Annotated in this window: 49 protein-coding genes (2 of these 49 running past the window's edge); 22 read left to right on the top strand and 27 right to left on the bottom strand. The window is 61.7% G+C overall.

The annotated features are described in order from the left end of the window. Window positions 1-997, top strand: the 3' end of a protein-coding gene (locus sphantq_RS13320; protein ID WP_336314455.1) for a putative bifunctional diguanylate cyclase/phosphodiesterase. Its footprint begins 1,295 nt before the window's first position; 997 of the gene's 2,292 nt are visible here — the last part of the coding sequence; the start codon falls outside the window, past its left edge; it ends in the stop codon at window positions 995-997. A gap of 7 nt (window positions 998-1,004) precedes the next feature. Here sphantq_RS13320 and sphantq_RS13325 read toward each other — a convergent pair whose 3' ends face one another. The 5 genes from sphantq_RS13325 to aroQ all read right to left on the bottom strand — a co-directional run bounded on the left by sphantq_RS13325 (window position 1,005) and on the right by aroQ (window position 4,647). Next, complete coding sequence (locus tag sphantq_RS13325; RefSeq protein WP_272798716.1) at window positions 1,005-1,754, bottom strand: ParA family protein; 750 nt, start codon at window positions 1,752-1,754, stop codon at window positions 1,005-1,007. 160 nt (window positions 1,755-1,914) lie between these two features. Further along, entirely contained in the window at window positions 1,915-2,259 is a 345-nt protein-coding gene (locus sphantq_RS13330; RefSeq protein WP_066600316.1) for an arsenate reductase family protein, read from the bottom strand. Then, on the bottom strand, window positions 2,256-3,608 hold the full coding sequence (gene accC, locus sphantq_RS13335; RefSeq protein ID WP_066600319.1) for an acetyl-CoA carboxylase biotin carboxylase subunit: 1,353 nt from the start codon (window positions 3,606-3,608) through the stop codon (window positions 2,256-2,258). Before accC ends, sphantq_RS13330 begins: the two co-directional genes overlap by 4 nt. A 13-nt stretch (window positions 3,609-3,621) precedes the next feature. Then, window positions 3,622-4,113, bottom strand: coding sequence for an acetyl-CoA carboxylase biotin carboxyl carrier protein (gene accB, locus sphantq_RS13340; RefSeq protein ID WP_272798717.1), 492 nt, complete (start codon window positions 4,111-4,113; stop codon window positions 3,622-3,624). Window positions 4,114-4,206: 93 nt separating this feature from the next. Continuing rightward, on the bottom strand, window positions 4,207-4,647 hold the full coding sequence (aroQ, locus tag sphantq_RS13345; protein ID WP_066600326.1) for a type II 3-dehydroquinate dehydratase: 441 nt from the start codon (window positions 4,645-4,647) through the stop codon (window positions 4,207-4,209). 114 nt (window positions 4,648-4,761) lie between these two features. Here aroQ and thiS point away from each other — a divergent pair, with 114 nt between their 5' ends. Next, on the top strand, window positions 4,762-5,763 hold the full coding sequence (thiS, locus tag sphantq_RS13350; RefSeq protein WP_082678958.1) for a sulfur carrier protein ThiS: 1,002 nt from the start codon (window positions 4,762-4,764) through the stop codon (window positions 5,761-5,763). On the opposite strand, the gene sphantq_RS13355 is transcribed toward thiS, so the two are convergent. Beyond that, entirely contained in the window at window positions 5,760-6,650 is an 891-nt protein-coding gene (locus tag sphantq_RS13355) for a LysR family transcriptional regulator (protein WP_066600330.1), read from the bottom strand. The genes thiS and sphantq_RS13355 overlap by 4 nt on opposite strands. Before the next feature lie 91 nt (window positions 6,651-6,741). Between sphantq_RS13355 and sphantq_RS13360 the strand changes: the two genes are divergently transcribed. From sphantq_RS13360 to sphantq_RS13390, 7 genes are all read left to right on the top strand, one after another. Continuing rightward, window positions 6,742-7,452 (top strand): CoA transferase subunit A, encoded by a 711-nt coding sequence (locus sphantq_RS13360; protein WP_066604919.1) that lies wholly within the window; start codon window positions 6,742-6,744, stop codon window positions 7,450-7,452. Then, complete coding sequence (locus sphantq_RS13365; protein WP_272798718.1) at window positions 7,452-8,333, top strand: HAD family acid phosphatase; 882 nt, start codon at window positions 7,452-7,454, stop codon at window positions 8,331-8,333. Before sphantq_RS13360 ends, sphantq_RS13365 begins: the two co-directional genes overlap by 1 nt. 2 nt (window positions 8,334-8,335) lie before the next feature. Then, window positions 8,336-8,971, top strand: coding sequence for a CoA transferase subunit B (locus sphantq_RS13370; protein WP_066600338.1), 636 nt, complete (start codon window positions 8,336-8,338; stop codon window positions 8,969-8,971). Window positions 8,972-8,982: 11 nt separating this feature from the next. Beyond that, on the top strand, window positions 8,983-9,423 hold the full coding sequence (locus sphantq_RS13375) for an HIT family protein (protein ID WP_066600343.1): 441 nt from the start codon (window positions 8,983-8,985) through the stop codon (window positions 9,421-9,423). Between the two features lie 49 nt (window positions 9,424-9,472). After that, window positions 9,473-10,768, top strand: coding sequence for a glycosyltransferase family 4 protein (locus tag sphantq_RS13380; RefSeq protein ID WP_066600346.1), 1,296 nt, complete (start codon window positions 9,473-9,475; stop codon window positions 10,766-10,768). Window positions 10,769-10,923: 155 nt separating this feature from the next. Further along, window positions 10,924-12,564, top strand: coding sequence for a capsular polysaccharide export protein, LipB/KpsS family (locus sphantq_RS13385; protein WP_066600348.1), 1,641 nt, complete (start codon window positions 10,924-10,926; stop codon window positions 12,562-12,564). Continuing rightward, a complete protein-coding gene (locus tag sphantq_RS13390) occupies window positions 12,557-13,840 on the top strand; it encodes a capsule biosynthesis protein (protein ID WP_066600351.1) in 1,284 nt (427 codons plus the stop codon). The genes sphantq_RS13385 and sphantq_RS13390 overlap by 8 nt, the downstream gene beginning before the upstream one ends. A 291-nt stretch (window positions 13,841-14,131) precedes the next feature. Here sphantq_RS13390 and sphantq_RS13395 read toward each other — a convergent pair whose 3' ends face one another. The 4 genes from sphantq_RS13395 to sphantq_RS13410 form a co-directional block, all read right to left on the bottom strand. Next, window positions 14,132-15,301 (bottom strand): polysaccharide biosynthesis/export family protein, encoded by a 1,170-nt coding sequence (locus sphantq_RS13395; protein ID WP_272798719.1) that lies wholly within the window; start codon window positions 15,299-15,301, stop codon window positions 14,132-14,134. A gap of 122 nt (window positions 15,302-15,423) precedes the next feature. Beyond that, window positions 15,424-16,320, bottom strand: coding sequence for an NAD-dependent epimerase/dehydratase family protein (locus tag sphantq_RS13400; RefSeq protein WP_066600356.1), 897 nt, complete (start codon window positions 16,318-16,320; stop codon window positions 15,424-15,426). A gap of 9 nt (window positions 16,321-16,329) precedes the next feature. Then, window positions 16,330-17,364, bottom strand: a complete 1,035-nt coding sequence (gene gmd, locus sphantq_RS13405) for a GDP-mannose 4,6-dehydratase (protein WP_066600358.1) — start codon at window positions 17,362-17,364, stop codon at window positions 16,330-16,332. Between the two features lie 58 nt (window positions 17,365-17,422). After that, on the bottom strand, window positions 17,423-18,733 hold the full coding sequence (locus tag sphantq_RS13410; protein WP_066600365.1) for a UDP-glucose dehydrogenase family protein: 1,311 nt from the start codon (window positions 18,731-18,733) through the stop codon (window positions 17,423-17,425). A gap of 38 nt (window positions 18,734-18,771) precedes the next feature. Here sphantq_RS13410 and sphantq_RS13415 point away from each other — a divergent pair, with 38 nt between their 5' ends. From sphantq_RS13415 to sphantq_RS13430, 4 genes are all read left to right on the top strand, one after another. Beyond that, window positions 18,772-20,022 carry a hypothetical protein gene (locus tag sphantq_RS13415; protein ID WP_272798720.1) on the top strand — a complete coding sequence of 417 codons (1,251 nt, stop codon included), beginning with the start codon at window positions 18,772-18,774 and terminating at the stop codon, window positions 20,020-20,022. Continuing rightward, the gene (locus tag sphantq_RS13420) at window positions 20,022-20,831 is read left to right on the top strand and encodes an ABC transporter permease (protein ID WP_272798721.1); all 810 of its coding nucleotides are present in this window, start codon (window positions 20,022-20,024) and stop codon (window positions 20,829-20,831) included. Before sphantq_RS13415 ends, sphantq_RS13420 begins: the two co-directional genes overlap by 1 nt. Then, complete coding sequence (locus sphantq_RS13425; protein ID WP_272798722.1) at window positions 20,828-21,484, top strand: ABC transporter ATP-binding protein; 657 nt, start codon at window positions 20,828-20,830, stop codon at window positions 21,482-21,484. Before sphantq_RS13420 ends, sphantq_RS13425 begins: the two co-directional genes overlap by 4 nt. 83 nt (window positions 21,485-21,567) lie before the next feature. Beyond that, window positions 21,568-22,743 carry a glycosyltransferase family 4 protein gene (locus tag sphantq_RS13430; protein WP_272798723.1) on the top strand — a complete coding sequence of 392 codons (1,176 nt, stop codon included), beginning with the start codon at window positions 21,568-21,570 and terminating at the stop codon, window positions 22,741-22,743. Here the strand turns inward: sphantq_RS13430 and rfbD are convergent. The 7 genes from rfbD to sphantq_RS13465 form a co-directional block, all read right to left on the bottom strand. Further along, window positions 22,727-23,584, bottom strand: a complete 858-nt coding sequence (rfbD, locus tag sphantq_RS13435) for a dTDP-4-dehydrorhamnose reductase (protein ID WP_066600374.1) — start codon at window positions 23,582-23,584, stop codon at window positions 22,727-22,729. The two genes, sphantq_RS13430 and rfbD, sit on opposite strands and share 17 nt — an antisense overlap. Then, window positions 23,581-24,126 (bottom strand): dTDP-4-dehydrorhamnose 3,5-epimerase, encoded by a 546-nt coding sequence (gene rfbC / locus sphantq_RS13440; protein ID WP_066600378.1) that lies wholly within the window; start codon window positions 24,124-24,126, stop codon window positions 23,581-23,583. Before rfbC ends, rfbD begins: the two co-directional genes overlap by 4 nt. Continuing rightward, window positions 24,123-25,007 (bottom strand): glucose-1-phosphate thymidylyltransferase RfbA, encoded by an 885-nt coding sequence (gene rfbA / locus sphantq_RS13445; protein WP_272798724.1) that lies wholly within the window; start codon window positions 25,005-25,007, stop codon window positions 24,123-24,125. The genes rfbC and rfbA overlap by 4 nt, the downstream gene beginning before the upstream one ends. Before the next feature lie 108 nt (window positions 25,008-25,115). Further along, on the bottom strand, window positions 25,116-26,396 hold the full coding sequence (locus tag sphantq_RS13450) for a BNR repeat-containing protein (RefSeq protein ID WP_272798725.1): 1,281 nt from the start codon (window positions 26,394-26,396) through the stop codon (window positions 25,116-25,118). A 74-nt stretch (window positions 26,397-26,470) separates the two neighbouring features. After that, a complete protein-coding gene (locus sphantq_RS13455) occupies window positions 26,471-27,859 on the bottom strand; it encodes a glycosyltransferase family protein (protein ID WP_066600386.1) in 1,389 nt (462 codons plus the stop codon). Between the two features lie 4 nt (window positions 27,860-27,863). After that, window positions 27,864-30,785 (bottom strand): glycosyltransferase, encoded by a 2,922-nt coding sequence (locus tag sphantq_RS13460; RefSeq protein ID WP_272798726.1) that lies wholly within the window; start codon window positions 30,783-30,785, stop codon window positions 27,864-27,866. A 232-nt stretch (window positions 30,786-31,017) separates the two neighbouring features. Further along, complete coding sequence (locus tag sphantq_RS13465) at window positions 31,018-32,280, bottom strand: BNR repeat-containing protein (RefSeq protein WP_272798727.1); 1,263 nt, start codon at window positions 32,278-32,280, stop codon at window positions 31,018-31,020. 355 nt (window positions 32,281-32,635) lie between these two features. Here sphantq_RS13465 and sphantq_RS13470 point away from each other — a divergent pair, with 355 nt between their 5' ends. The 7 genes from sphantq_RS13470 to sphantq_RS13500 all read left to right on the top strand — a co-directional run bounded on the left by sphantq_RS13470 (window position 32,636) and on the right by sphantq_RS13500 (window position 45,335). After that, a complete protein-coding gene (locus sphantq_RS13470) occupies window positions 32,636-33,298 on the top strand; it encodes a glycosyltransferase family 29 protein (RefSeq protein WP_272798728.1) in 663 nt (220 codons plus the stop codon). Between the two features lie 162 nt (window positions 33,299-33,460). Then, a complete protein-coding gene (locus tag sphantq_RS13475) occupies window positions 33,461-34,372 on the top strand; it encodes a hypothetical protein (protein WP_148648313.1) in 912 nt (303 codons plus the stop codon). Window positions 34,373-34,458: 86 nt separating this feature from the next. After that, window positions 34,459-35,178, top strand: a complete 720-nt coding sequence (locus sphantq_RS13480; protein WP_082678961.1) for an inositol monophosphatase family protein — start codon at window positions 34,459-34,461, stop codon at window positions 35,176-35,178. Beyond that, complete coding sequence (locus sphantq_RS13485) at window positions 35,090-36,616, top strand: N-acetylneuraminate synthase family protein (protein WP_066600405.1); 1,527 nt, start codon at window positions 35,090-35,092, stop codon at window positions 36,614-36,616. The genes sphantq_RS13480 and sphantq_RS13485 overlap by 89 nt, the downstream gene beginning before the upstream one ends. 107 nt (window positions 36,617-36,723) lie before the next feature. Next, entirely contained in the window at window positions 36,724-37,461 is a 738-nt protein-coding gene (locus tag sphantq_RS13490) for an acylneuraminate cytidylyltransferase family protein (protein ID WP_148648314.1), read from the top strand. Between the two features lie 272 nt (window positions 37,462-37,733). Beyond that, window positions 37,734-40,961 (top strand): hypothetical protein, encoded by a 3,228-nt coding sequence (locus tag sphantq_RS13495; RefSeq protein WP_272798729.1) that lies wholly within the window; start codon window positions 37,734-37,736, stop codon window positions 40,959-40,961. A 90-nt stretch (window positions 40,962-41,051) separates the two neighbouring features. Then, complete coding sequence (locus tag sphantq_RS13500) at window positions 41,052-45,335, top strand: glycoside hydrolase family 99-like domain-containing protein (protein ID WP_272798730.1); 4,284 nt, start codon at window positions 41,052-41,054, stop codon at window positions 45,333-45,335. A 147-nt stretch (window positions 45,336-45,482) separates the two neighbouring features. On the opposite strand, the gene sphantq_RS13505 is transcribed toward sphantq_RS13500, so the two are convergent. The 7 genes from sphantq_RS13505 to modB all read right to left on the bottom strand — a co-directional run bounded on the left by sphantq_RS13505 (window position 45,483) and on the right by modB (window position 52,847). After that, window positions 45,483-45,794 (bottom strand): hypothetical protein, encoded by a 312-nt coding sequence (locus sphantq_RS13505; RefSeq protein WP_272798731.1) that lies wholly within the window; start codon window positions 45,792-45,794, stop codon window positions 45,483-45,485. A 117-nt stretch (window positions 45,795-45,911) separates the two neighbouring features. Then, complete coding sequence (locus tag sphantq_RS13510) at window positions 45,912-48,923, bottom strand: DUF4214 domain-containing protein (RefSeq protein WP_272798732.1); 3,012 nt, start codon at window positions 48,921-48,923, stop codon at window positions 45,912-45,914. A gap of 57 nt (window positions 48,924-48,980) precedes the next feature. Next, on the bottom strand, window positions 48,981-50,051 hold the full coding sequence (gene rfbB, locus sphantq_RS13515) for a dTDP-glucose 4,6-dehydratase (protein ID WP_272798733.1): 1,071 nt from the start codon (window positions 50,049-50,051) through the stop codon (window positions 48,981-48,983). Window positions 50,052-50,467: 416 nt separating this feature from the next. After that, the gene (locus sphantq_RS13520) at window positions 50,468-51,010 is read right to left on the bottom strand and encodes a hypothetical protein (RefSeq protein WP_272798734.1); all 543 of its coding nucleotides are present in this window, start codon (window positions 51,008-51,010) and stop codon (window positions 50,468-50,470) included. 100 nt (window positions 51,011-51,110) lie between these two features. Then, window positions 51,111-51,482, bottom strand: a complete 372-nt coding sequence (locus sphantq_RS13525; protein ID WP_272798735.1) for a hypothetical protein — start codon at window positions 51,480-51,482, stop codon at window positions 51,111-51,113. Between the two features lie 53 nt (window positions 51,483-51,535). Then, window positions 51,536-52,156, bottom strand: a complete 621-nt coding sequence (locus sphantq_RS13530) for an ATP-binding cassette domain-containing protein (protein ID WP_272798736.1) — start codon at window positions 52,154-52,156, stop codon at window positions 51,536-51,538. Continuing rightward, window positions 52,140-52,847: a molybdate ABC transporter permease subunit gene (gene modB / locus sphantq_RS13535; protein WP_066600436.1), complete on the bottom strand. Its 708-nt coding sequence runs from the start codon at window positions 52,845-52,847 to the stop codon at window positions 52,140-52,142. Before modB ends, sphantq_RS13530 begins: the two co-directional genes overlap by 17 nt. A 244-nt stretch (window positions 52,848-53,091) precedes the next feature. Here modB and sphantq_RS13540 point away from each other — a divergent pair, with 244 nt between their 5' ends. After that, window positions 53,092-53,856, top strand: coding sequence for an HAD-IIB family hydrolase (locus sphantq_RS13540; protein ID WP_272798737.1), 765 nt, complete (start codon window positions 53,092-53,094; stop codon window positions 53,854-53,856). On the opposite strand, the gene modA is transcribed toward sphantq_RS13540, so the two are convergent. After that, a complete protein-coding gene (gene modA / locus sphantq_RS13545; RefSeq protein ID WP_408021500.1) occupies window positions 53,843-54,574 on the bottom strand; it encodes a molybdate ABC transporter substrate-binding protein in 732 nt (243 codons plus the stop codon). The genes sphantq_RS13540 and modA overlap by 14 nt on opposite strands. A 179-nt stretch (window positions 54,575-54,753) precedes the next feature. On the opposite strand from modA, the gene sphantq_RS13550 reads away from it, so the two are divergent. Next, entirely contained in the window at window positions 54,754-56,415 is a 1,662-nt protein-coding gene (locus sphantq_RS13550; protein WP_272798738.1) for a molybdopterin oxidoreductase family protein, read from the top strand. On the opposite strand, the gene sphantq_RS13555 is transcribed toward sphantq_RS13550, so the two are convergent. After that, entirely contained in the window at window positions 56,391-57,563 is a 1,173-nt protein-coding gene (locus sphantq_RS13555) for a glycosyltransferase (protein WP_066600451.1), read from the bottom strand. The two genes, sphantq_RS13550 and sphantq_RS13555, sit on opposite strands and share 25 nt — an antisense overlap. A gap of 59 nt (window positions 57,564-57,622) precedes the next feature. Then, window positions 57,623-57,671, bottom strand: partial view of a helix-turn-helix domain-containing protein gene (locus sphantq_RS13560; protein ID WP_272798739.1) — the final stretch only. The gene runs 515 nt beyond the window's last position; only the last 49 of its 564 coding nucleotides appear in the window; its start codon lies beyond the right edge, outside the window — the gene reads right to left on this strand; its stop codon occupies window positions 57,623-57,625.

Genomic DNA, 57,671 nt, shown 5'->3' on the forward strand with positions numbered 1-57,671 from the left:
CCGCCTGTCGTCGGCGATCATTGGCGCATTGTCGATGCCCTATCAAGTCGGCCAGCATATGCTGCATGTCGGCGCATCGGTCGGATCGGCGCTGTCGCCAATGGACGGCCGCGATTCCGAAGCGTTGATCCGCAGCGCCGACCTCGCCCTCTATCGCGCCAAGGACGAGGGCGGCGGCGTGCATTGCGCCTATGAGCCGCGGCTCCACGCGCAGGCGGAAGAGAGGCGTCAGCTGGAACTGGCGCTGCGCGAGGCGTTGGAAAAGGACCAGTTGCATGTCCTGTACCAGCCCGTGGTCGATGCCGAACATGGCGCCGTATTGGGGTTCGAGGCGTTGGTGCGGTGGACGCATCCGCAACTGGGGGCTATCTCACCGGTCAAATTCGTGCCGGTGGCGGAAGAAGCGCGGCTGATCGCGCCGATCGGCGAGTGGGTGCTGCGGACCGCCTGCATGGAGGCGGTGACCTGGCCGGACGATATCCGCATCGCCGTCAACGTCTCGGCCGAACAGCTGACTCATCCCAGCTTCGTCGCCGCGGTGGTGTCCGCGCTGGCGCAGAGTGGGCTGGACGCCCGCCGGCTGGAGCTGGAGGTCACTGAAAGCGTGTTCATGAACGAGGATGCGGGCGCGCTCAAGGTGCTCGACCAATTGCTCAGCCTGGGTATCCAGCTCTCGCTCGACGATTTCGGCACCGGCTATTCCTCGCTGGGCTATCTGAGCCGTACCCGGTTCAACACGATCAAGATCGATCGCAGCTTCGTCGTTGGCGCGTCCAAGAATACCGCCGAAAGCCTGGCCATCATCCGGGCCGTGGTGACGCTGGCCGACAGCCTGGGCATGAGCACCACGGCCGAAGGCGTGGAAACCGAAGCGGAATTGCAGATGGTCCGGCGGCTGGGCTGCAAGAAGGTGCAGGGCTATTATTTCGGCCGGCCGATGCTGCCGCAGGACGCGGCGCGCCTGTTTCCGAAACCCCAGCGTGTCGCCATCGGCTGACGCCGCTCTAGCCGGCCTGCAATTGCCGCTCGACCATCGTCCACAGCGAGGCGAAGGCCTGTGCCGGCGGCGAAGTCGGGGCGAAAGCGCCTAGCGGCTTGCGGCGCACCGTCATCTGCTCGATCGTGCTGGCCATCGGGATGGCGGGCCAGTCCGGCTGGCTGTCCAGCGCCGTTCGGTGCAGGCTGCGGCGGCGATCGACCATGGAATAGACCGGCAGGATCGGCGCATGGTTGCCGCCGCGCTGGACCAGATAGCGGGCGACCTCGCCCATCGCCCGCTGCGACAGGGGGGAGGGGATGACAGGGATGACGATCAGGTCGGCGGCGCGCAGCACCTGCTCGCTGGTTTCGGTGAGGCCGGGCGGGCAATCGAGGATGATGCGGTCATAGTCGCGCCCCAGGCTCTCGATCAGCTTGGCCAGCCGCTTCTTCTTGTCCATTTCGCGGAAGAGATGATCGAGGCTGCGCAGCGACGTGTCGGCGGCGATCAGGTCCAGCCCCGGCACGGTCGAGGGCTGAATCAGCTTGCGGACGTCCACATCCTTGCTGAAGATCGCCTGCGCCGCGTCGCGGCTTTCCATATCGGTGGACAAGAGCCAACTCGACGCCGCCTGCGGGTCCAGATCCCATAGCAGGGTGCGCCGCTTGGAGATGGAGGCGGACGCCCAGGCCAGGTTGATCGCGAAGGTGGTTTTGCCCACGCCGCCTTTCAGACAGTAGACGGCGATGGTCGCCAATGTCGGTTCCTTTGCCATGAGCGAGAAGCTACGGCTTCCCGCCATCAAAGCAAGCGCTCAGATCATGGCTTTGTTACGGCGGCGTGACGCAGCGATATGAGACAGCGACATGGACAGTAGTACGGCATTTTCACGATGACATTTCGTTTCGATATAGAAACGATAAGTCGGACAATTCCTAGAGTATTTCCAATACCTTATCCTGCGGCCGACAGAAGCGAACGCCCTTTTCCGTCTCGACAAAAGGGCGATTCACATAAGCGGGATTTGACGCCATTTCGTCCAGGATCGCATCGGCGTCCATCGCCGGCAGACCGCGTTCCTCTGCGTCGGTGCCCATCTTGCGGATCGCCTCCGCCGGGGTCAATCCGGCGTCGGCGATGATCTGCGCCAGCTTGTCGCGGGTGAACGGGGTTTTCAGATACTCGATCACCTCGACCTCGACGCCCGGCGTCTCCTCGATGATCGCCAGCGTCTTGCGCGAGGTGCCGCATTTGGGGTTGTGCCAGATGGTCGCCTTCATGCGTCGCCCTCCCGCGCCAACCATTCCTCAAGCCATTTGATCGTGTAGTTGCCGTCGAGGAAATCGGGGTCACGCAACAGCGCCTGATGCAGCGGGATGGTGGTCTTCATCCCTTCGATCACATATTCCTCCAGCGCCCGCTTCAACCGCATGATCGCGCCCTCGCGGGTGCGGCCATAGACGATCAGCTTGCCGATCATGGAGTCGTAATAGGGCGGCACCTTATAGCCCTGATACAGGCCGCTATCGACGCGGACATGCATGCCGCCCGGCACATGATAGCTGGTGACGGTGCCCGGCGACGGCGCGAAGGTCTTGGGATCTTCGGCGTTGATGCGGCATTCGATCGCATGGCCGGTGAAGCGCAACTCGTCCTGCGTGACCGACAGCGGCTTGCCCTCGGCGATGCGGATCTGTTCGCGCACCAAATCGACGCCGGTGATCATCTCCGTCACCGGATGTTCGACCTGAAGCCGGGTGTTCATTTCGATGAAGTAGAATTCGCCGTCTTCCCACAGAAATTCGATCGTGCCCGCGCCGCGATAGCCCATATCGGCCATCGCCTTGGCGCAGACGCCGCCGATGCGGTCGCGATCGGCCTGGCTCAGAATCGGGGAGGGGGCTTCTTCCAGCACCTTCTGGTGACGCCGCTGGAGCGAACAGTCGCGCTCGCCCAGATGGATGGCGTTGCCATTGCCGTCGCCGAAAACCTGGATTTCGATATGGCGCGGATTGCCGAGATATTTTTCGAGATAGACGGTGGCGTCGCCGAAGGCGGCCTTCGCTTCCGAACCGGCCTGCTGCATCAGCGTTTCCAACTCGTCGGGCGAAGTGCACACCTTCATGCCGCGCCCGCCGCCGCCGGACGCCGCCTTGATGATGACGGGATAACCGGCCTTCTCCGCGATCGCCTTGGCTTCGTCCAGGTCGCTGATCGCGCCATCGGAGCCGGGGACGAGCGGCAGGCCCAGCGCGCCGGCGGTGCGCTTGGCTTCGATCTTGTCGCCCATGGTGCGGATATGTTCGGGCTTCGGCCCCACGAAGGCGATGCCGTGCGCTTCCACGATTTCGGCGAACTTGGCGTTTTCCGACAGAAAGCCATAGCCCGGATGGATCGCATCCGCGCCGCTGATCTCGGCAGCGGAAATGATCGCTGCGACATTCAGATAGCTGTCCTTGGCCGCGGGCGGTCCGATGCAGATCGCTTCGTCGGCGAGGCGTACATGCATGGCGTCGGCGTCGGCGGTCGAATGGACCGCCACCGTCTTGATGCCCATTTCATGGCAGGCGCGGTGGATGCGCAGCGCGATTTCACCGCGGTTGGCGATCAGCAGCTTTTCGATGGCCATGGGTCCGACGGCCTTATTCAATGACGATCAGCGGCTGGTCATATTCGACCGGCTGGCCGTTATCGACCAGCACAGCCTTGACCGTGCCCGCGACCGGCGCGGCGATCGCGTTCATGACCTTCATGGCTTCCACGATCAGGATAGTCTCGCCGGCCGCGACCTGCGATCCGATGCGGGCGAAGGGGGCGGAGCCGGGTTCGGCCGACAGATAGGCGGTGCCGACGATCGGCGATTTGACGAGCGTGCCGGCCGGCAGCGACGCTTCGGCCGGCGCCGCGGCGGCTGGTGCAGGCGCGGCAGCCGGTGCGGCGGGGGCCGCGGCGGCAGGGGCGGACGTGGCGTAGACCGGCGCGGCGCTGGCCGCGGCCTTGCGCGCGACGCGGATCTTGCGGTCGCCGTCCTCGACCTCAATCTCGGTCAGGTTGGTGTCGTCGAGCAGCGCGGCGAGATCGCGCACCAGCTGTACGTGTACCTGCATTGCGCCCTTTTCTTGTTTTTCGGTCATGTGAAGTCCCTGGCCGGTGAATATCGGTTCTGGTGCCCGCGCCTATGCGCATTTACGCCCAAGCGCAACTTTTGTGCGCCCAAACGCGCCGCCCTATAGTTCTAGCGCGGCTTCCAGAGCCAGCATGTAGGACATCGGGCCAAAGCCCGCGATCGTGCCCCTGGCCGCCATGCCGACATAGCTTTTATGGCGGAAGGCTTCGCGCTTGTGCGGGTTGGACAGGTGGATTTCGATCACCGGCACGGTCACGGCCTTGATCGCGTCATGCAGCGCGACCGACGTGTGCGTGAGGCCGCCGGGATTCATGATGATGGCGTGCGCGCCCTCGGCATGGGCTTCCTGCACCCAGTCGATCAGATGGCCTTCATGGTTGGACTGGCGGAAATCGATTTCGACATGGGCGCGGGTGGCGGCGTCGTCCATCCGCTCGGCAATATCGTCCAGCGTGTCATAGCCGTAGATTTCCGGCTCGCGCGTGCCCAGCATGTTCAGATTGGGTCCGTTTAACACATAGATTTTACGCATGTCGGCCATGGCGATCCCCTTGCATGTTGCGACCGGGGCAAGGCCGCCCCTATATGCGGCACGATCCTTAGCCCTTCGTGTCTCGCTTAGTCGAGATATCTTCGCATGTTCGGGAAAGCCATGATGAGCACAGACGGCACCATCTCCATCCATATCAATGGCGAACATCGCCGCATCCGCGACGGCATGACCCTCGCGCAGTTGGCGAGCGAACTGGGTTTCGTACCCGAAAAGGTTGCGGTGGAACGTAATTTGACGGTCGTGCCGCGATCGACCCTGGCGCAGGTGATGGTCGAGGATGGCGACGAGTTGGAGATCGTCCACTTTGTCGGCGGCGGTGATGTGTCGGCGGTTACGGACGACAGTTGGACCGTGGCGGGCAAGACCTTCCGGTCGCGCCTGATCGTGGGCACCGGCAAATATAAGAGCTTCGAGCAGAATGCGGCCGCGCTGGCCGCGTCAGGCGCGGAGATCGTCACCGTGGCAGTGCGCCGCGTCAATGTCAGCGATCCCAATGCGCCGATGCTGACCGACTATATCGACCCCAAGAAGGTCACCTACCTGCCCAACACCGCGGGCTGCTTCACCGGGGAGGACGCGATCCGCACCCTGCGGCTGGCGCGCGAGGCGGGCGGCTGGGACCTGGTGAAGCTGGAAGTGCTGGGGGAAGCGCGCACGCTCTATCCCGATATGGTCGAAACGCTGCGCGCGACCGAGATATTGGCCAAGGAAGGCTTCAAGCCGATGGTCTATTGCGTGGACGATCCGATAGCGGCCAAGCGGCTGGAGGATGTCGGCGCGGTCGCGATCATGCCGCTGGGCGCGCCGATCGGGTCGGGGCTGGGCATCCAGAACCGGGTGACGATCCGCCTGATCGTGGAAGGGACCAAGCTGCCGGTGCTGGTCGATGCGGGCGTGGGCACCGCGTCGGAAGCGGCGCAGGCGATGGAACTGGGCTGTACCGGCGTATTGATGAACACCGCCATTGCCGAGGCGAAAGACCCGGTGCTGATGGCCGCCGCGATGAAGGCGGGGGTCGAGGCCGGGCGCATGGCCTATCGCGCCGGGCGCATGGGCAGGCGGATGTATGCCGATCCGTCCAGCCCCCTGGCGGGGTTGATCTAGGCCGCGGCGCCGGCGCGCAGGTCGAGCCGGCTCGCCCGGTCGAAAATCGCCAGCACCAGCGGATCGGACTCCGCGGCCCGCATCGCGACCTGAAATTCGACCGGGGGCATGGCGGGCGCATCGGGCACCGGCACCAGCCGCCCGCTTGCGATGGGTTGGCGCACCATCGGATGGGGAAAGATGCCGATCCCGCCGCCTTCCAGCACGATGTCGATCATCGTGCGGACATTGTTGCACAGGTTGAGCGGGCAATCGGCCAGGTCCGACGCGGCGATCGCCTCCTTCATGATGCGATAGAGCGGCGACAGGTTGGTGAGCGACCAGATCGGCGTGTGGGCCGCGTCCATGTTCCTCACCGTCGACGGGCTGGCCAGCCAGAGCAGATCGACGCTGCCGATCGGCGCGGTGCGCAGCATCGGATGGGCGATCCGGCCGGCGGCAAAGGCGATGTCGGTGCGGCCGGAAGCGAGTTGCTGGATCAGATCGACCGTCAGCGCAATGTCCACCTCCAGGCTGACATGGGGCAGGTCATGGCCCAGTTGCGCGACGAAGCCGGGCAGACAGCTGGCCGCCGCAATTTCGCCCGCGCCGATTCGGATGATTCCGGTCGCGCCCGATATGTCGCTACACCCCATCAGCACCCCCTGGAAACGCGCCCAGAGCGGTTCGCTTTCGCGCACCAGTTCGCGCCCGGCGGGAGTCAGCGCCATGGCTCGACCCTCCCGCCGGAACAGGGCGGTGCCCAGATGACTTTCCAGTTCGCGCACGCGCGCCGAAATGGCGGGCTGGGTCGTGTTGAGCCGCGCCGCCGCCGCTGCGAAAGTGCCCAGCCGGGCGATCCAGAGCAGCGTTTCGAGATGGTAGAAAGCGATACGATTGATAGACATTGGTTATGTTTAACTGAAAAAACAAATCATTGGTATTGATTGGTCGTGCTGCCTAAGAACGGTGTGAACTTTCAAAAAAGGAAGGATGCCGATGGCCAGGAAGCTCTACCCCGATGCCGCTGCGGCGCTGGAAGGATTGCTGTTCGACGGGATGCATCTGTGCGCGGGCGGCTTTGGCCTGTGTGGTATTCCCGAACGATTGATCGACGCGATCCGCGATGCGGGCGTCAAGGATCTGACCATCGCCAGTAACAATGCCGGGATCGACGGCGAAGGGCTGGGCAAGCTGTTGCGCACGCGCCAGGTCAAGAAGATGATCTCCTCCTATGTCGGCGAGAATAAGGAGTTTGAGCGACAATATCTGGCCGGCGAACTGGAGGTGGAATTCTGCCCCCAGGGGACGCTGGCCGAACGCTGCCGCGCGGGCGGGGCGGGCATCCCCGGCTTCTACACCAAGACCGGCGTCGGCACGCAGGTGGCCGAGGGCAAGGAGGTCAAGAGTTTCGATGGCCAGGATTATATTCTGGAGCGCGGTATCTTTGCCGATGTCGCGATCATCAAGGGCTGGAAGGCCGATGAGAGCGGCAACCTGATCTTCCGCAAGACGGCGCGCAACTTCAACCAGCCGATGGCGACCGCGGCGAAAATCTGCATCGCCGAAGTCGAGGAAGTGGTGCCGACCGGCAGCCTGGACCCCGACGCGATCCATCTGCCCGGCATCTATGTGAAGCGCATGATCGTGGGCGCGCCCTATGACAAGAAGATCGAATTCCGGACGGTGCGGACGCGGGAAGCGGCCTGATGTCGATGCCGAAGCGCTTGGGTTGGGGGCTGCTGTTGGCGCCGTTGGCCGCCTGCGCGACCGTGGCGCCGTCGCCCGCGCCGCCCGTCAATCCACCGGCGGGGATGCGATATCTCTACGGGTCGGGCGAGGGGGCGGCGATTTCGGCGCAGGCCTGGAATGCGCTGCTGGCCTATGTGTCCGCCAGGGTGAAGGCGCGGCCGGAGGATAGCGTCGTGCTGGCGGATGGGGCGAGCCTCGCCGCGCCGCGATTCGTGCCCTGTGGCGACAAGCCTTTCGCCGCGGTGTTCGACGTGGACGAAACGGTGATGCTCAACACCGGCTATGAATATCATGACGCGAAGACCGGCAAAGGCTTTGACGCCGCCGATTGGGATGCATGGGAGAAGACGGGCGAGGGCGCGGTCGGGCCGGTGCCGGGCGCCGACCAAGGGCTGGCCGCGCTGCGTGGCTTGGGTGTTACCGTCATCTTCAATACCAACCGCTCGGCCGCCAATGCCGATGCGACCGTCCGCGCGATCAAGGCCGCGGGCCTGGGCGATGCGGTGCATGGCCAGACGCTCTATCTGAGCGGCGACGATGCGATGGGATCGCGCAAGGATGGCCGCAGGGCGACGATCGCGGCGCGCTATTGCGTCATCGCCATGGGCGGCGACCAGTTGGGCGATTTTTCCGACCTGTTCAACGCCGGCCCCCTCAATGCCGAAAAGGCCGTGCCCGCACGCCGCGTCGCGACCCTGCAACCGCCGGTCGCGGGCCTGTGGGGCAATGGCTGGTTCGTGATGCCCAACCCCGTCTATGGCAGCGGCCTCAAGGGCGGGTTCGACGACATATTTCCGATGGACAAGAGGTGGGCGCCGCCCGCCATAGGGGAGAAATAATCATGCCCTGGACTCGTGACGAAATGGCCGCGCGCGCGGCGAAGGAATTGCAGGACGGTTTCTACGTGAATCTGGGCATCGGCATTCCGACGCTGGTGGCGAATCATATTCCCGATGGCGTGGAGGTGACGCTCCAGTCGGAAAACGGCATGTTGGGCATTGGCCCCTTTCCCTATGAGGGCGACGAGGACGCCGACCTCATCAATGCGGGCAAGCAGACGATCAGCGAATTGCCGCAGACCGCCTATTTCAGTTCGGCCGACAGCTTCGCCATGATTCGTGGCGGGCATATCGACCTAACCGTGCTGGGCGCGATGGAGATTGCCGAAAATGGCGACATCGCCAACTGGATGATCCCCGGCAAGATGATCAAGGGCATGGGCGGCGCGATGGATCTGGTCGCGGGCGTCAAGAAGATCATCGTCGTCATGGAGCATACGTCCAAAAATGGCGATCCCAAGTTCATTCCGGCCTGCACCCTGCCGCTGACCGGCAAGAATGTGGTCGACATGATCGTGACGGACCTGTGCGTTTTCCAGCGCCCCGACCATGACAGCCCGTTCAAGCTGGTCGAAATGGCGCCGGGCGTGACGGCGGAGGATATCGCGGCTAAGACCAGCGCACATTATGTGAGCTGAGGACGGCCAGGATGAGCCTTGACGGCGTTTATGACGACAATAACCCCTTCGCCCTGATCCTTGCGGGCAAGATTCCGTCGATCAAATTATATGAGGATGCGCACACGCTCGCCTTCCTCGACATCCAGCCGCAGTCGAGGGGGCACAGCCTGGTCATTTCCAAATGGTCCAGGGCGCGCAACATCCTGGAGATAGAGGATGAGGCGCTGGCGCAGGTGATGGCGAGCGTGAAAAAGGTCGCCAACGCCACGCGCCGGGCGCTGGCCCCCGACGGCATCCACATCGCCCAGTTCAACGGCGCGCCGGCGGGGCAGACGGTGTTTCACCTCCATGTCCATGTCGTGCCGCGCTGGGAAGGTGGGCCGTTGGGATTCAGCGCCCATGCGCAGGGGAATGTCGCCGACGCGGCGGCGCTCACGGCGTTGGCCGACGAGATTCGCGCTCAATTCTGATGCGCGCCCGTTTCGCCGTTCGGCCGATATCTCCGCGGGGCGCGCGCTGATGGCGCTGCGTCCTTTCAACGCACCCGGCGCGCGCCTGGCGCTGCGGTCCAAGCGCGCCAGCCCGCTGTTTCAGGGCGGGCGTGGCGACAGCGAGGTGATCCTCGACATTTCGCGGCTGCTGTCCCGGTCCTTCCATCCCGCGCCGACCGGCATCGATCGGGTCGAATATGTCTATGCGCGCGAGTTGCTGGACAGAATGCCCGATCGCCTGGCTTTTTCCGCGGTGCATCCTGCAGGGGGCTATTATGGGCGGCTGGACAGCGCCGCCGTGCGACAGTTCCTGGCGTTCACCGCCGCCAAATGGCGTAATGCCCGTTCGGCCGATGTTGGTGAAAGCAAGGCGGCGGTCATCCGCCACCTGTTCGCCACCCGGCCCCGGCCGGTGCCACGCGCATCCGGCCCGCGCGTCTATCTGCAGGTGTCGCCGCACCATCTGGACGATCATGCGCAGGTCGGAGCGATCCTGCGGGCGGAAGGCGCGAAGTTCATTACGCTGGTGCATGATGTCATTCCGCTCAGCCATCCTGAATATGCCCGGCCGCAGGGCGCGGACGAACATCGCCGCCGGGTGCGCACGATCGACAGCTTCGCCAACGGCATCATCGGCAACAGCCAGGCGACCATCGATGCGCTGGCACCTCATATGCGCCAAGGCCTTGGCGGCCGCGCGATCCGGGTCGCGCATTTCGGGGCCGACGCGCCTGACATCTTCGGCGCCAAGGGCGAGGCGCTGCCGGGAAGGCCCTATTTCGTCTATATCTCCACCATCGAGCCGCGGAAGAATCACCTCTTGCTGCTCAACCTGTGGCGGCGAATGGTCGAACGGCTGGGCGATGCGGCCCCGGTGCTGGTGCTGATCGGCCGGCGTGGTTGGGAAAATGAGAATGTCATCGACATGCTGGAGCGGGCCGAGGCGCTGCGCGGCCATGTGATCGAAGCGGGAGAGGTGTCGGACAATCGGATGCAGGCGCTGGTCGCCAACGCCCGCGCCATGCTGATGCCGTCCTTCGCCGAAGGCTTCGGTATGCCGGTGGTCGAGGCTTTGGCGGCCGGCGTGCCGGTGATCTGCAGCGACATCACCGCCCATCGCGAGGTTGGCGGCGACGCGCCGGATTATCTCGATCCGCTCGACGGATTGGGATGGATGCAGGCGATCGAGGCCTATAGCCAGCCCGATGCGCCCGCCCGCGCTGCCCAGATCGCGCGGCTCGCCCATTGGCGCGCGCCGACGTGGCGCGACTATTTCGACATCGTCACCGACCTGATTGAAGAAGTAACAGCCTCTGTTCCTTGACCTTCCCGACGAGCGCCCGCATGGTTGGGCGAGGCATGGAAGGACAGGGGCATGGCCCGCATCGTGGCATCATCCGCTAAGGCGATATCCGCTAAGGCGATCGACGAGCAGGCCTGCGCGGGTCGGGTTGTGTCGGCTCATCATATCGCCCCCTGATGACGCGCGTCCCGTTCCTGCGTTCGCCGCCCTTTGCCGGCATTGCGTCATCGACCGCCGCGATCAGTCGGCCGGCTGATGATGGTGACGTCGCCGCGCCGGTGCCGGACGAGACTCTGGACCTGCTGACCCAATTCCGCGTCGGCGGCGATTTCTGGGGGCATCGTCCCCATGGACTGCGCCTGGTCGTGCGTGAGGGCGTGCTGGTCGAGGGTGCAGCGCTTGAAGGATTATTGCCGCAGCAGATCGGCATCCTACCGGCGTCGACGGCTATGCGGACGTCGAAGTCTCAGGGGCGCCTCTTGCCGGCCTGCTGCGACCCCTGGGCGTTGGTCGCGCAGGCCCGCGCCGTCCATGCCGCGCCCGATGACGATCTGGCATTGATCGCTGGCCTGTTGGGCATAACGCTATTCGGCCAGGATGGCGTACAGGTCGATCCGGCCACGCTACGGATGACGCTGAAGCGCCGCTTGGCCGCCGCCACCTATCGCGACTGTTTCACCGGCGCGCCGACCGATGCGGGGGCGGTCATCATGCAACTGGCCGACTGGCGTCGTCACCTGGACGGCAATCGCGGCCTATCCGCCGCCAGCGGCATGGCTTTTTGGAAGCGGGAGGCGATCGGCCATTGCCTATGGGATGGCCTGCAAACGCCGCCTTTCCTGTCAGCGCGTCGAGGATTGCGCCGCGCCCGGCGGGAAGGCGGCGCGTTGGCGATATGGCCTTCGCGTGTCCCGCCCGAAACGATCGGGGAAGCGACGGCGATGGGGGTTCCGGTCGCGCGGGTCGAGGATGGCTTCCTGCGATCGCGCGGGCTGGGCGCGGCGCTGCATCCGCCCGGATCGGTGGTGGTCGACCGGACTGGCATTTATTATAATGCGCGGGCAGCCAACGACCTCGAAACGCTGTTGGCGACGCATGATTTTCCGCAAGCTTTGGTCGACCGCGCGGCGCGGCTGCGCGATCGGGTCTGTGCGGCGGGCGTGACCAAATATGGGCAGGAAGCCGGGCGGATGATCGATCTGCCGGCGGGGCGTCGCACGGTGCTGGCGATCGGACAGGTGGAGGATGACCTGTCGGTGCGGCTGGGCGGCGCGGGCGTCGATGGCAATCTGGATTTCCTGACACGGGTGCGTCGCGCCGAACCGGATGCCTGGATCGTCTATCGCCCCCATCCCGACGTGCAGGCCGGACATCGCAAGGGGCATTTGCCCGACGCGAGCGTGTTGGCCCATGCCGATGCGATCGATACCGGCGCGCCACTGATGGAGCTGGTCCAGGCGGTGGACGATGTGCATGTCCTGTCGTCCCTCACCGGATTCGAGGCGCTGATGCGCGGCCGCGCCGTCACCGTTCATGGCATGCCCTTCTACGCCGGCTGGGGGTTGACCCGTGACCTTGCCAAGGCGACTGGTCGTCGCGGCCGTCGACTCAGCGTGGATCAGCTTGTGGCGGCGGCGCTCATTCTCTATCCTCGCTATATCGATCCGGTAACGCGGTTGCCATGCGGTCCCGAAGTGATGGTGGAGCGTATGGCGAATGGATCGACGCCACCGGTGACATGGCTTATCCGGTTGCGGATGCTGCAGGGGAAGTTACGCCGATTTATGACTTTGTTCGCCGAGTTCCTGCATGGCTGAAGCCGCCGCGAAGACATTCCTGTTCCTGCAAGGACCGCACGGCCCCTATTTCGCGATGCTGGCGCAGGCGTTGCGTGATCGGGGGCATCGTGCGCTGCGGATCAACATCAATGGCGGCGACAAGATCGATTGGCCAGGCGACGCTACCGATTATCGCGGCACGTTTCGCAACTGGCCGCTGTTCTTCGACGATTTCGTCGTTAACCAGGGCGTCACCGACCTGATCCTCTACGGCGATTGCCGCCCCTATCATGCGTCCGCCCACGGCATGGCGCGTTTGCGCGACTTGCGGGTCCATGTCGTAGAGGAAGGCTATATTCGGCCTGATTTCATGACGTTGCAGGATGACGGCGTCAACGGCAACTCCACCCTGCCGCTCGATCCGCAATGGTATATGGATCAGGCCCGCAGCCTGCCCAAGCAGGAAGCGGTCCTGCCGCCTGTGCCTTCCACCTTTCGCGCGCGCGCGCGCAACACGATGCGCAACGGCCTCGCCGCCGCGCTCATGCGGCCCTATTTCCCGTTCTACAACACCCATCGCCCGCACAGTTTTCTGATGGAATCCATCGCCTGGTGCTGGAAACTGGTGATGCGCCAGAGCCATGAGCAGCGATCCCGCGACGAATGGGAAAAGGTGCGGGACAAACCCTTTTTCACCCTGCCGCTGCAGCTCAATTCCGATTATCAGATTCGCATCCATTCGCCCTTCGGCAATATGCGGGCGGCCTTGCGCTTCGTGATCAAGAGCTTCGCGCAACATGCGCCCGCAGGCGTGTCGTTGGTGGTCAAGCGCCATCCGCTCGATCCCGGCCTGGTCGGGTGGGACCGGCTGACCCGCAGGCTCGCTCGTCATTACGACGTGGCCGATCGGGTGATCTATCTGTCCGATTGGGACATTGCGCAGGTCGTGGAAAAGTCGATCGGCGTGGTCACGGTCAACAGCACGGTGGGCACGCTGGCCCTCAACAGCGGCAAGCCCGTGGTCGTACTGGGTCATTCGGTCTACAAGATTCCCGGTGTGGTCTATCAGGCGAGCCTCGACGATTTCTGGGCGGCTCCGGCCGCCCCGGACATGAAGCTGTACGCCGCCTTCCGCAGCGTGCTGGTCGATCGCTGCCTGATCAGGGGCGGTCTGCTCAGCGAGGAAGGATTGCAGATGTTGGTCGCAAATGCCGTGGAGCGGCTGCTGCATGATCCAGCCACATTATTGGCCATGTCTCATGGCGGTCGCCGTAAGCGCAGGACGATCAATATTGTCCATGGCGATGCTGCCTGACGACCCGGTTCGCGGCGCCATGTCGCGCCGGTGTCGCCAGCACGCTGCTCATGCGGCCGCTGCGCTGGCAATGACGAAGCAGATCAACGTCAAGTCATCAGATTCTAAAGCGGTTTGCGACCCGATAGCAGCCGCTCATTCGACACCCAGGCTCTCCTAGCATAGCGCGCCGATCGGATTGTCCGACGGTTGATCGAATCGCTGGGGCAGGACAGCCCTGCCCCAGGATTTGACGACGGATCAACTGCGCACTCTTTCCAGCATTGAATGGGGGCACCCCCCCCATTCCCATCAATTTCTGGACAGGGCGTTGTCGATCGAGATGACCGGAATGATCGTCGACGCCATTATCCCAACGAAGCGCTGAAATTCCGATATCGGACTGTTGGCGACGTAGATCACATCCTTGTCGCGGATCTGGAATCGCTGCATCGTGAAATAGGTCGTCGGATTCTTCATATTGACCCGGAATATGACCGGCACCTTGCCTTCCGCATTGACGATCGTGCCCGCTGTGCGGTTCGGGAACAGCGCAGCATCCTCCCAGCGAAAGATGAAGACGCCCTTGGGATCGGCGGACAGCAGGCCGCCTGCGCGACCCATCGCCTGCGACAGGGTCAGGCCGGTCGATTCGAACGGGATTTCCTCATTCTTCTTCACCGCGCCCAGTGTCGTGAAGCTGAAGGGCTGGAACAATGCTGTAACTACGTCGCCAGGCCGCAGAATGATATTCTGCCGCGGGTCGCGGATGACAGCCTGCAACGGCATCATCACGGTCCGCCCGCCACGGGTCACCTGCACCGTGATCTTGTCGGCCAGTTGCCGGGTCCCGCCCGACGCGGCGATGCCGTCGAGGATAGTTTCGCCTTTCGCGGTCAGCGGCAATCTTACGCTGGTGGCGACTTCACCAACGATAGACGCGGTAGAGGCCGCATTCTGCGCCAGTCGCACCGTCACTTGGGGCATATGCGCCTTGTTGCGCAGTCGAGCCGCGATGTCCTGTTCGATTTGCAAAAGGGTGCGGTCCGCAGCCTGTATTGATCCCGCAAAAGGAACATTGATGCGGCCGGTATCGCCGACTAGGAAATCGGGCAGAACGGTGCCCTGGCTGCCACTGACGGTGCCAGGGACAGTGACGCCGCCGAAGAGCACGGCGGGCGGCGCTTCCCAGATCATGATCTGGAGGACATCGCCTTTGCCGACAAACTGGCTGAGCGGGGCGGCCTGGCCGAAGGTTGCCGCAAAATCAGGCGTCGGCTGCAACTGGACGAGATAGGGTGAGTTGCCATCGTCGAGACTGACGATCTCGATCCCGCTGATCGTGGATTTTTCAGGCGCATTCATGATGCGCCCGCTGCCGGGACCGACGGATGTGCAGGCTGAAGTGAGCATCAGCAAAGCAACCAAAGCAGCCGCATGGCGGCGCGGGCGCTTTGTCTCTTGATAGATCAGGCGATTCATGCGGTCTTCCAATATTCAGGGTGGTCGGCGAGAGAGCCGGACTGCCGTCGCCTTTCCACTATAGGCCATGGCGGGTTGCAAGCTTAATATGAGCGGCGGTCCAGGCCGGGCTTCTTTTGCGATCAGTCGTTCAACATCCATTTCAGCGTCTGCGCGATCGGAACCGTGCGCAGCGGACCTATCATGTGTTCAAGCCGCTGAGGGTCGCCACATAGCGAAGCCGGCTCGTTCGGCCGGATGAAAGCCGGATTGGATATAGGATCGAACCGATGCCCAGCCAGTTCGCCCACCATATTCAGCACCTGGCGCAAGGCGATCGGTCGCCCTGAACAGACGTTGAAGACGCCGCCCTGGCTGTCGGGCGTGGCAAGCAGGCGTTGATAGGCATCGATCACCGTGCGAACATCCGAAAAGTCGCGTTCGACGTCGATATTGCCCAATTCTATCCGCTCGATGCCGCGCCGCGCATGATCAACGATCTTGGGGATCAGAAATTCAGCCGACTGGCCAAGGCCCGTATAGTTGAACGGCCGCACCAGGATGATCGGCAATTGTTCGGAAAATAACCCGCAAACGATTTCGGTGGTGGCTTTGGTCACGCCATAATCGTTGAAAGGCGCGGCCGGCATATCCTCAGTCAGGCGCCCCCCCCGATGGCCATAGATGTTGGCGCTGCTGGCGACGAGCACGGCTTCAGGACGTATCGGCGACTGCGCCAGCGCACCCAGAAGATTACGGGTGCCCAATATGTTGGTGCGGTACATTTCGGCCAGATCGTCATGGGGCGCGAAGGATATGGCGGCCAGATGCACCACCTGATCGGGCGATATCGTCCGCACCAGACGGGACAGGGCTGCCTGGTCGGTGACGTCGCACCGATGCAGCGCCTGCGCCGACGGGATCAGGCGGTTTTCGCCTTCATGCACCAGGGCATGAACCTCATGGCCGTTGGCGGCCATCGCGTCGGCCAGGTGACGTCCGGTGAAGCCGCCGCAACCGGTGATCAGCACCTTGCTCATCGCGGGCCGCTAAAAGCTGACGCCGGCCCGGTTGCGCCGGATGTCCGCCTGGACCATCATGTCGCACAACGTCTCCAGCGACGTTTCCGGGCGCCAGGCGAGTCGGGTTTGGGCATGACTGGCGTCGCCGACCAGATGGTCGACCTCCGCCGGGCGGTAGAAGCGCGGATCGATCCGCATCACCGTCTTGCCGGAATGGGTGTCCACCGCCACTTCCTCTTCCCGTTCGCCGGAAAAGGCGATCTCGATGCCGGCGGACCGGAACGCCAGTTGCAGAAAGGTGCGGACCGTTTCCGTCCTTCCGGTCGCCAGCACATAATTGTCCGGCGCGTCCGCTTGCAACATGCGCCACATGCCATCGACATATTCCTGCGCAAAGCCCCAGTCGCGGGCGGCGTCGATATTGCCCAGCGTCAGGCAATCCAACTGCCCCAGCATGATGCGGGCGACACCGTCGCTGATCTTGCGCGTCACGAATTCGCGCCCGCGCAACGGGCTTTCATGATTGAACAATATGCCGCTGCACGCGAAGATGCCGTAGCTTTCGCGATAGTTGACCGTGCTCCAATGGGCGAAAAGCTTCGACACGCCATAGGGACTGCGCGGGTAGAAAGGCGTCTGCTCGGTCTGCGGAACGCTCTGCACCTTGCCGAACATTTCCGACGTGCTCGCCTGGTAGAAACGGATCGCGGGGTTCACGATCCGAATCGCCTCCAGCAAGTTAAGCGCGCCGATCGCGGTGATCGACGCGGTGGCGACGGGTTGTTCGAACGATACGCCTACGAAGCTCTGCGCGGCGAGATTATAGACCTCGCTCGCTTCGGATTGCTGAAGCAGGCGCAGCGAGGCCGACAGGTCGGTCACATCATATTCGACCAGATGGAGCCGCGGGTCGTCGGCGATGCCGAGTTCCTCGATCCGCCAGAAATTGACCGAACTGGTGCGGCGATAGGCGCCATAGACCGTATAGCCCTTTTCGAGCAGGATCTTGGCGAGATAAGCACCATCCTGACCGGTAATGCCTGTGATGATCGCGCTGGTCATCCGGCATTGTCCGAACGGGAAAAAGCGACAGGAGGAGTCATCCGGCCCGCGATCGCGCTCACACCTTTCCACCGACGCGGGAGAGTGCGAGGCCTGCAGCTTCGATCTCGTCTGCGGGATAGATGTTGCGCAGGTCGATGAGCGCGGTGCCGGTCATGGCGGCGGCCAGGCGCTTCAAATCCAGGGCGCGGAAGATGTCCCATTCGGTGACCAGCACGACCGCGTCGGCGGCGTCGGCGGCCTCATAGGCGTCGTTGGCCATGACCACCTTGGGCATCATCGGCGCGGCGACCTCCATGCCTTCGGGATCATAGGCGACGATCTTTGCGCCCGCGTCTTCCAATGCCTGAACGATGGCGAGGCTGGGGGCGTCGCGCATGTCGTCGGTGTTGGGCTTGAAGGTCAGGCCCAGCAGCGCGACCGTCTTGCCGCGGGCGTCGCCGCCCATCGCCTTGACGATCTTGCGGCCCATCGCCCGCTTGCGCAGGTCGTTGACCTGCACCACCGTTTCGACGATGCGGATCGGGGCGTCATGGTCCTGGCCGGTCTTGACCAGCGCCAGCGTGTCCTTGGGGAAGCAGGAGCCGCCATAGCCTGGCCCTGCGTGCAGGAATTTGCTGCCGATCCGGTTGTCGAGGCCGATGCCGCGCGACACGTCCTGCACTTCCGCGCCGACCGCCTCGCACAGGTCCGCCATTTCGTTGATGAAGGTGATCTTGGTCGCCAGGAAGGCGTTGGCGGCATATTTGATGAGTTCGGCGGTGCGGCGGCCGGTGAACATCAAGGGCGCCTGGTTGAGGTTGAGCGGACGATAGACCTGGCTCATCACCGCGATCGCGCGTTCCGAACCGGTGGTGCCCACGACGACGCGATCGGGCCGCTTGAAATCGCCGATGGCCGCGCCTTCGCGCAGGAATTCGGGGTTGGACACGACCTGGATGTCGAGGTCGGGATTCAATTCGCGCGCGATCCGCTCGACTTCGTCGCCGGTGCCCACCGGCACGGTCGATTTGGTCACGATCACCGCAGGCGCATCCAGCGCCGCAACGATTTCCCGCGCCGCAGCATAGACATAGCTCAGGTCCGCATGGCCGTCGCCCCGGCGCGAAGGCGTGCCGACCGCGATGAAGATCGCGTCGGCGCCCTTGACGCCAGCGGCCAGGTCGGTGGTGAAGGTCAGCCGGCCCGACGCCGCATTGTCGCCCACCAGCTTGTCCAGCCCCGGCTCGAAAATCGGCATCCGCCCGGACTCGATCGCCGCGATCTTGCCGGCGTCCTTGTCCACGCATACCACGTCATGACCAAAATCCGCAAAACAGGCCCCTGACACAAGTCCAACATAACCCGTGCCGATCATCGTGATTTTCATGGAATGCGTCCGCCTCCGCGCTGGTCTTAATCCCGCATGTGCGTGATGTACCGCAGATACAAAGGCGATGGCGGATATGGCAAGCCTTCAGCGGTCCTTTTTTGTCGGCAGGGCGAGAAGCAAGTCGCTGGACATTGAATTGTGCAGCGCGTAACAAACTCGCGAACCGAGAGACTTGCTTTTCAATGACAAAAATTCCCGCAAAAATCGGTGGATTGCCTTCGCTTTTCATCATCACGGTGCTTGTTCCGACCGCAATTGCGACCATTTATTTCACATTGAGTTCCAGCGTTTATACGTCGGAATCACGGTTCGTCGTCAAAAGTTCGGAAAAGAAATCCACGGGCGGGCTGGGCGCGCTTCTGAGAAGCGGCGGCTTCTCCAATGCGACGGATGAAGCCTTTGTCGCGACGGATTACATCATTTCCCGCGACGCTCTGAAGAATTTGAACCGGGACGGCTTGATCTCGCAGGCCTATGGCAGCCGGGACGTGTCGTTTCTGAATCGCTTCAACGGCCTTGGCTTGAACGGCAGCATGGAAAAGCTGTATAGTTTCTACCAGGATCAGGTCGAAATCAAATATGACGGCGGGACGGGTATTGCGGTTCTGACCGTCAAAGCCTTTTCTCCAGAAGCAGCGCATAAGATCAATCTGCGTCTGCTCGATCTGACCGAGGAGTTGGTCAATCGTCTCAACAAGCGCGGGCGTGAAGACGTCGTCAGCAACAGCAGTCGCGAAGTAGAGGACGCAAAGGAAAAGGCGCGCGCGGCGGCGCTCGCCTTGTCCGACTATCGCAATCGCGAAGGCGTGGTGGACCCTGAAAAACAGGCGACGGTCCAATTGCAGATGATTTCCAAGCTGCAGGACGACGTGATCTCCACCAAGACCCAATTGGTGCAATTGCAGATGCTGACGCCGCAGAATCCGCAAGTTCCGGTGCTCCGCGCGCGTATCGCTGAACTGAATCGGGAAATTGCGGAACAGACGGGCCTCGTGGCCGGCAATCAAAAGTCGCTCGCTGCGACGGCCGCTCAGTTCCAGCGGCTTCAACTGGAAACCCAGTTGGCCGACCGTGATCTGGGTGCAGCGATGACGTCGCTGCAGGAGGCGCGTAACGAGGCAAGGCGCAAGCAGGCCTATGTCGAGCGGATCGTGCAGCCCAGCCTGCCTGACAGCGCGTCAGCGCCGAAGCGTTTGCGCGGTATTCTGAGCATTTTCGCGATCGGTCTGGTCTTGTGGGCGATCACCTCTATGCTGCTGGCCGGCGTGCGGGAGCATGGTGACTGATGCCGGAAGCGGAAAATCCGGGACAAACGCCCAGCCTTGCCCGCTCGTGGCAAATTCAGCGCCGCGTCATTTTCGCATTGCTCATGCGTGAGGTGATCACTCGTTACGGTCGACATAATATCGGCTTTTTGTGGCTGTTCGTAGAACCGATGATATTCACGATAGGCGTGACGCTGCTGTGGAGCGCATTGCGCAATCTTCATGGCGCGGACCTGCCAATCGCGGCCTTCGCATTGACAGGCTATTCCAGCGTGCTGGTCTGGCGTAACATGCCCAACCGTCTGGTCGGCGCCATTCATCCCAATCTGTCGCTGATGTACCATCGCAATGTGAAGGTCATCGACATTTTCGCCGCGCGCGTGTTGTTGGAATGCATTGGCGTCGGCACGTCCTTCTTCGTACTGACCCTGTTTTTCGCATCCATCGGCTGGCTAAATTTGCCGGAAGACCCGGCCAAGGTTGTGATCGGCTGGATCATGCTGGCGTGGTTTGGCATATCCTTGGCGATGTTCATCGGCGCCCTATCGAATCGCTCGGAACTGATCGACAAATTCTGGCATCCCATCACCTATCTGATGTTCCCCCTTTCCGGGGCAGGCTGGTTGGTGGATGCAGCACCGGCAGCGTTGCGTAATTTTATCCTTTACGTCCCGATGGTGCATGGCGTCGAATGGGTCCGGGACGGTTTCTTTGGCTCGCACTTCGAGGCGCACTATGATCCGGCCTATCTGATAACGTGGAACGTCGCGTTGATGTTGTTCGCACTTATCGAAATTCGCTATGCTAGCCGGAACCTCGTGCCCGAATGATCCGCCTCGTCGCCATCAACAAATATTATGATACCCGCCGGGGCAAGAATCATGTGCTCAAGGACGTCAACCTGACCCTTGAAAAAGGGCAGAAGATCGGCATCCTTGGTCGCAATGGCGCAGGCAAGACCACGCTGATTCGAATCTTGGGCGGCGTTGAAAGGCCAACGACAGGCTATGTCGAACGCGACATGACCATTTCCTGGCCGCTCGCTTTTTCGGGCGCTTTCCAGCAATCGCTGACCGGCTATGACAATCTGAAATTCATCTGTCGAATCTACGGCAAGGATCCCGAAGAAGCTCTGCCGGCCGTCGAGGATTTCGCCGAACTTGGCCGTTATATGCGCGAACCGTTGAAAAATTATTCGGCGGGTATGCGGGCGCGGCTGGGCTTCGCCATCTCTCTGGTCGTCGATTTCGACTGTTTTCTGATCGACGAAGTTGTCGCCGTCGGCGACCAGCGGTTTCAGGATCGCTGTCGTGAGGAACTGATCGTCAAGCGCGCCGATCGATCGATGTTTTTCGTATCGCACAACCCTGGCTTCATCCGGCAGAATTGCGACATCGCCGCCGTTCTGGTCGATGGCAGACTCGTGCCCTTCGACGATGTCGATGAGGCCTATCATTATTACCAGGCGCATTATAACGAATGAAGCCTTGGGACTGGCTTTTTCGCGCCAGAGGATGGGGACATGGAGCGCGTCGCCGGACGGACCATCCGTCAGATCGCCTGCGAATGCTGGCTGTGGACCTCTCTACCATCGCTCAGCATGATGCCGGGACCGGCATTCAGCGCGTGGTGCGATCCCTGTGGGAACAGTTGCGGCAGGCGACTCTGCCCGGCTTCGAACTCGTAGCGGTCGCCGCGACGGTGAAGGGGGGCTATCGTCGCGCAGATTTGTCGGATGGGGGCATCGCCCTGCCGGACCCGAAGCAACCGCTGGTCGAGCTGCAATCGGGCGATATCTTTCTGGGGCTGGATCTGGCGGCGCATCGGCTGTGGCGACACCGACGACAGGTAGCGCGGTGGCAGCGGCATGGCGCAAGCATTGCCATGGTCATATATGATATATTGCCGCTGCGCCGCCCCGACTGGTTTCCGCCGAGCACAGCCCGCCATTTCGGTCGCTGGATCAGGATCATCGAACGGCATTGCGACACGGCGCTTTGCATATCGCAGTCGGTTTCGGTCGATCTGGATGATGTGCTGCGCACGCGCCGGAGCAAGCGGCGGCCTGTGATCCGTCATGCCCTATTGCCGCTGAGCGGAGATATCGGTGCAAGCCGTCCCAGTCGCGGAATGGATGCGGACGGTCATGCGTTGCTCATGCGGATGCGGCGGCGCCCGACGATCCTGATGGTCGCGACGGTCGAGCCGCGCAAGGCCCATGCGCCGCTGCTGGACGCCTTTGATCGGTTGCAGGGGCGACTGGGCGAGCAGGCACCCGACCTGGTGATGGTCGGAAGACCGGGTTGGCGGACGGAAGATGTCCAGCGGCGCATGACCGATCATGCCCGGACATGCGCTGGCTTCCATTGGCTGCGTGACGTATCGGACGAGTTCCTGACGGCTCTCTATGATAATGCGGCACTGGTGGTGGTGCCGTCGCTGGGCGAAGGCTATGGCCTGCCGATCGTGGAAGCGTTGCGCCATGGACGCAGGGTGCTGGCCCGCGATCTGCCCGTCTTTCGCGAACTGCAGCAATCAGGGCTGGACTATTTTCCCTCCGATGCCCCTGATGCCCTTGCCGACGCCATCATCGCATCGATGAATGCGCCGCAGCCACCCTCCATAAACTATGCTGGAGGATGGGATGAGAGCCTGGCCAGACTTTTGAAGGCGCTGGCGATCGCCCAGGCGCCAGCCGTAAACGATCGGCCCTTAGCTTCAGACATCAGCCCTGGGCTTTGATCGCTGCGATCATGACCCGCAAATTATGCCGCCAATGCGGCGCCGGGCCGCCGATCGCGGCGAAGGTTGCGCTCTTGTCCAGCACCGAATAGCTGGGGCGTTGGGCCGGTGTAGGATAGTCGCTGGTCGCTATCGGAATGATGACGGCCTGGTGCGTCAGCAGCCCGGCCGTGAGCGCTTCTTCCTGAATCGCGACCGCAAAATCGTACCAGCTGGCCGCGCCGCTGTCGGTATAATGATGCATACCCTTGGCGTCGGCGGCGAGCAGCCGCCATATCGCATCGGCCAGAGCCGGAGCATAGGTCGGCGTACCGATCTGGTCGGCGACTACCCGCACTTCGGGCCGCTCCCCCATCAATCGCAACATGGTGCGCACGAAATTGCCGCCTTCGGGGGCGTAGACCCAGGCGGTGCGCACGATCAGCGCATCCGGGCCAGCCGCTTGCTCGCCCGCCAGCTTCGAGCGACCATAAGCGCCCATCGGGTTGGTCGCAGCATTGACAGGATAGGGCGTGCCCGATGCGCCATCGAACACGAAGTCGGTGGAAACATGAACGAACCGCGCGCCTTGGCGCCGTGCCGCCGCCGCCAGATGGCCGGCGCCCGCACCGTTGATGGCGAAGGCGCGCTCTTCTTCCTGCTCTGCACGATCGACGGCGGTATAAGCCGCCGCGTTGACGACGATGTCGGGGCAATGGTCCGCAATTTGTTGCGTGACAGCCTCGGCGTCACTGATGTCCAGATCGGCCGAACCCAGGCATATCAATTCCGCGCCGACCGGGGCCGTGGCTTGAAGGCTGCGGCCCAACTGGCCATTGCAGCCGGTGATGACGATCTTCACGCGAACGCCTCTATCTCTGCCAGCGTCTTGGCCTGTTGATCCTTGCCGGATAGCTGCGGTTCCAGTCCTTCCAACGGCCATTCGATGCCGATCGCGGGATCGTTCCAGAGCAGGCTATGGTCCGAAGCAGGCTCGTAGAGCGCCGTGCATTTATAGAGGAAGTCGGTGCCGTCCTCCAGGCTCACAAAACCATGGGCGAAGCCTTCGGGCACCCAGAACATCCGTTTATTGGCTGCGGACAGTTCGACGCCGACCCATTGGCCGAAATGCGGGCTGGAACGACGGATATCGACCGCAACATCCCACACGCGACCCGCCGCCACGCGCACCAGCTTGCCCTGCGGATTGGGATTTTGAAAATGCAGGCCGCGCAACACGCCACGAGCCGAGCGGCTGTGATTGTCCTGCACGAAATTGAGGTCGAGTCCCGCTTCGCGGAAGGCGGATGCGTTCCAGCTTTCCATGAAGAAGCCGCGATCGTCACCGAAGACGCGCGGTTCGATGATCAGCGGGCCGGGAATGGCGGTTTCTATGATTCTCACGCAATGGCTCCCTTGCCCGTGAGCAGGCCCATCAGATAATTGCCATAACCGCTCTTGAGCAGCGGCGTGGCGACCTTTTCGAGCTGGGCATCATCGATGAAGCCCTGGCGCCAGGCGATTTCTTCCGGGCAGCAGATTTTGAGGCCCTGCCGATCTTCGGTTACGCGCACATAGAGCGCCGCGTCCAGCAGCGAGCCATGCGTGCCGGTATCGAGCCATGCATAGCCACGCCCCATGATCTCGACCGACAGTGATCCTTCCTCCAGATAGAGGCGGTTGAGGTCGGTGATCTCCAGTTCGCCGCGCGGCGAAGGGGCAAGGTCGCGGGCGAAATCGACGGCGCGGCCATCGTAGAAATAGAGGCCGGTGACAGCATAGTTGGATTTGGGCGCGACCGGCTTTTCCTCGATCGTCTCCGCCCGCCCATCGGAGCCGAAGGACACCACGCCATAGGCGGTCGGATCGCTGACATAATAGCCAAAGACGGTGGCGCCCGTTTCACGCGCGCTGGCGTTGGATAGCAACTCCACCAAGCCATGACCGTAAAAGATATTGTCGCCCAGGACCAGGGTCGAGGGATTGGACCCGACAAAATCGGCGCCAATATGATAGGCCTGCGCCAGTCCGGCCGGTTCGGGTTGCACCGCATAGGAAAGGGACAGGCCCATTTCCTCGCCGCTTCCCAGCAGGGCCTGGAATGCTGCAGCGTCATGCGGGGTCGTGATGATAAGAATTTCCCGAATCCCCGACAACATAAGTGTCGACAACGGGTAATAGATCATCGGCTTGTCATAGACCGGCATCAATTGCTTGGAGACGCCTTTAGTCAACGGATAGAGTCGGGTGCCTGAGCCGCCGGCCAATATTATTCCTTTGCGCACGATATTCTCCGATTGACGCCGTGCCGGCAGATTAGGGCAGGGTAGGGTGGAAAGCAAGAATCGTGGACGGCAGTAACCTTATTCCAAACCGCCCGCAATTGGCGAAGTCTATGTTGCTTCCTTTCCGCGCGGCGAATTGTCGGCGTCCGATGGCGCGATTTCCAGCAGCATCAGTCGCGTCGGGCTGGGATGGGTTCGGCGCGGGCGGTCGCGATGCGGCGGGAAGGTCGGCCAGGCCAGCAGGAAATGCCGGTCCGGCAGCGCCAAGGGGACGTGGCTCCATTCCATGCCCTCGGGCAGGTCATGTTGCGCCAGCAGGTCATGTACAGCGTCCTGAGGCTGCTCGACCTCGTCCAGGCGAGCCAAGGTCCTGCCGTCCAGCCGTAGCAAGCTTTTGCGACCCAAGCGCGAGACGGGGGCGACGAGCCGCGATCCCTTCTGATAGGGCGGCGCCAGGGTGATTTCGAAATCCAATGTCCCTGGACCCCCGAAATCCCAGCGATAGCCTGACCACTCGCTGGCTTGCGCAATTTCCCAGCGTCTTCGTTGGTAACGGGCCAGGAAAATCTGGGTCTGCCCGTTGGCGTCATATTTGTGGTAGGTGATGACGGGGCGGTGGAGATGGTCGAAGCCGATCAGCGTATTATTGTTGATTATGCCTCCACCTTGCGGAACGGGGTCCACGATCGGCGCATCGGCACAGGCGATCGGCAGGGTGAGCGGTTTCCCATTGGCCCGCTGCCAATGCACCAAGTCGCGACTCATCGCGTGGCAGAGGCTGTGATTGGTTTCCGCCATCCGCGTTTCGCGCCAGACCCAGACGAGATGGAACCAGCCATCCTCGCTCAGCACGGGACCTACCGGATAGGCGTTCCGTTCGCCGCCGCCGTCCAGGATCGGCGCGCCGGTCAGATTGCGCCAATTGCGTTCGCTGTCGTCGTAGCAATAATAGAGCGTATTGCCATTGCCGCTGCGACCGTCGCGAAACTTGAACACCAGGTCGCCGCCGGGCAGATGCAGAAATTCAGGATAGGTGACGCGACTTTCCTGTTCCGGCTCGACCAGAAACGGCGCTCGCGTCATCGTATCGATCTGGCCGGGTTGCGCCATGATGTGATAGTTGAGAGGCGAGACGTGCATGTTTGCGGCCATGTGGAGCCGACCATGCCCGTCTAGCGCCAACGCGATATATTTATGGCTGTCCCAGCCGACTTTCGATGGAAAGCTTCGAAACGACCAGTCACCGCCCGCCAGCAAGCGGCTTGCCAGCGTCAACATACGGTCGGCGTCATAATAGCCGATGTAGAGGCGCTCTTCATCGGCCGCCATGGCGAAATCCACAGGATGGCCTGACCAGACGCGATCGACGATTTGAGGCGGCGGGATCATGAACAAGTCTCACTGTGCGCCGGGATTCCCCGCCTCATGCCTATATCGACATGGCGCGGGGAAATCGGTGCGGCCTATGCGGCTGAGGCGGCCTTGGGCTGCAGGACGGCGAAAGACGCATCCTTGACGACCTTACCTTCCACCCTGACGCCTTGCCAGCCGGACAGCAGCGTTTTAGCTTGGGCGATCGGGGCGACAATCATTCCGTCCTTGTTCAGCTTCGACGCCAGTCGCTTGGAGAAGGCCGCTTGGTCCTGACCCACCAGATCGACAAGATTGTTGGTTGGCTCGATCACGATCATGTCGAAATGTTTGTTGGCGATCCCGCCCATCTCGCGATCCATCAAGACGTGCCACGGCCCGCGGCCAAAGCCGCCGGACAGATAGGAAATCTCCTTGTTGGCGAACAGGGAGGATGTGCCCCAAGGCGTCGGGCAGAGATGCAGCGTCTGCAGTTCGCGCGTGACCCCGGCCTTGCGCAGCAATTCCACCGCCTGGCCAATCACGGAATTGAGGGGGGCGGCCGATGCGGCGCTGGCGCCGTCCGCATCATAGCATAGCGAACTGCGCAGCGAATGAGTCGTCGTCGCCCAATCCCATATTTGGGCGGCGCGCGCGTCGAAGCTGTAACTGGCGCCGATCCGCTGCCACAATTCATGCGCACGACCGAGTACGGAGGGATAATCGAGCAAATATTCTTCGATCGCGGCGCCGAAACTGTCCATATCGGACGCATAGAGGATGCCGTCGCCACACACCGATCTCAGTTCGGCAAACTCGTCAGTCAGGATCGGGGTTCCGCAGGCCAGGCAATCAAAGATGCGGTTGTTGATATAGCCGAAATGGGCCATGTCGCTCCAATGGTCGTTGAGCGTCAGGCGGGTTCGGCGATAAAATTCGGGCAGCGCGTCATTGTCGATATATTGCGATCGGACGAGATGACCCAGTCCCAGATTGCCCCAGTGACGGCCGACGACATGGACCGGCGTGCCGGCCCCCACCGCCCAACTGAGCACTTCGCGACGCACGCCGCGGCTGTTGGCGACGAAGGACACGTCGCGGCGCAGACTATCCTTGCCGTCGGCGAAGAACACGCTGGTGTCGGTGCATTGCCGCGCAACATCGACGGTCAGGCCAGGCAGGGCGCGGATCGCCTTATAATGGGTTTCCGACGCGACATAGACCATGTCGAACTTGGAAATTTCGTCATATTTGATCGTGCCGGGATGGCTGATGATCCAGATGAGCGACAATTTGGAGGGGGGCGGCGTGTAGCTGCGCTTTCCGCGCAGCATGATGACCATGTCTTCGCCGTCATCGGCGTCCCAGTTCGGCCAGAAATGCTGTACGACCGTAGCGCCCAGCTTTTCCAGGGACTTGGCGAGGGCCAGGCCGAAATGATAATCACCCCATTTTTCCAGGTTGGGACCGATAGGCGCCGGATTCTTGATTGCGATCTTCATGGCCTTATTTCCCCGCGAGCGTGCGGCGGCGATATTCGGCGAAGAATTCGGCAAAGCGTTCCGACACCGGATAAACCTTATTCTGTTCCAGCTTCGACACGCCTAGCGCAAAGGCCGGGAATACGGCCGGGTAGGAAAATTCGCGCTCGAAGAATTTGCGTGCCCGTTGCTGGCGCTTGGCCGTTTCTTCCGGCTGGTCAAAGACGCGGCGGATGGTCGCCACCAGCTTTTTCTGGTTGCCGAACGGCACGTTGAGCATCAGCCCTCGCGTCGCCAGGTCCGCCAGGTCGCTGGTGGGGGACGCGATGATCGTGGGTCCCATCGCCAGCGCGTCGGACATCTTGTATGGGCTCTGATACTGGCCCGCGGGCACATTGGGATCGAGCCACAGCACGATCAGGTCCGACGCCAGGTTGATGGCGGCCATCCGTTCGGGCGGCTGGGGCGGCAGCACGGTGATATTGTCGCGATGCTCCTTGCTCAGCTTCATCAGGTCGGGCGTGTCGCGGCTGCCAACCACCAGCAGCTTGTATCGCTGATCGCCCAGCGCATTGAGCAGATCGACCAGTTCGAAGATGCCCTTATGCTTGCGTACAAGGCCGCCGAACAGGATGATCCGATCGTCGGGCTTGAAACCCAATTCCTTGCGGATCGCATCGCGATCCATGTCCTCGGGGCGGTAGAGCGAATCATCCTTGATATTGCGCATGTACAGGCAGCGCCGGTCATAATGCAGGTTCAGGTTGATATTGTGCGTGAACACCGTCGGGATTTCGGCCACCAGCGGGTCGAGGATTTCCGACCAGATGAGTTCATAGGGTATCTTGGCCTTGTCGGCCGCGTTGAACAGGTCGGTCAATTGCTTCTGCGCATGGGCGTCGGTGGCCTTGGCGTTATTGACCACCGTCTCCAGGTCGTTGCATTCCAGCATCACGGGCTTGCCCGTGTGATAATTGGCCATCAAACCGAGGCCGAAGGATGTCAGCCGCGGCTTGACCGCATAGATGACGTCGCCGGTGATCGCTTCCATGCCCTTGGCGAAATTGCCGAAGAAGTCGGGAAAATTGCCGCCTTCGAAATATTTGCATTCGAATGGGGGCTTCTTGTCCGCCAGCGGCTGGAAGATTTCCTCGTCGAAAAAGCGATAGGAGATCATTTCGACCTCCACATGCTTGCTCAGCGCTTCGGCCACGCAATAGGCCTTGGCGAAATGGTTGCGGCTCATGTCCCACGACACGACCGACACTTTCTTCACCCAGGACGGCAGCTTGGCGGGCAGGCCGTTCTTGTAATAGCCCTCGATCTTGTCCGCGATGATCTTGGGGGACTTGGTGTCCTCCTTCTGCATCTTGGTTATCTGCTGGGCGTTGGCGATGCGTTGATAAAGGTTCAGCACCTGCGGCACCACGCGCGGTTCACGCAGCCAGCAATAGCGCGCGATCATGTCATAGTCCTGGCGACGCGCGAGTCGCTCGTCGAACCCGCCCAGCACATCGTAGAGCTGGCGGCGATGCATGAAGCTGTTAAGATCGACGAAAGGCAGGACGACCTGATCCTCCAAATGAAAGCCCTTGATCTCGGCTTTCTTGATACGGATCGTGTCTTCGCCGATGTCGATGTCGAAATAGCCGGCATAGGCCGACATATTGCCGGGCCAGTTGGCCAGTTCCTCCAGCATGATCTCCAGATAGCGGGGATGCCAGACATTGTCCGAATCAAGATAGGCGATGATCTCGCCCCGCGCGAGTTTGAGGCTGCTGTTGCGCGCTGCGGCTGCACCTTTTTGTTCCTGATGTCGGGTCAGGACGATGCGGGGGTCCTTGAACGACTTGATCACAGCGACGGTGTCGTCCTTGCTGCAGTCGTCGCAGATGATGAGTTCGAAATTCTTATAGCTTTGCGCCAGGGCCGATTGGATTGCGTCGTCGATCAGATCCTCGCGATTATGGGCGGGCATGATGATCGACACCAGCGGCCCGACCTTGGGCAGCTGTCCTTCGCGCGCCTGGTCGATCCGGGACAGCGTGGTCGTGATCTGCACGAAACAATCGAGCCGTGTCGTGCCGCGCGCCGCCAGCCGCAACCGTTCATAATAAGGCGTTTCGGTGTAGAGATTGCAGAATTTGTTGAGCGCACCGATCGCGCCATTGAAGATCAAACTTTCCGACACGGAGCGCTGGGTGGTGTTGAACGCTGCCGATTTCGCGTCGATCTTGGGAATCAAGGCGGATTTACCCTTGCCCGGAACGAAGGGCTTCGCGGGAGCAGCGGGCGTTTTCGCGTCTGTATGTGCCGGCTTGGCCGTTTTGGCGCTGGCCGGCTTGACGTCTGCTGCATTTTTCGGCGCTTCTACGGCGGTCTTGAGGGGTTCAGGAGCGGGCTTCGCCGGCAGGGCAGGCTTGGCCTCAGCCGCTGGGAGCGCTTCTACGGCGGTCTTGAGGGGTTCAGGAGCGGGCTTCGCCGACAGGGCAGGCTTGGCCTCAACCGCTGGGGGCGCTTTGGCCGCAGCCTTGGCTTCGGGCGCGGGCTTGGTTTCTGGAGCAGGCGTTGCCTGGGGTGCGGGCTGTGCCGGAGGCGTTTCGACCTTCTGCTCGGCGGGGCGGGGAGGTGGAGGGGACGCAGCATCTGTGGACTGGAAAGTGAAGGCGGGCGCCAGCCGCCGCTGACCGCCATTCAGCCATAGTTCGACCTTGTGCGATCCACCTTTCAGAAATTGTCCGGGAATGGCGATGCGGAAGCCGCACAGGCCGTTATTCACCCCGGCGCGCTCTAGGTCGGCACGATAATTATTGGCCGCGGCGAAGGCAACGAACTCACCGTCGATCATCGCCATCACTTCAGAGGGATGATTGGCGGGATCGAATACCCATCCAACCAGATTATTTTGCTGAACGCCGTCGAAATTGCCGTAGATAGTCGTGCTCATTCTTCCCCGCCCTTATATGCAACCACCTGTTGCCCACGCTTCATGTCATAATGATGTCGCGCAAGCGTGATGGCCCGCGCGCCGATGCGACCCAAATGCCCTCGCCCCAATTTGTCGGCCTTTTCTTGCTTATGTTGCAGCGCGGCGCAATAGCAGATGGTGTCAGCCCAACGCTAGACTCTGTCGTTTCGGCACCGGATTGAAACAGGTGAGGTGCCGTGATGATGCCAATTCAGTCTGGCAGGACGAGATAGATGGGGGAGGCGGGCGGTTTGCACGCCATCGGAGCTTTGGCGTCGCAGGCAGGCGCGCGGTCGCGATTCGAATCCTGCGCGAAATATTGCACGACCCCCGTCGTCGGCTTTCCGCTCGCCGCATCGATCACGGCGACCTTGCGCAACGTCGGCCGCAACAGGCCGCGCGGCAGGGGCAGGGCCGCCGCGATGCGCGTCGGCCGATCGACGCCGTCGGCGGCCTGGCGCATTGGGCCTGACGGCGGGGCAAAGCGCAAGATTTGGGCTTTCGATTTCGGGAATGTGACCGTCACCGTACCCTTGCCTGGATCGAGATTGGCGATGCTGGTCACATCCGCACGCTGCCTGGTTCCGCGGCCCTGCACCGCCACCCTGGTCTTGCCGCTGGCCAGCCGTTTGATGCTCCAACCTCGCGCCGACGGGCGCGCCACATAGACGGCATTGGCGCCCGCTTCGTCATATTTGGTATAGGCGATCACCGGCTGTCCGCGACCATCAAGAGACAATGACGCGCTGGTGCCCAGTCCGTGATCGACGCCGACATCATCCACGCTGCCGCCATTGTCCGGCGTGATCGGGCCGCGCACCACCTTGCCGGAGGCCTGTCGCCAGGTCTGAAAGTCGGTGGTGGACACGTAACTGACGCGGAAGTTGGTCGCCGTATCGGGGGTGCGGCGCCACACGATGGCGACATGGAAGCGGCCGTTCGCGTCCTGAACCGGATTGGTTGGATAGGCGCTTACCGGTCCATCCCGGTCGCGCGCAGCGAACAGCGCGCCGCCACTAAGTCTCGACCAACGGCCATTCTGCAACCGGTTGGCGACCCAGGCGCCGTTGCCGCTGCCGCCCGAACGGTAAAGGAACATCAATTGACCGTCAGCATTCTTCTGAAAGCGGGGATAGGTAACGCGCGCTTCGTCGCGTCCGATCATCGGCGCCAACGCGATACCCTGGGCTGAATCGGGGCGTGGAGCGCGCGCATAGACAAGCGGCGACGCATGCATGTTGCCGGCGACGTGCAGATATCCCTGCGGATCGAAAGCCATGAAGATGCCATTATGGCTATCCCAGCCGCCAAAGCGCGATGCGATGCGATTGACGCATATTTTCCGCTGCGCTGGCGCATATTCGGCGATGGCCAACTGTCGGGCGGCATCGAAATAGGCGAAATAATATTTGCCGTTGCGCCTTAGCGCCGGATAGCGGACTCGGACCCCGGACCAGGCTTCGCCAATGCGCACTATGTGCAGGCCTGCGCGCGCAGGTTCCGATGCTGCGACGCGGCATGTTTGCGCGCGGTCCTGCGGCGCGCCCGTGGCGGCTAGGCTGAAGGGGGCTGCGCTTATGAACGACGCGAGGGCGAGGGGGAGTGACGCTATCATGCGGGACATAACTATCTGGACCTTCACCTTGTTTCGGCATGGACGCTGTTGGACGGGATGGTGACGGCCTCCCTTGCGGACCATCACGACATCCTTGCGCCTGCTTTCAAAGCCATGTCGATGATTCTTCGCTGGAAAGCAGGTTGTGACCGTGCCACATGGGGGCTGAATTGTAGATCGGTCGCATGGCGGCCATGTGAAATGGAAGATGAAGATGTCGGATCAGGAGGCGGGCAATTTCTTTTTCGACGCTGTCGCCCGCAAGAAGGACAAGCCTGCATCGATCGCCGTGATCGGTAATTCGCCGCGCTTGGGGCAGGACCGCAACGGCGAACGGATCGACGCGCATGATGTGATCATCCGCGTCAATGACGGTCGTACCACCGGTTTCGAGGAATTTGGCGGATCGCGTACCGACATCCGTTTCGTCGGCGTGCCGCTCAAGGAGCGTTATTGGGATTTCTTCCGGGAATTGGACGAGCCGTCAACCATCATAACCCGCGTCGAAAACGAGCCAGTCCTCAAAAATTTGGGCTATGCGGGTGAACCGGTCTATTATCCCAACCGGGATGTGCATACCCATGCGGCGCTGCCCATTCTCTCGCGCTATGTCGAGACGGGCGCCTATCCTAAAAAGCCGCCGCGGTCGGGCATCGTGATCCTGTCTTTCCTTTCGCCCTTCTTCGAAAAGGGCGTTCCCATTTCCCTGTTCGGTTTTGAGATTGAGCCGCGCAAAGGCGGTGAGGAGCATTATTACAAGGATGGCCGCGATTTCGGCCGGGCGTTGCAGCATTGGGATGATGCGCACTGTCCGATGGAAGTGGAGTTTGCCGTTCTTGGCCGGCTGCGTGACAAAGGGTATATCCGCTTCTTCTAGACCGGTCGATCAAACGATCTTATTTGTTGGTTTTGTACGATTTCCCGGTCATCATATGGCCGAATCTGATTGGAAACCGTTCTGATAAATGAAAAAGGGTGCCAAGTGGGCGACGTAGAAATAAAGAACGGGGTTATCATAGGGAAGAAGGGCGAACTGTTCTTGGCTGATGGCCAGCATCGCCCGATGGACTTCATCACCGGCAAGGTCGATGTCGCGGAAACTTCGATCATGAACTTCCAGGCGAACCTCGTAGCGCGTGCGGAACATGCCGCGAGCTGCGGCGCGCGCCATGTTCATCTCGTCGCGCCGGACAAGCATACGGTGCTCAACGAGTCCTTCCCGATCGAAAATCCGGTGATATTGGGTGATATCTATCGGCAGCGCGTGCGCGCGCCCTTCCTGTTTCCCACAGAAAAACTGCGCGCGCTTGAGGGTGGCGGCTACGGGTTTGCTGATACGCACTGGACCTGGAGCGGCCGGTTGGCGGCGGTCGAGGAGATCGTGCTGGGCTTTGGTTTGGACGAAGCGATGGTGCGCGAGCAGATCGCCGCACTCGCCAAGCTGATCCGACCGCGCGCGGAACAGATCGCAGGCGATCTCGGCAAGCGGTTCAAGCCGCCTGTCATGCAACCTAATGAGACGCTGGCGGCGAACTGGAAAGTCCACAAATTCGATAATCATGTGACCAGCGGCAATGACGGCCGCATCAACCTGTTGATCAGCGAGCATCCCAACGCGCAGGGACGCATCGTCATTTTTGGCGATTCCTTCATCGCCCAGGCGCTCTCGCTGTTCACCGTCTTCTTCAAGGACGTCCTGTTCTGCCGGACGCAATATTATCACCGCGAGATCATGGTGGGCGCGCGGCCCAACTATGTCCTCACGGAAAATGTCGAGCGTTATCTGAGCAATGTCCGTCCTGACGAGGAAGCGCCGCCGCTGCTGCTGATGGCGATGTTGCGCGGCAATCCGGTCCATTATGAAAAGAGCGACCTGGACGCCTTTTCCGCGGTCCTGTCGGGTCATGGAACGCGCTATAAAGGGCTGGTGGAAAAGCTGAAAGCCGCATAATGGATAGGATGCCGCCGCTGTGTCGGTGGTGCTGGCGTGTTGGCGATGCGCCCGGACAGTCATGCAAATCAAGGATCGGGGGCTAGGTGTCGATTTCATCCGTGCTGGAAGATAGTTGGGCTCTTGTCCGGGACAATCTTGACCAGACCGTCTCGTTGCGGCGCGAGATCACATGGAAGCCCGACGGCAGCCCGGTGACGCAGGCCGATCTGTTTCAGGAAAAGCTGATCGCCGACTTTCTACGGGCGCGCCTGCCCGACGTGACCTTGATCGCCGAGGAAAGCTATGTCGCGGGGCAGGATATGCAGTCCGGCTGGGTCGCGGTGCTCGATCCGATCGACGGCACTGAAAATTTCTGCTCCGGCCTGAAGGAATGGGGCGTGGCGCTGTCGATCTGGCGCGATGGCGCGCATCAGGGCAGCGCATTGATGCTGCCGGAAATGGGCGATATCCTGATGTCCGGCATGTCGATCCCGACGTACAAGTCTCGGATCGTCGGCCTGTCTTCGTCCTATAACGCGGAAATCGGCGCCATCCTGGCTGACAATCCCGAAGGGCGCGTCATGGGGTGCGCCGTCTATAATATGTATAATGTCATACGCGGAGCCTATGCGCGTTTCGTCAACCCCAAGGGAGCCTATTCCTGGGATTTGTTGGCGGGTGTAGCGCTGGCCCATGAAGCCGGTTGCGCGGTATTTCTCGAAGGAGAACCTTATCATGGACAATTTCTCGACCCCGATAAGCGCCATCGCGTCGACATATGGCACCGACACGATCTTCATCCTGGGCAAGGGCCCGTCGGCTGACGATGTTCCCGCGGAAGTCTTCGCGGGATCGCTGGTAATCGGCATCAATGACGCAGAGCGCATTTATCCGGCCGATATTTCGATTTTCCATGCCGACTGGGTGAAGCAGTCGCTGGCGGAAAGCGGTGAGCGCGCGCGCCTCTATCTGACATCCACAGATTTTCGGTCTAAGGTCGCAGACGTGGTGCGGGCCGAGCATGTCCCGCTCAGCCAGGAAGGCGGTGACCTGATGATGCAGCGCCTGCTCGGCGGCGATTTCGTCATCGAGGACGTGCTGCTGATTTCCGCGTTGCAGGTCGCCCGCAAAGTGGCTGAGGCGCGCGGGCGGTCGCAGACTGTCTATCTGGTCGGATTCGATTTCCGCGCCGACATGGGCAGCGCCCATTCGCTGGGCCGTTCTTACGAGAATGACACGGCGGATCAGCGGCGGCTACGCATCGACATGCAGGAAAATTTTCTGCTGAACGCGCTCTACATGCTGCGCGGGACCAATCTCGACGTGGTGCATGTCGGCGATCGTTCCTATTCACGCATGACGACCACCGACCTGCGTCACGAGTTTTTGCCTGGTGGCGGCGAAGCGGAGCGCGCCTGGAATGTGTCCGTCATTGCCGAATTGACGACCAACCATTTCGGCGACCGCGGCAGGCTCGAACGGATGGTGCGCGCGGCAAAGGCGGCAGGCGCCAATTTCGTCAAGTTTCAGAAGCGCGATGTGGAAAGCTTCTACTCGCGTGAACAGTTGGCGGCGCCCTACAAGTCACCATTTGGGAAGACTTTTGGAGATTATCGCCATCAGCTGGAACTCAGCGATGACGACTTCGCCTATCTGGATGGGCTGTGCAAGCAACTGGGTATCCAGTGGTTCGCATCGGCGCTGGACGCCAAATCCTATCGCGAACTGATGGATCTCGGTTCGGCGATGATCAAGCTGCCGTCGACCATTTCGGAACATACCGACTATCTGTCGATGGTGGCGCAGACCTGCGATCGCCCGATCGTGTTGTCGACCGGCATGACCGACAAGGCGTTCGAACATTGGGTGCTCAACACCTTCAGGAACAGCCCCCAACTATATCTGCTGCAATGCAATTCGGCCTATCCGACCCCGGCGGAAGACTGCAATGTCGGCGTGGTCCGGCATTATGACCGGTTGTCGCGCGACCAGCCCCAAATCGTGGCGGGCTATTCCAGCCATGACGCAGGCTGGTTCGGCTCGGCCCTGGCGGTCGCAGCCGGCGCACGCATGGTCGAAAAGCACGTCAAGCTGGGCAACACCGAGTTTGCGCATTTCGATGCCGTGGCGCTGGACCTGACCAAGTCGGAATTCAAGGATTATGTCGCCAAGGTCCGCGAAGCGGAGATCGTCGTGGGGTCCGAGGAGAAGGATATCCGTCCCAGCGAGCATCATAAATATCGCGTGGCGGCGGCCGAATAAAATTTGGCCGCCGTTGTCGTCCAGCCATGGTTGTCATGGCATGGACGCAATTATAGCGCGTGGTCGTCCCTGTGCGAGCCGCGCATCAGAATGAGGGCATATTCTTCATGTCGAAGTCCAGTCGAATAGTCGCGCTGATGATCGGGCGGGGCGGCAGTTCGCTCAAGGGCAAGAATGTCCTGCCTGTCCATGACGTGCCCCTGATGGTATGGGCTGCGTCCGCGGCCCACCGCAGCGCGCATATCGGTCGCTATTATGTCAGCAGCGATGATGACGAGATATTGGAGACGGGTCGCAAGGCGGGTTATACCTCGATCCGTCGCCCGGATGAACTGGCCAGCGCGACGGCGCAAAGTTCGGACGCCGTGCGCCACGCCATGAAGTTGATCGAGGCGGAGGGCGACGTCGATATCGTGGTCGTCCAGCATGCCAATGTCGGCACCATCACCGAACGGATCATTGACGATTGCATCGAAGGTCTGTTGCAGGATCCGTCATTATCTTCGGTCGTGCCGTGTCACGACATGTCCGAATATCATCCTTATCGCGGCAAGACCGTGCTGGAGGACGGCACCCTGTCGCCCTTCGTGCCAGGATCGGGCAATGCGTCCGCCAACCGCCAGGAATTGCCGCCCTGTTTGTTCTTCGACCATTCTATCTGGGCGCTGCGCGCATCGGCGATTTGGGACAAGGATGGGCAGGGACCCTGGCCAGTGATGGGGCAGCGGATCAAGCCCTACATCACCGAGGGCTGTTTCGACGTCCACACGCTTGAAGACGTCGCCAAGACGGAAGCCTGGATCACCGCCAACGGCGTGGCCAAGCCGGTCTATCCGTTGGCATGACCGCTCCGGACGATAAGGGTTCTCATGGCCTTTATGCCGGCCGGCCATTCATGAATCATGTGCCGCGCTTGGCGTCATAGCGGCCCTTACAGGCCGCCAGCCATTCGGGTTTTGCAATTGACACGGCCTGACGGGCCGGTGCAAGTTTCGGCAACTTAAGTTATAGTGGGGCAAGATTAGTGTCGAGTGGTCCTAAGTCGATAACCACATCCGGGCCGCAGAACGCGAAAAGCGTCGAAATAGAGAGTAAAACGCCGGCCAAGCCTTCGGCGGTGAAGGCGAAGACGCCGACGATCATGATTACCGGCGCGCCATTGTCAGGTGGCGGCGTGCTGACGCGAATCTTGTCACTATTGGGTTGCGCCGCGCCGTCGACGCTTGCTCCCGCAAAGGCCGAACAGGGCGCCGAACCCTGGGAGTCGCAGCCGTTGGGCGATATCAACGCCCAATTGCTGGCTGCCGCCAAAACCGAATGGTCCGATTGGCGCGGCGTCGATCTAACGACCATCTCGTCAGCCGATCATGCGCGCCTGAGCGACGCGGCGCGAGGCGTGCTGAAGACTGAATTTCCGGGCGATCAGGCGCGCGTGTTCAAGGACCCGCGCAACAGCCTGCTGCAATCCTTCTGGACCGACCTATTGGGCGATCGGTCCAGGCAGATGGCGATCATCATGATCCGTAATCCGATAGAGGTGTCTGGATCGCTGTCGCAACATTTTGGTGTCGAACCACTTCAAGGCACCTTACTTTGGTTGCGCTACACGCTCGATGCCGAGCATGGCAGTCGGACTTTGAAGCGCATGTTCGTCAGTTATGACGATCTTCTGCAATCGCACCGGGCGCAGATCGAACGCCTCGAAACCGGCTTGGGCCTGACCTTGCCCAATTCCACTGAGCGTGCTTTTGTGGAAGTGGCCAATTATCTGTCGGGCTCGCTGCGCAACCACCGCGACACTAACGATATATTCCGTCCTCTGCCTCATGCGAGCGAATGGGTTGCCAATGTGTACCGCATCATGCGGTCCTGGGTGCTCCATGGGGAAAATAGGGCGGACCATGCTGTTTTGGACGCCATCCGCGCCGAGATGGGCCGGGCAGCCGTCATTTTCGCGCCAGTCGTGCGTGATCATGCCATGCAGGCTCGCAAGCTGGGCAGCATCTCTGGAAAGCTCGCAAAGGAAGAGGCGGGGCGCGCGAGCGAGCGCAAGAAACTCGACCAGACCATTGAGGAGTTGCAACAGAAACTCGCAGCCGCTGGCCCGCAGGCGGACGTCGCCAAGTGGGAAAAGGAACTGGGCGACAAGAACAAAACCGTCAAGGCGTTGCAAGAGGCGGTCGCCAAAAGTGATGCGCAAATCGCAGAATTGACCGCCACGCTAGACGAGCGGCAGGTGAAAATTTCATCGTTCCGCCGCGAACTGCAAAAGCGTGAAGCTGCGCTTGCCGAGAATTTGGCGGCGCAGGACGCATTGAAAGAGCAATTGTCTCAATCGATGTCCGAGGCGGACCGGGCCAAACGCCTCTGCGCCGATCTGGAAAAGGAAGCGGGCACGGCAGGTGAAAAAGCGGCGGCGCTCCAGGCGCAGCTCGCGGAGGTGACGGCCACAACGACGCAGCAGCAGGCCGAAATCAGCGCCTTGCGTGCAGCGGCTGCGTTGCATGAAAAAGCGCTGGCGGATCGCGATGGTCTGATGAAGGGGGCGATGGAGGCGCGCGACGGCGCCGATGGCCGCCTCGCCCAGTTGACCGAGAAATTCACCGAGCAACTTACCGCTTATCAAGTGCTGATGCAGGAAAAGTCGGCGGTCGAGGTCGAACTGGTGCGGTCGGGCATCGCGTTGGACAAAGCAGGTCATGACCTTGCTTGGGTCGAGGGCGAGAAACAGGGCCTGCGTCGTGATATCGCGGACCGGGATGGCCAACTGGAACGGCTGCAGGCTGAACTGGAAGCCGCGCGCGAGCAGAATATCTCTGGTGGCGAGCGCGCGACTGCCCTCGCCAATGATTTGGCGCAGCGTGGCGACGAGTTGACCGCTGTGAAGAGCGCTGCGGATTCGCTGCAAAAGGCCTTGGACGAGCAGAGTGCGGCTTTCGCAGCGACCCAAGATGAACTGGATAAGGTGAAAGCCGAACAGCGCGTCGCGGCGGAAACCGGTGATAGGCAGGCGGCGCAAGCCAAGGATGCCATTGCCGCTCTCGAAAAATCCATAACCGATCGCGATGGCCGCATAGCTGCCGCGGAAGACCAGCTTGCAACGCTGGGCGTCGATGTTACGCGGCTTCGGGAGGAGCGGGATGGGCTGCTCCAACAGCGAGATGCCGACGCGGAAGGGTTGAAGAATGCACAAGCGGCGCTGGCCGAGCAGGAAAATTTGCTGACTGCGCTCAAGCGCGATAGCGAGAGCAAGGCCGAGCAATTGTCCATGCAGGCAGCGCAGATGATTGCGTCGCGCGCCAAGCAGACGCAACTGCAGCAGGAGCGGTTGGCGATTGGGGACCAGCTCAAACAGGCGCATGAAGAACTGGAGCAGGTGCGTGGCGACCTGACCGTGCGCGAGGATGAAGCCGAAAATCTCGCCCAATATCTGGAGGAGCGGCAACGTGACCTGGATGCCGCGCGCGCGCAGGCGGCCAAGGATCAGGAAGTATTTAACCAGCAATTGCAACAGGCGCGCGCTGATGCGCAAGGGTTGGAGCGCCAACTCCTGCAGACCCGCGGCGAAGCGCAGGGCCTGAAGAATGAGAAGGCGGAAATGGAGCAGCTGCTCAAGCTCCGCCTGGATGAAGTGGTCGCGCTGAAACGGGACGTAGAAGTGCGCGATGGCGCGTTGACCGAACATAGCGCGCGCCTCAAGGACGTTGAAAGCAATCTGGCGCAGACCCAGAGCGCACTGTTGCAGCGGCAGTTGGAAACCGAAGAGGCGGCGGAGGAACTGCGCTTCCTGCGCAGCCAGTTGAAGGAAGAACAGGAGGCGAGAGGCGCCAAGGAAGAGCAACTGCGCCTGACAGACGAGAAGCTGGAAAAGTCCCAAGCTGAATTGCTTGCTGAGAAGGACCAGTCGGCCAAGGCCGAACTGGATCATGAAAAGACGCTGCAGGCGCGTTTCCAGGAAATCGCCCTGCTGATGACCGCGCTCAAGGAGGCGCAGGAGAAAGAGACGGACCTCGCCCATCTCAGAGTCGTTCGACATGAATTGTCGCGCCGCACGGATTCGCTCTATCTGCTTTTCGTGCGCGTCATGGATGCGTTGCTTGCGCAGGTGGCGTCGCCGCTGCTGCCTCGAAAGGTCAATCTGCGCCGCCAGCAGGCCGTGCTTGAAAAATACGGCTTGTTCGACGCAGGCTGGTATCTGGAAAACAACCGGGATGTCTATGACGCTGGCATGGATGCGACGGCCCATTTCGTCGCTTTCGGCCTGCAGGAAGGGCGGACGCCCAACCGGGCGGTGGATGAACTGCGTCGCAGCGCCGCGGTCATGGCGGAAGGCAAGGGGCGGTAACGGCAAATCAGTGCCGTGCCATATATTAAACCTACCGACCTCGACGATGGAGAGGGGCGCGTTGGCGCCTGATCGTAACAAAGGCTGACGATGTTGAATTTTGAAGAACTGGCCAAAGAAATCGATCAGTCGGGCCTGTTCGATCAAGACTGGTATGTGCGGAGCTTCCCTGATGCCAGCTTGCTGGACATCGGGCCGCTGGAGCATTTCGTACGTTTTGGCTTGCTGCTGAAGCGCGATCCTGGGCCGGGGTTCGACACGCATCATTATATGGACACCTACCCGGACGTGACCGCGGCCGGTATGCACGCGCTGGTCCATTATATCCGTTTTGGAAAGGGGGAGGGGCGTCAGCCGTTGCCGCCCATGGCCCAGCCGCCCTCCGGCGCGCCGACGGAAACGGCGCCTGACGGTGCCGGCTGGGTTTTGCGGCACGCGACCGACGCCTTCGGTTTGCGGGGATTGGAACCCGGCGCCCCGATGGCTGTCATCGCCAACATCGTCACCGCGCAGGACGGGGCGGCGATCGATCGCATTATCGGGCGCATGTCGTCGGACTTCGATCTCTTCCTGTTGGGGGGCACGAATCGTCTGGATGTGGGCGCGCTGCCGCCGTCGGTCCGTTCGTTGACCCTGCTGGGGGACGCTGATGAGACCGGCAATGCGCGGGGCTTCGCGCGACTGGCTGGATCGGGCGCGCTGGATGGCTATGCCGACGCTCTCTGGCTATCGCCGCAGGATGCAGCAGATCCGCTCTCTGATGAGGATATCGAGCAGCTGATCGCTCTTCATGGCGCCTTCAGCAGCGACGCTCAATGGGGCGTCGCCAGCGACCGCTTCATTTCCCTGAACAGCAACGATCCAGCGCAGAAATCCTTGGTGACGGCGCTCAATACCGCCTTGCCGCGGCTGGGCCTGTCGCTCGGCCAGGCGCCGTTGACCGTCCCGGCGGGATGGGGGCTGTGGTTCAAGCCATTTCTGTCGCGCATATTGGGCGGGACGGTGCGTCCGTTCGAAATGACGGCCGATGGCGCGGCCGGCAAGTTTCCCGGCCGCGCGACAGTGCTCGCCATGCTCGCCGCTGGCGCGCGGGAAGCCGCGCTGAACGTACGCCCGGCTGCGCGCAGCCTGCCCGCCGCACCGGCGGACCGCATGGTCAAGGCAGTGGCTTTCTATCTGCCGCAATTCCATCCGATCCCCGAAAACAACACATGGTGGGGCAAGGGCTTTACCGAATGGTCGAACGTGGTACGCGGCCGCCCGCTGTTCCGCCATCATTATCAGCCCCGCGTACCGGCGGACCTGGGCTATTATGACCTGCGGCTGGAAGACACGCAGGTCGCGCAAGCCGACCTGGCCCGGCAGTTCGGCGTCCACGGCTTCTGTTTCTATTATTACTGGTTCAACGGCAAGAAGCTGCTGAACCACCCGATCGAGCAACTGGCGCGTTCGTCCCGGATCGATACCGGCTTCTGCGTCTGTTGGGCCAATGAGAACTGGTCGCGCAACTGGGACGGGCAGAATCGCCACGTCTTGATGGAGCAGCAATATTCGCTGGAAAGCAATATCGCCTTCATCCACGAAATGATCCCGATGATGAAGGATCCGCGCTGGATCCGCTATTGCGGCAAGCCGGTGCTGCTCGTCTATCGCATCTCGATCATTCCCAACTGGCTGGAAACCGCGCGGATATGGCGCGAGGAATGCCGCAAGGCGGGGTTGGGTGAAATTCATCTCTGCGCGGTCCGCTTCGGCCTGGAGACATTGGGCGGTCAGCCCCAGGATCATGGTCTGGACAGTTATGTGCTGTTCCCGCCGCACGAAGGCGTGCGTGTCGATCTGCGTGATCAGGTGGATGACTTGCACAGGAATTTCGGTGGCGAAATCTTCGATTACAACGCCGTGGCCGATGGCGACGTCGAAAAATATGCCGCGGGTTATGAATGGCCGGTCCATCGCGGGGCTATGCTGGGTTGGGACAATACCGCCCGCCGCTTGACCGATTCGCGCATCTTCCGCGGCGCGACGCCCTATGGGTTTCGGCGCTGGATGCACGGCATATTGGAGCAGGATAACCGCCACAATCCCGCGCCCGAAACGATGATGTTCATCAATGCCTGGAACGAGTGGGCGGAGGGCACCTATCTGGAGCCGGACGAGCGTTGGGGGCTGACCAACCTGGCCGCCTTCGCGTCCGCGGCGCAGGCCGTGCCGGGCCTGCGCCCCGTAACCCTGCCGCAGGGGGTGGCGGCCCAGCCCAAGTCGGAAAACCGGCTCGCCCACCTTGGCAGCCCGCTGCGCGGTCAGGCGGACATGCCGCGTGGGCCAGTCTGGTATCGCGGCTTCAAGGAGGCCGATCCGACCAAGCCGACCATCCTGCTGTGCGCACATATTTCGGGACACCAGCTCTTTGGTGGCGAACGCAGCCTGCTCGATGTGCTGGAAGCCTTGGCCAAAATGCCGGTGAACGTCGTCATGACCCTGCCGAGCGATAATAATCGCGATTATATCAAGCGTATCCAGAAGCTCTGCGCGGGCGCTTACGCCTTCCACTATCCGCAATGGATGGACAAACGCGCCGTCTACGCCTGGCTTGCCCTGGATTTTGCCGACATCATCGCGCGTCATGCGGTGGATATCGTGCATGCCAACACCATCGTCCTGTTGGAACCGATCGTCGCTGCGCGTCGCATGGGGCGGGTCGCCCTCACCCATGTTCGCGAACTGATTTCCCTCGACGAAGGGTTGCAGGAGCGGATGAAGCAGACCACAGGCGAGATCGTCAGCGCGTTGTTCGGCAATACCGACTGGCTGATCGGCAACAGCCGGGCCACTTGCGACCTGTTCGCGCGCGGCGACCGGACTCTCTATGTGCCCAACGCCATCACCGCCGACGATTTCGAGATGCGCAACGTCTTCGGCAACGGCATCAAGTTTGGCATCGTCAGTTCCAACATACCCAAAAAGGGGATTGCCGATTTCGTGGAAGTGGCACGGCTGGCGGCTGGTCGCACTAACCGTGCGAAGTTCGTGATCATTGGACCGCGCACGCCGCAGATTGATAGCTGGATGGAGGAGGTCGCGCGGGGTGAACGGCCCAACAACCTGGAATTCGCCGGCTATAAGGATAGTGCGCGCGCGGCGATGCTTGAACTGAACGTGCTGCTGAACCTGTCCACCTTCGCCGAATCCTTTGGTCGAACCGTGGCGGAAGCGATGGCGGCGAAGCGGCCGGTGATCGCCTATCGCTGGGGCGCGCTGCCCGAACTGGTTCAGCATGGTGAGACCGGTTATATGGTGCCGTTCCGCGACATCGTCGGCGTGGTCGATGCGGTGGTGGATCTGTGCGAGCATGACGACAAGATCGTGGCCATGGGCGAGAAGGGCCATGCTTTTATCACCAGCCAATTCTCCCAGGAGCGTTTGAGCGAGCATGTGACGTTGGCCTATGAGCGTATCTGCGGCCGGCCGATGGGTGCCGATTCGTCGGTTTCGGCCGACCAGCCTTTGCCGATCGCAGCGCAGACGACGGGCGCGGCCTTGCCCACGACGGTCATTATCCCAGTCTATAACGCGCCGGAAGAAGTGCGCGCCTGCATCACATCGGTGCTCAAACATACCGACCTGCGGCAAACCCAGATATTGGTGATCGATGACGGCAGCCCCGATCCCGCGATTGGTCCGCTGCTAGACGCTTTTGTCGGCACACCGGGGCTGACGATCCAGCGCTCGCCGCAAAATCTGGGCTATACCCGCACGATCAACATGGGCATCGCACAGGCTGAGGGGCGTGATGTCGTGCTGCTCAACAGCGACACGCTCGTCACGCCTAAATGGTTGGAAGGGCTGCGCGCCACGGCCTATAGCAGGCCGCAGGTTGGCACGGTTACGGCAATGGGCGACAATGCCGGCGCCTTCTCCTTCCCGATCTTCAACCAGAAATGCGACAAGCCCGCGCATCTGGGCCATGAGGAATATGCGCTGGCCATAGTGCAGGGCGCGTTCGCCAGCAGGCCGCCGGAAGTGCCGACCGGATCGGGCTTTTGCCTGTTCATCCGGCGCGCGATGATCGATCAGTGCGGCGCATTTGACGAGGAAGGATTTCCGCGCGGTTACGGGGAGGAGAATGATTTCTGCCTGCGCGGCATGAAGGCGGGCTGGGTCAATCTGATTTCCCCCTGGGCCTTCGTCTTCCATGTTCGCACCGCCAGCTTCAAGGGTGAGAAGGACAAACTGATCAAGGCGGGTGTCGATGTCGTGACGAAACGCTATCCAGACTATGCGCCAATGGTAAAGGCGGCCTTCTCCGCGCCCGATATGATAGCGTTGCGGGAGGCCACGGCGCGCGTGGTGAGCGATCTGACGGCGACATGAGGGAGCATCAGGCGACAGCCCTCATGCGATCTGCCAGTGTGAGCGTTCGAAAAGGCGAGTTCGGTGGCTGCGGGCGTTTTGGCGCGGGGTTGATCGCGATTGTTCGGCAGCGTGGGCCAGGTGAGGCGAAAGCGCTTACCAGTGACTTCAGCAGGCAGGATATTGAGTTTCATTCCCGGTGGCGTAGCAACCAGACTTCACCCAGAGCCTTGGTGCCGCTGGATGCGGAGCATTGGCGGGAACGAGCGTGTCTGCGTTCAGTCGCAACTGCATAGTCTTGCCCTGACGAGCAACAGGCAAAATGAAGACATCGGCGCGTTGATCGGGTGGGGCCAGATGCACTTCACCCAATAGGGTTCCTCCTCCCTTAAGTCCCAGCGACAGCCTCTCCAGCGGCTGGCTCGCGCAATATGCCATCCATTTTCTTCCCATGTGAAACCAGCCATCAGGACCCAGCATGGGGCCGTCGGATAGGTATTGCGCTTCCCTCGTCCATCCAGCACCGGGGTCGGCGTCAGGCGTCGCCAACGACCGGTCGATGCGTCGAATATGACATAAGCTGACGTAGTCGACAGTTCAGGGCTTCACGATCTTATGGAGTTTTGCCGGCCAGCCGCCCTTGCGCTGTGGTTCCAGATGTTCGCGCCCGGCAACGATGACGCTACTGGCGCGCTCCTGATATTCGCCCGATTGCAGGATAGACCGTAATATTCCAGCCTTCGTCTCTCCCCGCTCCAACAAGGCCAGATGGTGGCTGAGGCCGGCGGGGTCGGCAGCGCGTCCCAATAGCTGATCATAGAAGGTGCGGACAAATGTATCATTGTCCAAGGCCAGCATATCACCGATCTGGATAACAGGTTTTCCGGGATGCACAGGAGCCAGAGGCGCCGGAACAGCAGGGGCTTTTTCCGCGACGGAAGGCGTTGGAGAACGCGACGGCGCGGTTTTCCTGCGCCGTCGCGAGTTGTTTTCCGGGGCGAGTAATTCCATGCCCTCTACCGATACGGCATCGCTGTTACGCTCAAACTCGCCCGATTTGAGGATGGAGCGCAAAATATCGGCCTTGGACGTGCCGCTGCCGAGTAATGCGATATGATGATCGAACCCTGCCGCATCCGCCTCGCGACCCAGCAGTCGGCGATAAAAGGCGTCGACAAAGTCGGCTGCATCAAGCGCCAGCAGATCGGCGATACGCACCACCGCTTTATGCGATGCGGCGGACACCTGTTGCGACGGAGCCGGCGGGGGGGCGATTACTGGCCATTGCGGCTGGACAGAAGGCGGCGGAGCGGCGTCGATAACCGCGCCCGGTTCATTTTTCGCGGCGGCTTCGTTTTTGATCTGAGGGAAACGCAAACCCTTTGGCCAGCGCGATTTGCGGAGCAGTTCCCGCCCGACAACGCTCACAGGGGTGCGGCGCTCGCGAAACTCTTCGGTTTCCAGAAAGGCTTCGATGATCTGAGCCTTGGTGGTGCCGCTGTTCAGCAAGGCGATATGATGTTCGAGGCCCGACGGATCCACCGGACGACCCAGCAATTGCCGGTAGGCGGCTTGGACAAACGCATCGCTATCCAACTGCAATAGGTCGGCGATCCGCACGACGGCCCCGTCGCTGCGCAGGCCAAGCGCGCTGTCCGCTGCATATTCCGAAGATGTGCTGGTGAAAGCGCTTGTAGCGCCGTGCAGCGCGTCGGCGGCTTCGATGCGGCCGACGAGCCGGTCGTGGAGGTCCGGACTCCTGGCCAGTTCCATCGCGAAATCGAACAGACCCTTCGACCACTGATCCCAGTTGCCGCCGCTTTTTTCCTCAACCTTCGACTGTTCGGCGCTGATCGCCTTGCCGATGAGGGCGGGCACGTCCCGGTTGTCGGTGAAGAGGAATATGCCGCTGGTCGCGCCAAATGTCGCCAGAATTTCCCGCGTCGGTGCGATGTCGCGCGCGATCACGGGCTTGCCGAGGGCCAGGGCGTTCATGATCGACAGGCCAAAACCTTCATAATAGGAGGGCAGGACGACCGCGCTGCTGCGGGCGAACAGGTCGTTCATCTGTTCGTCAGGCAGGGTGCCGGCCTGCACCGTCCGCGCATTCCCATCGACCCTGCTGTCACCGCCCAATATGGTGATGGCGAGATTGGGATGCGCCTGGGCGATGAGCGCGCCTATCTCTTGCGATGCCTTGTGCGGGAAATGATTGCCCATCACCAGCACATGGTCTCGCGCCCGATCGACCTTTTGATAGCGTCCGGCATAGGCTGCGAGCTTGGTCGGCAGCAACCGGGTGTAGGCAGGCACGGTGAATTGACGGGGGAACCGATTGCGGAAGGTCGTCTCGGAAAAGCGGCTATTGAAGAACAGGCCGTTGGCGTGGCGAGCGACATAGGCCCACAGCGCGTCAAGGCCGTTTTCGGCGCGCATGTGGCTGCAATCCAGCGCGATGACGTCGAGCATACCGTATAGCGTAACCGGCGCCAGATGCTCCATCGTGCGCACGGTTTGCAGATCGAAAGGCTGGCCGGGCATGATCGCGACGGCGTAGATGGGATCGCATTCGCGGCGCTGTTTGATCCGCTGCATCTTGTCGATGCCGTGGAAGCGCGCGATCGATGGTTCGCAAATGGCGTGAATTTCCACGTCATTCGGCGCCGCGCGCTCGCACCAGCGGATGAAGTTCATCATATGGTCGGTGGTGCCATTATGGTGGCGGCCGAAGGTGAGCAGGTTGATGGCGATCTTCAGCTTGCCGTCGACATTGGGTACCAGCTGCCGGAGCTTTAATTCGGCTCGATAGCCGGCCGACGCTTCATAGGATCGGACCAGCGGCAGGAATTCAGGATGCCGGGCGGCGATTTTCTGCAAATTGCCTTCGCGCTGCCCTTTCAGATCGATATCGCGCAGCAGGAAGGATGCGGAGCCGGCATGATAGGCATAGGCGTGATTGGCCATGACTGCGCGAAAGCCGACCTTGCCGGCGCGCATCACCAGGTCGTTTTCTTCCTCATAGCCGACACCGAATGCTTCATCGAGGGGCGCGAAATTGGCGACCACGGATGGCGCGATAAGCATGTAGAAACCGACCGCCGTCGGCGCCCAACTGTAACGCGGCAGGAAGGATTGGACCGACCGCCAGGCGGCATAGCAAGCGTCTGGCATGACGAAGACGCCGGACATGGCGTGCGGCGACTGGGGGAAGGTGGAAATGGAGGCGTTGTTGGAGCGAGGGCAGACGAAGCCGATCTGCGGGTCCGCCTGCAGCACCGCCAGCATTTCCGCCAGCGTGTTCTTGTAGGTCAGCGTGTCGCTGTTGACCAGCAAGGCGGCCGCGCCCCGATCCTGGGCCAGGGCGAGGCCCTTGTTGACGCTCTTGACGAAGCCGACATTTTCCTGGTTCGTCACGAGTTCGTGGATCAGGCCGCGTTTTGCATATTTTGCCAGCAGCGCGGCGACGACCTGATCATCGGGAGAGTCGTTGATGACGATGACGCGAGGCGCATGGTCCGCCACTTCAGCGACATGGGCATTCAATGAATCCAGACATGCTTCAACAAGATCGGCGTTGCGATAGACCGGGATGATGATGTCGAGATTCATGAACGATCCTTGGCAGGCATCTGGGTAGGCGAATCAGGCATTTCGTGTTGCCGCCTTTCAGCGGGCGATCTTGGCGCGTTCCACCAATGGCCGCCACCAATGCTCGTTACTCAGATACCAGCGCAGCGTTTCCGCAAAGCCCTGCGGGAAATCGCGGGCGGGTTCATAGCCGAGTTCGCCGCGAATCTTGCTTTCATCGATCGCGTACCGCCGATCATGTCCTTTGCGATCCTCCACATAGGTCATGAGATCGACCGACGATCCGCCGCGTGCGGCGGGAGCGTCGGGGAAGGTGGCCGCCAATGCGGGATTTTCGGCGAAGGCTGCGTCAACCCCACGACAGATTTCACGCACGACTTCGATATTGGGCAATTCCTGGCCACCACCGACATTGTAGGTTTCGCCAATCCGGCCCTTGCGCAGGATCAGTTCGATACCGACGCAATGATCCTCGACATGCAGCCAGTCGCGGACATTGAGGCCGTCGCCATAGATGGGCAGATTCCGGCCCGACAGCGCGTTGAGCGTGAACAGGGGAATCAGCTTTTCGGGAAACTGATAGGGGCCGTAATTATTCGAGCAATTGCTGGTCGTCGTTTCCAGCCCATAAGTGTGGTGATAGGCGCGAACGAGATGATCCGATCCGGCTTTGGATGCGGAATAGGGCGAGTTGGGCGAATAGGGCGTGGTTTCGCTGAACGCGGGATCGTCCATTTCCAGCGACCCATAGACTTCGTCGGTCGAAACATGGTGGAAGCGGTGAGGGCGGCCGCTGCCCTTGTCCAACCAGGCGATCTTGGCGGCCTTCAGCAGGCTGTGTGTGCCCACGACGTTGGTGGTGACGAATGCATCCGGACCTGTGATCGACCGATCGACATGGCTCTCCGCGGCAAAATGGACCACAGTGTCAATGGCATGGTCATCCATCAGGCGCGACACGAGCGCGGTGTCGCAAATGTCGCCCTCGACCAGTTCTACCCCGTCCAGCCCCGCGATATTGGCAGGGTTGCCCGCATAGGTCAGGACATCCAGAACGATGATATTGTCCTGCGGCGCAACCTTGCGCCAATGATGCACGAAATTCGCGCCGATAAAACCTGCGCCGCCCGTTACAATCAGATTTGCCATCGTACTATTCATGCTCCCTGCACAAAATCTTTGCCGAATCGTTCGGGCCGGCTTCAGTCGATTACTCTTCTTTTCCCGCCTCGGTCGAGGGTTTAGCTTCCGCTCTCCAAGTCCGCTTTGCCGCCACCGTTACACCGTCGTCCAGGCATTCACGATGCTCGCTGCGATGGCCAGCGCCATCATGATCGCGGATGGCGGAAAGACGGTGTTGGGTCGAGAAGAAATTAGGCTGCTTGGACCGCAGACGGAAAATGGCCGATCAGCGTCTATCGCGTCAAGCCGGGATCGGTGATCGTCGCCGCCATGCGCCGGAATAGCGCTGCAGATCGGATAATCCATAGCGCGGGCAGCGCGATTGCTCTCAGCATTGGCCGTCATCCGTTCGTCATTGCCGCATAGGCGCCTCAGCCGATGCTTCAATACAGCCCCAAAGCGATAAGGCCTGCGCCCAGCATACGCCTGTCCTTGCTCTCGCCGAAGGTTGCGGGCGATTTCGGTTCGTTGCATTGCAGGTAGAGGATGACGTCGCCGTGGCCGATCGCGACAGACGGCAGGCGCAGGCGGATCGTCTGTGGAACCGCGCGCACATCGTAGCGGCCGAGAAACACACCGTTCGCTGTGATATGCACCTCCAATGGATCGCTGTCTGATGGCAGGAACGCCTGGAGGTTGAGGAACATATCGACATATCCCCCCCGGTAGTCCTGAATATGGAAGCGGATCGCATGCTGCTGATCGCGACCCCAGACGCCCCACCCTTCCATATTCCACCAACCGGACGCCAAAAAGCGACCGAAGGCCTCGGCCGTTTCGGTCGTGACGACGATACCCTTGGTCAAAACGGGGAAACCGCTGGCCGACCACAGAGCGGCATCCGTTGGCACGGCATCCCGTTTGAAGCCGATGAGCAGCGCTATTTCGGTTTCGAGCCGCGCGATCCGTGCCTCCATCGCCGCCAAGCGATCTTCGCTGCCACGGGATTCCTCATGAGCTATGATGTCGTCCAATCCGATCCGGCCTCATTGTTGTCGCGGGGAACGCGCGTCGCAAGACACGTTATCAACCGCGCGCCACACTTTCGATATAGTCCTTCAGATCCTCGATGCGATCCTTGGTCGCGTCGAGAAAACGAAGCGCCGCATCGTCATGAACATCATTTCGATCGGCCTGTCGAAAATATTCATGGTCGAAGCGCTTGAATTTTTCGGGATGATCGACCCTCGTCGCCATAGCGGCCATGATCAAGAAATACGTAATGGATATGACGCTCCATTCTTCATGATGGCGAAGATCGTGATTGTCGTCATCAGTCTGTCTGTGGCTTTCTGGACATTGGCTGGTCGTCTGATATGGCCGAAGGTCCCGGCTTTTCGTTATAAGATCATGATCCGACTGCGCTTTTGCAATGGCCCGATCACCCGCCGTTCCCATCTATCATGGGGCGGCGGGCTACAACAAGTCACGACCCTGTACAACCTAAGGTGTCAAGCGGGATTGAGGACATCAATCCGGGTGGCGTCAAGCGCGTCGATTTCTGCAGCATCGTGGGTCACGTAGAGAATGGGTATGCCGGTTCGCCCCGGTATGTCCCGTATCAGTCCCAGCAGACCGGCCTTGCGCCTGTCGTCCAGCGACGACAAAGGTTCATCCATCAGCAGGATCTGCGGACCGGACAGCAGGGCGCGGCCGATCGCAACGCGCTGCGCTTCGCCGCCTGACAAAGTGATGGGCCAGCGGTCGAGAAGGCCATCCAGGCCCAGCAGATCGATCACCGTCGAAAGGGAGGCCGGTCCCTCACCCCTGCGGCCGTAGAGCAGATTGGCGCGGACGCGCAGATGGGGGAACAGCCGAGTATCCTGAAATACATAGCCGCATCCGCGCAATTTGGATGGTATGTCGATGGCCTGCCGATGATCAAACAATAATGTCCCGTCGATGCGGATATGTCCTTCGTCGGGGCGTATCAGTCCCGCGACCATATGCAATATCGTCGTCTTGCCGATTCCCGACGGACCGAACAGGGCGCTGATGCCTGTATCGGTCCGCATCGTGACGCCAATGATCCGCCCTCCTACCCGGCGTCGCACGTCAATATCGATCAACATGGCTCCGCTTTCCCCTCGTCATGCGGCGCGCCAGCAGTTCCGCAGCTACCAGGGCGGATAGCGAAAGCGCCAATGATATCAGGGCCAGTCGCGTGACCAGTCCTTCGCCGCCGGGTGTTTGCATGGCGGCGTGGATGGCGATGGGCAAGGTCTGCGTTTCGCCCGGAATGTTGGAAACAAAGGTGATGGTCGCGCCGAATTCTCCCATGCAACGCGCAAATCCAAGAATGGCGCCCGCCAGCAGGCCGGGCATGGCGAGCGGCAGAGAAATCGTCCAGAAGGTGCGTATGCGCCCGGCACCCAATGTGTGGGCGGCTTGCTCCAACCGCCTGTCGATCGCCTCGATAGAGAGGCGGATCGCGCGCACCATCAGCGGCATGGCCATGATGGCGGCCGCCAGCGCCGCGCCGGTCCATCGGAACAGGATGGTGACACCGAACCATGTGTGGAGCCACTGGCCGATCGGTCCCTGAGCGCCGAACAGCAGCAGCAGCAGCCATCCTGTCACGACCGGCGGCACAACCAGCGGAAGGTGCACCAGCGCGTCGAGCAGCAATTTGCCTGGAAAGCGCCATCGCGCCAATATCCAGGCCAAGGTGAAGGCGAACGGCAACATCGCGGTCGTAGCGACCAGGCTGATCCGCAGCGAAAGGCCGATGATGGTCCATTCTTCCGGGGTGAAAGTGGACATCAGGACCGGCCGATCTCAGGTGAGGTCGCAATCATGGACCATCGAAGCCGGAAAGTGATTATCGCGCGGGCCATGTCGGCTCCGTCTTAGGACCGATCAGCGTGGCGGCAAGTCGATTTTCGATGCCATGCTCAGGATGGGATCAAGTGATATCGCCAGAATTATCATTGGCCAGCATTGCCCGGCGGCGTGGCAGTCGCTAGCGCACTATCCTACCATCGGCATGACGGGAAACGGGACTGGAATGAAGCAACTGATCGCATTCGACCTGGACGGCACGCTGGCCGAGAGCAAGCAGCCGTTGGGCGAGGCCATGGGCGAAGCGCTGGCGGACCTGCTCGGCGTAGCGCATGTGGCGGTGATCTCCGGCGGCGACTGGCCACAGTTCGAAAAGCAGGTGGCAAGCCGCCTGCCGGCGCATGCAGACCGATCGCGCCTATGGCTGATGCCAACAACTGGTACGAAGCTGTACGTCTATGCGGACGGCGATTGGTCGCCCGTCTATGCCGAACTGTTCGATGCGGCGCAGAAGGCGGCGATATTGAAAGCCTTTGACGCGGCGTTGGAGGCTACTGGCTTTGTTCCCGAACAGACCTGGGGCGAACGGATCGAGGACCGAGGGAGCCAAATCACTTTTTCCGCGCTGGGCCAGCAAGCGCCGATCCACGCCAAGGAAGGTTGGGATCCCGATTTCGCCAAGCGCAGGATCATTCAGGCGGACTTGCAGCAGCGCCTGCCCGGCCTGTCCATCAATATGGGTGGCGCCACGTCGATCGACATCACGCGCGAGGGGGTGGACAAGGCCTATGGCCTGAAGAAATTGCGGGATGCCAGCAGCATTGCGCTCGACGCGATGATGTTCATCGGCGACGCCATTTTTCCCGGCGGCAATGATTATCCGGCCCAGCAATTGGGTCTGGACACGGTGCGAGTGCGCGATCCGCAGGAAACGCTGGCGGTGATCGCGGCGATCGTCGCCTGTCAGAAACAGGGCGTCAGGGCGCGGTGAAGCCGTAGCGGGCGAGTACTGCCTTGCCTGTTCTTGACAGCAGGAAGCGGCGGAAGGCTTCGGCGTCACGATGGCGACTACCCGTCAGGCGGGCCAGCGGATAGCGGATCTGGGCATGGCTACCGATGGGAAAGGCGCCGACGACACGGATTGCGCGCGATGCGCGGGCATCGGTGGCGTAGACGATACCCAGCGGCGCTTCTCCACGTTCGACAAGCGCCAGTGCTGCACGGACATTTTCTCCTCGCGCGATCTTGTTGGCTACCGACCGCCAGACGCCCAATGTGGTCAGAGCCGCCTTGCCATATTTACCCGCCGGAACACTGTCGGGATCGGCCATGGCAAGGCGCGAATCGCCCAGCACGCGGGCGATCGGCATATTCTTGCCGATGCGCAGCCGCACTGGCCGATTGGCCGGAGCGATGAGCACCAGCCGATTGCCCGCGATATTGGCGCGCGTGCTCCGCACGACGAAGCCGGCGCGCTCCACATCGGTCATCCAGTCTTCGTCGGCGGACAGGAACAGGTCCGCCGGCGCGCCCGCCTTGATCTGTCGGGCAAGCGCGGACGAGCCGGCGAAGGACAGGACAGGGCGGGCGTGACCCTGCGCCGCCCATGCGCCTGCCGCTGCCGTCATCGCTTCTTGAAGGCTGGCTGCAGCCAGCACCAGTGGTCCGCGTTCGCCGGGCGCCGCATGGGCCAGCGGCGCGATGATCATGGTCAGGATGGCGGTCAAGCGAAAGAACAGGCGTGTCATTCGTCCTGTCTGCCTCCTGGCGACGGACGATGCAACCAACCGACGAGATGCTTTTGTTCCGCGCAGCGATCGGCTAGGCACCGACGCATGATGGCGCGTTTCGCCTTTTCCCGCCGTTTGCCTGCGGAACGCTCCTGAAGATGGCGGTCATTCGAAGCCAATGCGGCCAATGCGGCGTGGGTTGCGGCATTCGTGCGATGGTGCGCGACAATCGGGATGTACGGATCGAAGGGGATCGGATGCATCCCGCCAATGGCGGGCTGCTATGCGCCCATGGACGGGCGCTGGATCAGTCCGCGACGCTTGATGGTCGCTTGCTTCATCCGTCGGTAAACGGGCGATCGGTGGGTTGGGACCGAGCTATCGCGCATGTTGCGCGACGCCTGACCGACATCATGACGCGCTACGGGCCGGGCAGCATCGCATTTCATGTGTCGGGCGGGCTGCTGACCGAAGATTATTATGTCGTCAACAAGATGATGAAGGGCTTTCTGGGGGGCGCCCATATTCACACGTTCTGGACCGGAGAGGGCGGCTTGGGCGCGTTGCAGCGCGCCGCTTTCGGCGAGGATGTCATGCCCGCCGCCGTCGAGGATATCGAGCGTACCGACACGCTGTTGCTGTTGGGCGGGCGGACGGGGCGGGACTATCCCGTGCTGCTGGATCGGGCGATGGCGGCACGGCAGGCGCATGGTATGCATATGACTCTGCTAACCGATGATGATGCAAGCGCCTCGGTGGATGCCGATCTGCGCCTGCGCGTCAATCCCGGAAGTCTCGATCGGCTGCTCACGGGCGCGCTGCTTCATTGCCGCGCCGTTGGCGCGATCGACCAAGCGTTTATCGATCGGCACGTCAGTTTGCCGCTCAACCTTTGGCGCGATATGGCGCAAGGGCACGACATCTGGTCGATTGCGCGCGCCTGCGGTTTGCCGCCCGCGACGATCCGTGCCTTCTATGAGCAGATGGCGTCGACGGGTCGGCTGGTGACGCTATTTGGCGATCGCTGTGGTGTCCGGGCAGCCGCTGCCGTTCTCAATCTCCATCTGGCGACGGGGCGTATCGCTCGGCCGGGCGCTACGCCGTTCCCGCTTGCCGACGGCGCCAATGGCATGGGCGCGCGGGAGGTTGGATGCTTCGGGCAGAGCCTGGCTGGGCATCGTGCTTTTACGCCCGATGCCTGTGCCGATGTTGGGCGCTTTTGGAGCGCGCGCCATCTTGCCGAGGGTCCAGGGTTGGACGGTGCGGCGTTGATCGACGCCATGCACGACGGACGAATAAAGGCATTGTGGAGCATTGGCCCGGATGCGCAGGCGTCGTCGTGGCTGCGTGAGGCGCGAGCCGCCGTTCCCCTTGCGATATGCAGCGTCGATCGGACGGACGGCGTGGAGGATTTCGACATCCTGTTGCCGGCCCCGACCTGGATCGAAAAGGACGGCACATCGACCGGGAGCGACCGGCTGATCAGTCGCCAGCGATGCCTGCTCCCGCTACCGGGCGATGTGCGGCCGGACTGGTGGATAGTGACGAAGGTCGCGCAAGCGATGGGTTGGCGCGACGCCTTTCATTATGAGCGTCCTGCCGACATTTATCGCGAACATGGGCGGCTGACCGCCTATCGCAATGACGGTCAGTGGCTGCTCAACCTCAAGCGCCACGCAGCCATTTCCAATCCTGCCTATGACGAACTGACGCCATGGCGTTGGGGCGATGTTCCCTTCGACGGTGGCCATTTCCCGACCCCGGACGGACGCGCCCGCCTGCTCTGGCCGTTGGATCAGAACTGGGCGGCGATCGCCTGAAGATGGGCCAGCAAGGTGTCGCCATTGGCCGTCCAGGTGAAGCGCAGCGCCGCTTCGCGCACATTTTTTGCGGCGGGCGGGGCGTCCAGTATCGCACGAACCGCTTCGGCGATCGCTTCGGGTTCGCGCGCGACGATCCGGCCCGCTTCGGCCCGGTCCAGCAATTCGCGCGCGCCGCCGACGTCGGTGATGACGATCGGCGTGCCGCAAGCGAGGGATTCAACCCAGGCGTTGGCCAGCCCCTCCGATTCGGACGGCAGCACCATCACATCGGCGGCGGTGTAGATGCGGGGCAATTTGTGATGCGGCACCGATCCCAGGAAGCCGATGCGCCGTTCGACTCCCAATTCCTGCGCGAGGTTTTCGAGCGTGCGGCGGAACGCGCCCTGTCCAGCGAGCAACAGGGTCACGTCCGGTAGCATGGGCAACGCCCGCACCAGCAAATCCTGCCCCTTGCGCGGGATCAGCGCACCGACGCACAGCAGGACCGGGCCGCTGAAATCCAGCGCAGCCTTGGCGGCATCCCGATCACCCATTTCGAACGTATCGAGATCTACGCCGGTATAATGGACGCGAATCTTTTCGGCATCGATCCCCATCCGGGCCATCGACCGGCGCATCGCGTCAGACACGGCGAGCAGGCCCGCCGCGCCTTCAGCCGCTTGCAGAACCATCTTGCGGGTGCCGCTTTGCGTGCCCCAATAATGGATGTCGGCACCGCGGGCCTTGACCGAATAGGGGATGCCGAGCGCTTTCGACAGGCGCTGCGCCACCGGACCGTCAGGGAAGAAGAAACTGGCGTCTATCACATCGAACGGCTTTTCCGCGTGCAGTCGCCTGACCAGCGGCAGGATGGCGCGGGTCATGGCGCCGACATTGGTGCGACCGCCGAATTTGGGAATGATGGAGAAGGTCGGCCGATAGACCGTGAGTTCACGCCAGCGTTCCTTGCGCGGTAGCGCGCGCAGGGGGGCATAGCGGGCCGCGAGCGACAGCGGCCAGGGCGGCAGGCCGACTGGCGCGATCACGGTGACGTCGGCTTCGGGGCGGCTGGCGAGTTCGCGCGCCTGCCGTTCCACGAACACGCCAAAATTAGGCCGGCTGATGTCGGGAAAGAGGGTCGATAGCATGAGGACGTTGAGCGCCATGGCCTCTCTTTCGCAGAATAATGTTTAGCGCACGGTTAAGCAGCCTCGTGCCGCCTTGGCTAGAGGCGTCGGACGAGTTGCACCGCCACCGCGGCCCATGGCGGATCG

This window comes from Sphingobium sp. AntQ-1 (genome assembly GCF_028538045.1).
Taxonomy (GTDB): Bacteria; Pseudomonadota; Alphaproteobacteria; order Sphingomonadales; family Sphingomonadaceae; genus Sphingobium; species Sphingobium cupriresistens.

Bases quoted from the DNA above. Each gene is read 5' to 3' on its own strand.
- sphantq_RS13325 (WP_272798716.1), bottom strand. From the start codon at position 1,754: ATGGCAAAGGAACCGACATTGGCGACCATCGCCGTCTACTGTCTGAAA.
- sphantq_RS13330 (WP_066600316.1), bottom strand. From the start codon at position 2,259: ATGAAGGCGACCATCTGGCACAACCCCAAATGCGGCACCTCGCGCAAG.
- accC (WP_066600319.1), bottom strand. From the start codon at position 3,608: ATGGCCATCGAAAAGCTGCTGATCGCCAACCGCGGTGAAATCGCGCTG.
- accB (WP_272798717.1), bottom strand. From the start codon at position 4,113: ATGACCGAAAAACAAGAAAAGGGCGCAATGCAGGTACACGTACAGCTG.
- aroQ (WP_066600326.1), bottom strand. From the start codon at position 4,647: ATGGCCGACATGCGTAAAATCTATGTGTTAAACGGACCCAATCTGAAC.
- thiS (WP_082678958.1), top strand. From the start codon at position 4,762: ATGAGCACAGACGGCACCATCTCCATCCATATCAATGGCGAACATCGC.
- sphantq_RS13355 (WP_066600330.1), bottom strand. From the start codon at position 6,650: ATGTCTATCAATCGTATCGCTTTCTACCATCTCGAAACGCTGCTCTGG.
- sphantq_RS13360 (WP_066604919.1), top strand. From the start codon at position 6,742: ATGGCCAGGAAGCTCTACCCCGATGCCGCTGCGGCGCTGGAAGGATTG.
- sphantq_RS13365 (WP_272798718.1), top strand. From the start codon at position 7,452: ATGTCGATGCCGAAGCGCTTGGGTTGGGGGCTGCTGTTGGCGCCGTTG.
- sphantq_RS13370 (WP_066600338.1), top strand. From the start codon at position 8,336: ATGCCCTGGACTCGTGACGAAATGGCCGCGCGCGCGGCGAAGGAATTG.
- sphantq_RS13375 (WP_066600343.1), top strand. From the start codon at position 8,983: ATGAGCCTTGACGGCGTTTATGACGACAATAACCCCTTCGCCCTGATC.
- sphantq_RS13380 (WP_066600346.1), top strand. From the start codon at position 9,473: ATGGCGCTGCGTCCTTTCAACGCACCCGGCGCGCGCCTGGCGCTGCGG.
- sphantq_RS13385 (WP_066600348.1), top strand. From the start codon at position 10,924: ATGACGCGCGTCCCGTTCCTGCGTTCGCCGCCCTTTGCCGGCATTGCG.
- sphantq_RS13390 (WP_066600351.1), top strand. From the start codon at position 12,557: ATGGCTGAAGCCGCCGCGAAGACATTCCTGTTCCTGCAAGGACCGCAC.
- sphantq_RS13395 (WP_272798719.1), bottom strand. From the start codon at position 15,301: ATGAATCGCCTGATCTATCAAGAGACAAAGCGCCCGCGCCGCCATGCG.
- sphantq_RS13400 (WP_066600356.1), bottom strand. From the start codon at position 16,320: ATGAGCAAGGTGCTGATCACCGGTTGCGGCGGCTTCACCGGACGTCAC.
- gmd (WP_066600358.1), bottom strand. From the start codon at position 17,364: ATGACCAGCGCGATCATCACAGGCATTACCGGTCAGGATGGTGCTTAT.
- sphantq_RS13410 (WP_066600365.1), bottom strand. From the start codon at position 18,733: ATGAAAATCACGATGATCGGCACGGGTTATGTTGGACTTGTGTCAGGG.
- sphantq_RS13420 (WP_272798721.1), top strand. From the start codon at position 20,022: ATGCCGGAAGCGGAAAATCCGGGACAAACGCCCAGCCTTGCCCGCTCG.
- sphantq_RS13425 (WP_272798722.1), top strand. From the start codon at position 20,828: ATGATCCGCCTCGTCGCCATCAACAAATATTATGATACCCGCCGGGGC.
- sphantq_RS13430 (WP_272798723.1), top strand. From the start codon at position 21,568: ATGCTGGCTGTGGACCTCTCTACCATCGCTCAGCATGATGCCGGGACC.
- sphantq_RS13450 (WP_272798725.1), bottom strand. From the start codon at position 26,396: ATGATCCCGCCGCCTCAAATCGTCGATCGCGTCTGGTCAGGCCATCCT.
- sphantq_RS13455 (WP_066600386.1), bottom strand. From the start codon at position 27,859: ATGAAGATCGCAATCAAGAATCCGGCGCCTATCGGTCCCAACCTGGAA.
- sphantq_RS13460 (WP_272798726.1), bottom strand. From the start codon at position 30,785: ATGAGCACGACTATCTACGGCAATTTCGACGGCGTTCAGCAAAATAAT.
- sphantq_RS13470 (WP_272798728.1), top strand. From the start codon at position 32,636: ATGTCGGATCAGGAGGCGGGCAATTTCTTTTTCGACGCTGTCGCCCGC.
- sphantq_RS13485 (WP_066600405.1), top strand. From the start codon at position 35,090: ATGGACAATTTCTCGACCCCGATAAGCGCCATCGCGTCGACATATGGC.
- sphantq_RS13490 (WP_148648314.1), top strand. From the start codon at position 36,724: ATGTCGAAGTCCAGTCGAATAGTCGCGCTGATGATCGGGCGGGGCGGC.
- sphantq_RS13500 (WP_272798730.1), top strand. From the start codon at position 41,052: ATGTTGAATTTTGAAGAACTGGCCAAAGAAATCGATCAGTCGGGCCTG.
- sphantq_RS13505 (WP_272798731.1), bottom strand. From the start codon at position 45,794: ATGCTGGGTCCTGATGGCTGGTTTCACATGGGAAGAAAATGGATGGCA.
- sphantq_RS13510 (WP_272798732.1), bottom strand. From the start codon at position 48,923: ATGAATCTCGACATCATCATCCCGGTCTATCGCAACGCCGATCTTGTT.
- rfbB (WP_272798733.1), bottom strand. From the start codon at position 50,051: ATGGCAAATCTGATTGTAACGGGCGGCGCAGGTTTTATCGGCGCGAAT.
- sphantq_RS13525 (WP_272798735.1), bottom strand. From the start codon at position 51,482: ATGGGAACGGCGGGTGATCGGGCCATTGCAAAAGCGCAGTCGGATCAT.
- sphantq_RS13530 (WP_272798736.1), bottom strand. From the start codon at position 52,156: ATGTTGATCGATATTGACGTGCGACGCCGGGTAGGAGGGCGGATCATT.
- modB (WP_066600436.1), bottom strand. From the start codon at position 52,847: ATGTCCACTTTCACCCCGGAAGAATGGACCATCATCGGCCTTTCGCTG.
- sphantq_RS13540 (WP_272798737.1), top strand. From the start codon at position 53,092: ATGAAGCAACTGATCGCATTCGACCTGGACGGCACGCTGGCCGAGAGC.
- modA (WP_408021500.1), bottom strand. From the start codon at position 54,574: ATGATCATCGCGCCGCTGGCCCATGCGGCGCCCGGCGAACGCGGACCA.
- sphantq_RS13550 (WP_272798738.1), top strand. From the start codon at position 54,754: ATGGCGGTCATTCGAAGCCAATGCGGCCAATGCGGCGTGGGTTGCGGC.
- sphantq_RS13555 (WP_066600451.1), bottom strand. From the start codon at position 57,563: ATGGCGCTCAACGTCCTCATGCTATCGACCCTCTTTCCCGACATCAGC.